Source organism: Nitrosospira briensis, assembly GCF_900115125.1.
GTDB classification, from domain to species: Bacteria; Pseudomonadota; Gammaproteobacteria; order Burkholderiales; family Nitrosomonadaceae; genus Nitrosospira; species Nitrosospira briensis_A.
The window spans coordinates 230687-281302 of the sequence record NZ_FOVJ01000001.1 but is presented as its reverse complement, the minus strand read 5'-3'; the positions used below and the strand labels follow the sequence as shown (position 1 = coordinate 281302).

47 protein-coding genes (1 of these 47 running past the window's edge) are annotated in these 50616 nt (G+C 53.8%); 15 read left to right on the top strand and 32 right to left on the bottom strand.

The features are described from left to right. Both haoB and BMZ14_RS01235 read right to left on the bottom strand, forming a co-directional pair. Positions 1-946 (bottom strand): hydroxylamine oxidation protein HaoB (gene haoB, locus BMZ14_RS01240; RefSeq protein ID WP_074793390.1); only part of this gene is annotated, 946 nt, incomplete at its 3' end. A gap of 15 nt (positions 947-961) precedes the next feature. Beyond that, entirely contained in the window at positions 962-2677 is a 1716-nt protein-coding gene (locus BMZ14_RS01235; protein WP_074793392.1) for a multiheme c-type cytochrome, read from the bottom strand. Between the two features lie 287 nt (positions 2678-2964). Between BMZ14_RS01235 and BMZ14_RS15575 the strand changes: the two genes are divergently transcribed. Further along, entirely contained in the window at positions 2965-3312 is a 348-nt protein-coding gene (locus BMZ14_RS15575) for a DUF779 domain-containing protein (protein ID WP_083396572.1), read from the top strand. Between the two features lie 137 nt (positions 3313-3449). Here the strand turns inward: BMZ14_RS15575 and BMZ14_RS01225 are convergent, their stop codons facing one another. The 13 genes from BMZ14_RS01225 to BMZ14_RS01165 form a co-directional block, all read right to left on the bottom strand. After that, entirely contained in the window at positions 3450-3830 is a 381-nt protein-coding gene (locus BMZ14_RS01225; protein ID WP_074793790.1) for a hypothetical protein, read from the bottom strand. Between the two features lie 51 nt (positions 3831-3881). Continuing rightward, positions 3882-4769, bottom strand: a complete 888-nt coding sequence (sucD, locus tag BMZ14_RS01220) for a succinate--CoA ligase subunit alpha (protein ID WP_074793788.1) — start codon at positions 4767-4769, stop codon at positions 3882-3884. Then, a complete protein-coding gene (locus tag BMZ14_RS01215; protein WP_074793786.1) occupies positions 4753-5961 on the bottom strand; it encodes a malate--CoA ligase subunit beta in 1209 nt (402 codons plus the stop codon). The genes sucD and BMZ14_RS01215 overlap by 17 nt, the downstream gene beginning before the upstream one ends. A 411-nt stretch (positions 5962-6372) precedes the next feature. Next, positions 6373-7323, bottom strand: coding sequence for an HpcH/HpaI aldolase/citrate lyase family protein (locus tag BMZ14_RS01210; RefSeq protein ID WP_074793784.1), 951 nt, complete (start codon positions 7321-7323; stop codon positions 6373-6375). A 319-nt stretch (positions 7324-7642) separates the two neighbouring features. Next, on the bottom strand, positions 7643-8632 hold the full coding sequence (gene mltG / locus BMZ14_RS01205) for an endolytic transglycosylase MltG (RefSeq protein WP_074793782.1): 990 nt from the start codon (positions 8630-8632) through the stop codon (positions 7643-7645). An 18-nt stretch (positions 8633-8650) separates the two neighbouring features. Next, the gene (gene fabF / locus BMZ14_RS01200; RefSeq protein WP_074793780.1) at positions 8651-9898 is read right to left on the bottom strand and encodes a beta-ketoacyl-ACP synthase II; all 1248 of its coding nucleotides are present in this window, start codon (positions 9896-9898) and stop codon (positions 8651-8653) included. A 32-nt stretch (positions 9899-9930) separates the two neighbouring features. Then, on the bottom strand, positions 9931-10167 hold the full coding sequence (gene acpP / locus BMZ14_RS01195; RefSeq protein WP_074793778.1) for an acyl carrier protein: 237 nt from the start codon (positions 10165-10167) through the stop codon (positions 9931-9933). A gap of 193 nt (positions 10168-10360) precedes the next feature. Next, positions 10361-11101, bottom strand: coding sequence for a 3-oxoacyl-ACP reductase FabG (gene fabG, locus BMZ14_RS01190; RefSeq protein WP_177186885.1), 741 nt, complete (start codon positions 11099-11101; stop codon positions 10361-10363). 84 nt (positions 11102-11185) lie between these two features. Continuing rightward, positions 11186-12145, bottom strand: a complete 960-nt coding sequence (fabD, locus tag BMZ14_RS01185) for an ACP S-malonyltransferase (RefSeq protein ID WP_074793773.1) — start codon at positions 12143-12145, stop codon at positions 11186-11188. Positions 12146-12371: 226 nt separating this feature from the next. Then, positions 12372-13331 (bottom strand): beta-ketoacyl-ACP synthase III, encoded by a 960-nt coding sequence (locus BMZ14_RS01180; RefSeq protein ID WP_074793771.1) that lies wholly within the window; start codon positions 13329-13331, stop codon positions 12372-12374. Further along, entirely contained in the window at positions 13328-14389 is a 1062-nt protein-coding gene (plsX, locus tag BMZ14_RS01175) for a phosphate acyltransferase PlsX (RefSeq protein WP_074793769.1), read from the bottom strand. Before plsX ends, BMZ14_RS01180 begins: the two co-directional genes overlap by 4 nt. A 59-nt stretch (positions 14390-14448) precedes the next feature. After that, positions 14449-14628 (bottom strand): 50S ribosomal protein L32, encoded by a 180-nt coding sequence (rpmF, locus tag BMZ14_RS01170; protein WP_074793767.1) that lies wholly within the window; start codon positions 14626-14628, stop codon positions 14449-14451. 25 nt (positions 14629-14653) lie between these two features. Continuing rightward, the gene (locus BMZ14_RS01165) at positions 14654-15133 is read right to left on the bottom strand and encodes a YceD family protein (RefSeq protein WP_256208292.1); all 480 of its coding nucleotides are present in this window, start codon (positions 15131-15133) and stop codon (positions 14654-14656) included. 213 nt (positions 15134-15346) lie between these two features. On the opposite strand from BMZ14_RS01165, the gene BMZ14_RS01160 reads away from it, so the two are divergent. Together BMZ14_RS01160 and BMZ14_RS01155 are read left to right on the top strand one after the other, a co-directional pair. After that, positions 15347-15943 carry a Maf family nucleotide pyrophosphatase gene (locus tag BMZ14_RS01160; RefSeq protein ID WP_177186884.1) on the top strand — a complete coding sequence of 199 codons (597 nt, stop codon included), beginning with the start codon at positions 15347-15349 and terminating at the stop codon, positions 15941-15943. After that, positions 15940-16647 carry an SAM-dependent methyltransferase gene (locus BMZ14_RS01155; protein ID WP_074793765.1) on the top strand — a complete coding sequence of 236 codons (708 nt, stop codon included), beginning with the start codon at positions 15940-15942 and terminating at the stop codon, positions 16645-16647. The genes BMZ14_RS01160 and BMZ14_RS01155 overlap by 4 nt, the downstream gene beginning before the upstream one ends. A 16-nt stretch (positions 16648-16663) precedes the next feature. On the opposite strand, the gene BMZ14_RS01150 is transcribed toward BMZ14_RS01155, so the two are convergent. Continuing rightward, entirely contained in the window at positions 16664-17614 is a 951-nt protein-coding gene (locus tag BMZ14_RS01150) for a S49 family peptidase (RefSeq protein WP_074793763.1), read from the bottom strand. Positions 17615-17797: 183 nt separating this feature from the next. Then, the gene (locus tag BMZ14_RS01145; RefSeq protein ID WP_256208290.1) at positions 17798-18781 is read right to left on the bottom strand and encodes an RluA family pseudouridine synthase; all 984 of its coding nucleotides are present in this window, start codon (positions 18779-18781) and stop codon (positions 17798-17800) included. Positions 18782-19237: 456 nt separating this feature from the next. Here BMZ14_RS01145 and BMZ14_RS01140 point away from each other — a divergent pair, with 456 nt between their 5' ends. Then, positions 19238-22147, top strand: a complete 2910-nt coding sequence (locus BMZ14_RS01140) for an Rne/Rng family ribonuclease (protein ID WP_074793759.1) — start codon at positions 19238-19240, stop codon at positions 22145-22147. An 81-nt stretch (positions 22148-22228) separates the two neighbouring features. Here the strand turns inward: BMZ14_RS01140 and BMZ14_RS01135 are convergent, their stop codons facing one another. The 5 genes from BMZ14_RS01135 to glnE all read right to left on the bottom strand — a co-directional run bounded on the left by BMZ14_RS01135 (position 22229) and on the right by glnE (position 28629). Further along, positions 22229-22726, bottom strand: coding sequence for a low molecular weight protein-tyrosine-phosphatase (locus tag BMZ14_RS01135; RefSeq protein ID WP_074793757.1), 498 nt, complete (start codon positions 22724-22726; stop codon positions 22229-22231). Between the two features lie 148 nt (positions 22727-22874). Next, positions 22875-24251, bottom strand: a complete 1377-nt coding sequence (locus tag BMZ14_RS01130) for a phosphomannomutase/phosphoglucomutase (RefSeq protein WP_074793755.1) — start codon at positions 24249-24251, stop codon at positions 22875-22877. Between the two features lie 145 nt (positions 24252-24396). After that, complete coding sequence (locus BMZ14_RS01125; RefSeq protein WP_074793753.1) at positions 24397-24603, bottom strand: zinc-finger domain-containing protein; 207 nt, start codon at positions 24601-24603, stop codon at positions 24397-24399. Positions 24604-24650: 47 nt separating this feature from the next. Beyond that, positions 24651-25571, bottom strand: a complete 921-nt coding sequence (locus BMZ14_RS01120; RefSeq protein WP_074793751.1) for a branched-chain amino acid transaminase — start codon at positions 25569-25571, stop codon at positions 24651-24653. Positions 25572-25818: 247 nt separating this feature from the next. Then, positions 25819-28629, bottom strand: coding sequence for a bifunctional [glutamate--ammonia ligase]-adenylyl-L-tyrosine phosphorylase/[glutamate--ammonia-ligase] adenylyltransferase (gene glnE, locus BMZ14_RS01115; RefSeq protein ID WP_074793749.1), 2811 nt, complete (start codon positions 28627-28629; stop codon positions 25819-25821). A gap of 188 nt (positions 28630-28817) precedes the next feature. Here glnE and BMZ14_RS01110 point away from each other — a divergent pair, with 188 nt between their 5' ends. From BMZ14_RS01110 to tldD, 3 genes are all read left to right on the top strand, one after another. Next, complete coding sequence (locus BMZ14_RS01110; protein ID WP_256208288.1) at positions 28818-32717, top strand: YhdP family protein; 3900 nt, start codon at positions 28818-28820, stop codon at positions 32715-32717. Positions 32718-32972: 255 nt separating this feature from the next. Then, entirely contained in the window at positions 32973-33836 is an 864-nt protein-coding gene (locus BMZ14_RS01105; protein WP_074793747.1) for a carbon-nitrogen hydrolase family protein, read from the top strand. Between the two features lie 33 nt (positions 33837-33869). Beyond that, on the top strand, positions 33870-35330 hold the full coding sequence (gene tldD, locus BMZ14_RS01100) for a metalloprotease TldD (RefSeq protein WP_074793745.1): 1461 nt from the start codon (positions 33870-33872) through the stop codon (positions 35328-35330). Positions 35331-35426: 96 nt separating this feature from the next. Here the strand turns inward: tldD and BMZ14_RS01095 are convergent, their stop codons facing one another. The 4 genes from BMZ14_RS01095 to BMZ14_RS01080 all read right to left on the bottom strand — a co-directional run bounded on the left by BMZ14_RS01095 (position 35427) and on the right by BMZ14_RS01080 (position 37256). Further along, positions 35427-35852: an RDD family protein gene (locus BMZ14_RS01095; RefSeq protein ID WP_074795407.1), complete on the bottom strand. Its 426-nt coding sequence runs from the start codon at positions 35850-35852 to the stop codon at positions 35427-35429. Positions 35853-35944: 92 nt separating this feature from the next. Further along, a complete protein-coding gene (locus BMZ14_RS01090) occupies positions 35945-36328 on the bottom strand; it encodes a DUF3106 domain-containing protein (protein WP_074793743.1) in 384 nt (127 codons plus the stop codon). Next, a complete protein-coding gene (locus BMZ14_RS01085; protein ID WP_074793741.1) occupies positions 36310-36678 on the bottom strand; it encodes a DUF3619 family protein in 369 nt (122 codons plus the stop codon). The genes BMZ14_RS01090 and BMZ14_RS01085 overlap by 19 nt, the downstream gene beginning before the upstream one ends. Next, positions 36675-37256, bottom strand: a complete 582-nt coding sequence (locus tag BMZ14_RS01080) for an RNA polymerase sigma factor (RefSeq protein WP_074793739.1) — start codon at positions 37254-37256, stop codon at positions 36675-36677. Before BMZ14_RS01080 ends, BMZ14_RS01085 begins: the two co-directional genes overlap by 4 nt. 557 nt (positions 37257-37813) lie before the next feature. On the opposite strand from BMZ14_RS01080, the gene BMZ14_RS01075 reads away from it, so the two are divergent. The 6 genes from BMZ14_RS01075 (at position 37814) to BMZ14_RS01050 (ending at position 41798) form a co-directional block, all read left to right on the top strand. Beyond that, a complete protein-coding gene (locus BMZ14_RS01075) occupies positions 37814-38473 on the top strand; it encodes a thioredoxin domain-containing protein (protein WP_256208287.1) in 660 nt (219 codons plus the stop codon). 16 nt (positions 38474-38489) lie between these two features. Continuing rightward, the gene (locus BMZ14_RS01070) at positions 38490-39134 is read left to right on the top strand and encodes an energy transducer TonB (RefSeq protein ID WP_074793737.1); all 645 of its coding nucleotides are present in this window, start codon (positions 38490-38492) and stop codon (positions 39132-39134) included. Positions 39135-39138: 4 nt separating this feature from the next. Beyond that, positions 39139-39903 (top strand): MotA/TolQ/ExbB proton channel family protein, encoded by a 765-nt coding sequence (locus BMZ14_RS01065; RefSeq protein ID WP_074793735.1) that lies wholly within the window; start codon positions 39139-39141, stop codon positions 39901-39903. Continuing rightward, complete coding sequence (locus BMZ14_RS01060) at positions 39903-40322, top strand: ExbD/TolR family protein (protein ID WP_074793733.1); 420 nt, start codon at positions 39903-39905, stop codon at positions 40320-40322. Before BMZ14_RS01065 ends, BMZ14_RS01060 begins: the two co-directional genes overlap by 1 nt. A 106-nt stretch (positions 40323-40428) precedes the next feature. Further along, positions 40429-40947, top strand: coding sequence for a FecR domain-containing protein (locus tag BMZ14_RS01055; RefSeq protein WP_074793731.1), 519 nt, complete (start codon positions 40429-40431; stop codon positions 40945-40947). A 149-nt stretch (positions 40948-41096) separates the two neighbouring features. Continuing rightward, on the top strand, positions 41097-41798 hold the full coding sequence (locus BMZ14_RS01050; RefSeq protein WP_074793729.1) for a type 1 glutamine amidotransferase: 702 nt from the start codon (positions 41097-41099) through the stop codon (positions 41796-41798). Between the two features lie 30 nt (positions 41799-41828). Here the strand turns inward: BMZ14_RS01050 and BMZ14_RS01045 are convergent, their stop codons facing one another. From BMZ14_RS01045 to BMZ14_RS01025, 5 genes are all read right to left on the bottom strand, one after another. Then, the gene (locus BMZ14_RS01045) at positions 41829-42314 is read right to left on the bottom strand and encodes a YajQ family cyclic di-GMP-binding protein (RefSeq protein ID WP_074793727.1); all 486 of its coding nucleotides are present in this window, start codon (positions 42312-42314) and stop codon (positions 41829-41831) included. 54 nt (positions 42315-42368) lie between these two features. Further along, positions 42369-43610 (bottom strand): argininosuccinate synthase, encoded by a 1242-nt coding sequence (locus BMZ14_RS01040; RefSeq protein ID WP_074858887.1) that lies wholly within the window; start codon positions 43608-43610, stop codon positions 42369-42371. Positions 43611-43774: 164 nt separating this feature from the next. Then, positions 43775-44698: an ornithine carbamoyltransferase gene (argF, locus tag BMZ14_RS01035; RefSeq protein WP_074793725.1), complete on the bottom strand. Its 924-nt coding sequence runs from the start codon at positions 44696-44698 to the stop codon at positions 43775-43777. Between the two features lie 87 nt (positions 44699-44785). Continuing rightward, positions 44786-45958 (bottom strand): aspartate aminotransferase family protein, encoded by a 1173-nt coding sequence (locus BMZ14_RS01030; protein WP_074795401.1) that lies wholly within the window; start codon positions 45956-45958, stop codon positions 44786-44788. A gap of 183 nt (positions 45959-46141) precedes the next feature. Then, positions 46142-48121 (bottom strand): aminotransferase class I/II-fold pyridoxal phosphate-dependent enzyme, encoded by a 1980-nt coding sequence (locus BMZ14_RS01025; RefSeq protein ID WP_074793723.1) that lies wholly within the window; start codon positions 48119-48121, stop codon positions 46142-46144. A 164-nt stretch (positions 48122-48285) separates the two neighbouring features. On the opposite strand from BMZ14_RS01025, the gene BMZ14_RS01020 reads away from it, so the two are divergent. Next, positions 48286-49695, top strand: a complete 1410-nt coding sequence (locus tag BMZ14_RS01020; protein ID WP_074793721.1) for an NfeD family protein — start codon at positions 48286-48288, stop codon at positions 49693-49695. Between the two features lie 15 nt (positions 49696-49710). Continuing rightward, on the top strand, positions 49711-50484 hold the full coding sequence (locus BMZ14_RS01015; protein ID WP_074793719.1) for a slipin family protein: 774 nt from the start codon (positions 49711-49713) through the stop codon (positions 50482-50484). A 102-nt stretch (positions 50485-50586) separates the two neighbouring features. Here BMZ14_RS01015 and rpsT read toward each other — a convergent pair whose 3' ends face one another. Next, positions 50587-50616, bottom strand: partial view of a 30S ribosomal protein S20 gene (gene rpsT, locus BMZ14_RS01010; RefSeq protein ID WP_074793717.1) — the end only. 234 nt of this gene lie beyond the right edge of the window; the window shows 30 of its 264 coding nt (coding positions 235-264); its start codon lies off the right edge, out of view; the stop codon is at positions 50587-50589.

The window sequence follows — 50616 nt, the reverse complement described above, 5'->3', positions numbered from 1 at the left end:
GGGCAATCAGGCTGTTGCTGCTTTTGTCATCGCGCAGGAAGTAGCCGCGCACCATCTTGTCGGAGAGGGACTGCAGGGTGTGGGTCTTGAAGCCGTTCTCCTGCATCCAGCTCTTCAAGTAGCCTATCATGCCGTGCATGTTGCCTTCCATGGGGAAGTTCTTGTAGGCCATGTCAAATTGCGCCGGGCGCATGAGCCCCAGTTTGTAGAGGTCGGTGACGTGGATGGCGATATAGGCTTCGCGCGCATCCTTGCCCGCGCCGTCCATGCCGGCAAGCTCGCGCAGGATGGCAGCCCCTGCCTGCGGCTCGGCCAGGAGGGCGTCGGCGAAGCGCTGGAACTTGCGCTGCTCCTCGGAAGAGGCACTCGCACCCCAGAATTCGTTTTCGTAGTGGCGGATGGCGTCCATTTGATCCTGCCAGTGGGGGGGCACGATCAGCGGTTCGCCCACCCGCTGGGTGAACAGGGTGTCGCGCCCGGCCAGCAGCTTGATCTGGCGCGAGGTGTCCCACCAGGCCAGGACGAGGGCGTCCTTCGCGGCGTACTTGTTGATGGCCACGGCAAGCGCGGTCAGTTCGCTGAGCTTGCTGTCGGTGGTGAGCAGCAACTCGCTCGTGCGGTTTTCCCAGTCCAGCAGGACGGGTGAGCCCGTCCCCTGTCTTGCGATATGGGTGACGGCCAGGGGCTGGTCGACACCTTCGGCATAGACTTCGTATTTGGCCAGCTTGAGGTCGGGCCAGGCGGTGAGTCCCAGCTGGCTGAATTTGTCCACGTCGCCTTCTTCCACCAGCTGGTAGCGGTAGGGGGCAGGGCCGGGATTGAACCAGAGCCAGGCAAACCAGAGGAGCAAAAGAATTCCTCCCGTCACCAGCAGGATGCCCAGTGAGGGGAGGAGTTTGCCGCTGCGCCGCGCCACCTGGGCGCGGCTTGAGGTTGAGGCGATCAAGCTTATATCGAACCGCTAGGAGCGATCGTTCTTCTCGCGCCGGCGCCAGCCTGCCAGGGCGAGCGTGCCGGCCAGGAGCATGCCGCCACCCAGCCCGCCAAGCGAGATCTTCTCGCCGGTGCTGTTCAGGTCAAAGAGGCTCGAACTGCGTTTCGATTCCATCTTGGCCACCCGTGCCTGCAGGGCCGCCATTTCACGCATCTTGGTGTTCTCGTCCATGACTTCGACGTAGTCGCGGTTCATCGGGCCCCAGCCTTCGGTGTAAGTCCAGCCACCCGGGTTGACGTGGGCCAGGCCTACGTGCAGTTTGGGCAGGTTGTTCTCTCCCATTTCCAGCACTTTGAGCTCGATGGCGGCCGGGTTGTTGTCCTTGGACCAGTAGAGCTGGGTGAAGCCGGCAAACATTTCCTTGTCGGGTGCAAGCGGGGTCGGACGGTTGGTCTTCTGACCGGTCAGCATGCCTTCCTTGTAGAGCTTCTCGGCAACCGCGTGCGCTTCCTTGTACTTGGCCAGGCCGTGCAGGGTGCCCTTGTCCATGAATTCAAGGTAGGAGCGGGCAAAACGCTCGGAGTGGCATTGCGTGCAGGTCTTGACCCAGGAGTCCAGACGCGCTTCCGACCATTCGCTGTCTATGTTCTCGGCGATGCCCGGTACCGCAGGATAGTTGGCCCAGCGTATCTTCCTCACGACGTTGTGGCTGTATTTGCCTTCATATTCGAAGTGGCAGCCCTGGCAGGTCGGGGCAGTCTGCCCGCCCTTGGCGTAGGCGTCCTTCAGCGGTACGTTCCAGTTCCATTTGTTGCCCATGATGGCCACGGTCTTGCCGTGCTTGCTCATGGAGTACGCTTCCCAGTTGTTGTGGTCCACGCCACTGTGGCAGGTGGCGCAGGTCTCCGGCTGGCGCGATTCGGCCGCGGAGAATTCATGCCGGGTGTGGCAGGAGTCGCACTTGTTCTGGTTGGTGTGGCACATGCTGCAGCCTTCGGCAATCTCGCGCTGCGGCATGGAGGCAAACACGGCAACTTCCACGTTGGCCTTCCAGTCCAGTGCGTGCGAGGGACGGCCCTGCGGCCATTGCTTGTCCGGCCAGATGAGCGTGTCGCGCTCGGATTCGCGCTCGGCAAATTCCTGCAGGTGACACACGCCGCATACGTCCGCCGTGGGCATGCGAAGGTCCTTCATGTGGTCAGCCTTGCCCTTGGTGTTGATGTCAACGTGACAGTCTATGCAGCCGACTTCCTTGAGCTTCTCATTGGCACCCAGACGATTCATGGAGCGAAGGTTCTTCTCCACGTCTTCCAGCTTGGCTTTCTTGTAGTAGATCGGGTCTTCCGGCTTCAGGTTGCGGATCTTGTCCAGGTTGGCATGCGTGCTCTTCTTCCAGGCATTGACCCATACCGGCGATTCGTCCGTGTGGCATTTGACGCATTCGTCACGCGACGCAACTTCCTTCATCGAGGTCGGCGGCTTGTAAAAAGACGCCGGGTCAAAGTACATGCTCATGGGAATCGGCTCCCAGTACTTGGCCAGCGTCCCGCGACCAGCGCCTTGCGCAGGGTCCTTGTAACGCTTTACCAACGCTTCATGCAGCTGTTTGGGCGAGGCCGACTGCTCCAGATTCAGCGCTTTGTACGTCTCTTTGGGAACGCTGGGAAAGTTCGCGTACGCAGAGGCCGCAAACAGCGCCCCACACGTCAGCGTCACCAGCCTCAGCCAAGGCTTCACTAACATTTCTCTCTCCTTTACTCCGTTTTGATATTCGTTGTGCTTCGCTAACAGTGGGCTCTTGCCTGCCTGAAAACGCTCTATCCCGCGCAGAAAACCAGACCGTCCCTATTCTCACGATGCCTGTCTTGTCCGACAAAAACCCAGGGCTGTCCCCAGGCCCTCCCTGAAACACCGCGTAGACTACCCGCCAGATACTCGGGTGTCAAGAAAATTGAGGTTGATGTAGAGAACGAAAATGAGGTTGCTACAGCCAGGGTATCGAATTGTATGTTGGTCGCCGCACAGAAAGCATGGTTATGTCTGAGCACGGGTGCCACTTGAACTCGAATATTATCCGTTGTGTTGACGTAACACCTGAAGCGGCTGAATGGATCCACAAACTGGAAGCTGCTCACGGACCGCTTCTTTTCTTCCAATCCGGCGGCTGTTGTGATGGAAGCTCACCAATGTGTTACATCCGCAAGGCAAGGAGTTCGAGATCCGAGATTCCGACGTTTTTCTTGACGCGATTGAGAGCCGGCCATTTATATCAGTGGTTCCCAGTCCGCGTATTGGCGTCTACCGGACTGCTGATCGACGTGATGCAGGGAAGGGGAAGCAGCTTCTCGCTGGAAGCTCCCGAAGGAATCCGCTTTTAACTCGCTCAGTAGTGTTTACTGACAATCAAATGAAAGAGCTGGAGGCACCGGGTGAGCCCACGGGAGGGCTGCAGGATTTGATTTGATTTTTTTTGAAAATAATTTTGCTAAAGCCTTTCTTGCGCGGTATTGATTGATTATTTCGTCGCGAGCCAGGAAACGACGCCAGCCAGCACAGCAAGCAGTGAAAGACAGACAATAAGCAGAAGCTTTACTCGAACCCGAAGAACATCAATGGCCTCAACGATAAGTGCGTTCTGTTCAGCAAGCGACTTGATCAACTCGGCGGACGATCTTTGTTCATCGCTCAATTCCGTGATTTTTGCCTCCAGGAGGTAAACTCGTTTATCCTGGCTAACCGGGCCCGCGCTTGTTGATGCATTTGCAGCCTTCGAAAAGCCGCTTGTGTCCGTCTTTGTTTCCGAAAAAAGATGCTTTGCTGCTTTGACAATATGTGGCGCGGACTCCAGTACGCTTCCCCACGGAATAATTTTCAACGCTGTCATCCAGATTGCCATGTCTCAAGCCTCCACGTTCAATCAAGCTGATAAAAACCATGACCCCGCGGCTTACATCTTCGCCAGCACCTCTGCGACCGTGTCGCCAATGGCGGAGGGGGTAGGGCAAATTGTGACACCGAGTTCTTTCAGCATGGAAACTTTTTCGGCGGCGCTTTCGCCTGCCGACGAAATAATTGCACCGGCATGTCCCATGCGGCGGCCCTCGGGAGCGGTTAAACCGGCAATGTAGGCAATAACCGGTTTACTCATGTGATCCCTGGCAAAAATACCTGCCTGAACTTCCTGCGGACCGCCAATTTCGCCTATCATGACCACCACTTTCGTTTCAGCATCCTCTTCAAATCTCTCAAGAATATCACGATGGGAGCTACCTATAATGGGATCTCCCCCAATACCTACCGAAGTTGATACGCCGATACCCAGCATCCTCATCTGATCCGCTGCTTCATAACCCAGCGTTCCGGAGCGGCCAACGATTCCGACAACACCTTGCATATAGATATGTCCGGGCATGATACCAAGCATGGCCCGCCCGGGACTGATCGTACCCGCGCAGTTTGGTCCGGTCAGCACCATTCTTTCTTCGATAGGAAAGCGTCGCAAAAAGTTCTTCACAGTCATCATATCCTGCGTTGGAATCCCGTCAGTAATTGCCACACAGTATTTAATACCGGCATCTGCCGCTTCCATGATTGAATCGGCCGCGAATGCCGGCGGCACGAATACGATGCTGGCGTCGGCGTCGACTTGCTCGACAGCTTCTTTTACCGTGTTGAAAACGGGCAGCCCCAGATGTTCCTGGCCCCCTTTGCCAGGCGTTACGCCCCCTACTATATTGGAACCATAGTTCATCATATCCTGCGCATGGAAAGTGCCGGTTTTACCGGTGAAACCCTGGACTATGATGCGTGTACTCTCGCTAATTAAGATCGCCATTTCTTTTTCCTTTACTTTCTTCCGCAATAACTTCATTACGGGCCTGGACAACTTTGTCCGCCGCTTCCGCCAATGTTCCCGCCGTGATGATGGGCAGGCCGCTCTCGGCAATGATTCGCTGGCCTTCCTCAACATTTGTGCCTGATAAACGCACGACTAGCGGGACCTTGATATCAATATTTTTTACCGCGTGCACGACGCCTTCAGCGATCCAGTCACAGCGGTTGATTCCTGCAAATATGTTGACCAATATTGCTTTGACGCCTTTATCGGCCAATACCAGACGAAATGCCTTTTCCGTGCGTTCGGCGGATGCCCCGCCACCGACGTCAAGAAAATTCGCCGGCTCTCCGCCGGAGAGTTTAATCATATCCATGGTGGCCATCGCCAACCCTGCGCCATTAATCATGCAACCGATATCGCCGTTCAGGCCGATATAGCTCAAGCCATGATCGGTAGCCGCCATTTCGCGCGTATCCCCCTGGGTTTTGTCGCGCAGTTCGGCGACTTCATGACGTCGAAATAACGCGTTTTCATCAAAACTCATTTTTGCGTCGAGTGCGATGAGTTCGCCACCCGCAGTGATAACCAGAGGGTTGATTTCCAGCATGCTCGCATCAAGATCGCGCAAGGCGCGATAGCAACCTCTAATAGTCTTGACGGCGTGGCTTAATTGCCCCGCTTCCAGTCCCAGGGCAAAAGCCATTTCCCGTGCCTGAAAATCCTGAAGACCGACAGCGGGTTCGATATAAATTTTTTTGATTGCGTCGGGATCTGTTTCAGCCAATTCCTCGATTTCCATTCCGCCCCGTGCGGAACCGATCATGACAATACCTTCGGAAGTCCGGTCAATCAGAAAACAAAGATATATTTCTTTGACAATTTGTATTCCCGCTTCAATATAAACCCTTGAACAGACTTTACCCATCGGGCCGGTCTGATGCGTTATCAAATTTTTTCCCAATAACTCTTCCGCAGCCGCCTTCACTTCATCATGTGTCTTGCAGACCTTGATTCCACCGGCTTTGCCCCGCGCCCCGGAATGAATCTGTGCTTTTACCACCCACACATTTCCGTCGATTTCCCGGGCCCGCTGCACACTTTCTTCAGCACTGTAAGCCAAGCCCCCTTCCGCGGTCTTGACGCCATATTTCATCAAAATCTCTTTTGCCTGATACTCGTGTATATCCAACGCATCACCTTATTTCGTTTATAAAATAGCTTATCCGGATTCTTCACTGCGTTTGAGGGAAAACTGGTCAAATCACTTCGATGGAGAGATCCGGCGCTCATCTCGATTGGCAGAGGGCCAATTGAATGCTTTTTTATTTCTTGGGACTGGCGCCTATGCCATGATGTCGAGCATCAGCTGAAACAGATAAAAACGCCACACAGGCGGGAGCAGTTCTTCCAGGCCGGCAGACTGCGAATGGAAGCAACGCCGCCCGTATGCCGATGCCACCGCAGCCAAATCTCCTTCAGATTATCAGTTCCCCAGGTTTTCTCTTAGTATTCCCGTAATAGGCCCTCACGTACCCTGCGTGCCTACCTGGTTTGTAAGTCAGAAAATCAAAAAGGCCGCAAATGCGGCCCCGAAAATGCTTTAGGCACTTTTCGCGCGCATTGCTTCCGCCATCTTCACCACGTTATTGGCCATGCGCGCCGACGCTGCATCAATCAACCGGCCATCCAGTGCCGCCGCGCCCTTGCCTTGAGCTGCCGCCTCTTTCAGGGCAAGCAGAATACGTTGTGCTTTTTCAATTTCCGTGGCGGGGGGCGTGAACACTTCGTTGGCAAGCGCGATCTGGGATGGGTGAATCGCCCATTTACCTTCACAGCCTAAAGCGGCGGCTCTTCTCGCTGCCGCTTTAAAGCCGTCCGGGTCTTTGATATCGCCAAAAGGCCCATCGATGGGACGCAGGGCGTAGGCGCGGCATGCTACCGTCATCCTGCTTATCGCTGCGTGCCATTGATCACCAGGGTAGTCCGGGTTGAGCCCACCGATATTCGTTGTCCTGGCGCGATTACTGGCGGCATAATCGGCCACGCCGAAATGCAGTGCTTCCAGGCGGCCCGATGCGCCGTTCCTGGCGATATCTTCCACATTTGCCATCCCAAGAGCAGTTTCGATCAACGCTTCAATACCGATCCTGTTTTTCAGTCCCTGTTGCATTTCCAACTGATTCAACATGGCTTCAACCATATAGACGTCAGCATATACCCCTACTTTCGGAATCAATATGGTGTCCAGCCTCCCGCCTGCTTTTTCGATCAGATCGACTACGTCCCGGACCATGAATTGGGTATCCAGCCCATTGATTCGCACCGAGATCGTTATGCCGTGACCCCGCCAATCCAGATCATTGAGTGCTTCGATAACATTTTTACGCGCAGTTATTTTGTCGTCCGGGGCAACGGCATCTTCAAGATCGAGAAAAATGAAATCCGCGCCGCTTTTCAGCGCTTTCTCGAACATGCCCGGATTCGAACCCGGAACAGCGAGTTCGCAGCGTTGCACCCGCAGGACGGACGCTTCATACAATGTGTGACTCATGATCTATCCTGTTGAATTATTAAAATCTGGAGGCTTGGTTGGCGTAGCGGGAGGGCCCGCGGATTTCTGATAACCCGGTCGAGGAAGAAGCAACCGGCATGTTTTATTATTTATTCAATCCGCCATTCTACTTTTGAAGACGCCAATGTTCAATTTTTACTTTTACAAGGATGCGAAGCAGGGGAAATTAAAGATTACGGAATGAGATGGATGAGATAATTGAACGCTTCAATTTATCGTCTCCCAATGTAAAATTCGCAAGATTTTCCGGTGAACGGAAAACAGGTTATCGCTCATGGATAAGAATTTGAAGGTCGCACTATCGTTTCTGGTATCTTGATACTGCCCGATTGTGATCGGTCAAATGACGGGAAAAGTGTGATTCCCCATTCCCTTTTGCCACAAAATACAGCGCATCGGTCTCTGCTGGATTGAGCGCCGCCAGTATCGAGGACAATCCTGGCAGGGCAATAGGGGTGGGCGGAAGGCCCCGACGGGTATAAGTATTGTATTCCTGGTCGGTTAAAAGGTCTTTTTTACGGAGATTGCCATCAAATTTATCGCCGAGGCCATAAATAACGGTGGGGTCAGTTTGCAGCAACATGTTTATTCGCAAGCGGTTTATGAATACGCCGGCCACCATGCGCCGGTCGCTCTCTCTGCCTGTTTCCTTTTCCACGATTGAAGCCAGAATCAAGGCCTGGTAAGGGTCAGCCAATGGCAGATCAATGGCCCGCTCAGCCCAGGCCGTATGAAGATGATGGTGCATCACGCGGTACGCGCGCTTCAATATTTCAACGTCACTGCTACCCCGCGCGAAAAAATACGTATCCGGAAAAAACAGTCCTTCTGCTGCTGTTTCGGTTGCGTCGATCAGCTGCAAAATTTCTCTGTCGGTCAAGTTGGCGGTAGCGTGCCGGAGGCCTGGATGCTCATTCAAAGCCTGCCTGAGCTGGGAAAAAGTCCAGCCTTCTATGAACCTGATCTCGCTTTGGTTTATATCTCCCCTGGTGATGCGCGCAAGCAGCTCAGCCGGCGAGATATTCTCGGTAATCTCATAATCGCCGGCCTTGACTGACGACGCAACTCCGGTTAATCGCGACAGCAGGACAAATGACCAGCTGTCATGCAGAACCCCTGCATCAGCTAATTGCTGTGCAACGCTTTTTAAACTGCTGCCCGGGGTGATGGAAAATTCGTATGGGACGACGGGGAGCTGAACGGAGGCATTGACGTGGTAAGCAAGCCACCCCGTGAACAGCAAGAGGCCTGCAAGGGATAGATAAATCAGACGTTTTAGCGTACGCATGCGCTATAACGGCAAAGATCAGGTTTTACGGAAAATCAATGTACCATTCGTGCCGCCAAAGCCAAATGAATTTGACATCGCCACGTCGATTTTCATTTTCCGCGCAGTATTGGGAACGTAGTCCAGATCACATTCCGGATCCTGTTCGAAGATATTGATCGTGGGGGGGGAAATCTGATCATGTATCGCCATAGTGCAAAATATGGCTTCTATTCCGCCTGCGGCGCCAAGCAGATGGCCCGTCATGGACTTTGTCGAGTTCACAGCGAGCTTCTTGGCATGCTCGCCAAAGCAGCGTTTCACTGCAACGGTTTCAGAGATGTCGCCCAACGGCGTGGACGTCCCGTGAGCATTGATATAATCCACCTCGGCGGCATTCATGCCTGCATTTCTCAACGCGTTCGTCATGCAGCGCGCGGCGCCCTCCCCATTTTCGGGGGGTGCGGTCATATGATAGGCATCCGCGCTCATGCCGAAGCCGGCCAATTCGGCATAGATCTTCGCACCGCGCCGTTTGGCGTGCTCCATTTCCTCAAGTACCAGAATTCCCGCGCCCTCACCCAGAACAAAGCCGTCCCGGCCTTTGTCCCATGGTCGACTGGCAGTAGCCGGATCGTCATTGCGGCTCGACAAGGCTCGCGCAGAGGCAAAACCGCCAATGGCGAGTGGCGTTACGCACGACTCGGCGCCACCTGCGATCATCACATCCACGTCCCCGTACTCGATCAGGCGCGCTGAATCGCCAATGCAATGCGTGGCCGTTGTACAGGCAGTGACAATGGCAAGGTTGGGTCCCCTGAAGCCAAACATGATGGACAGATTGCCTGCGATCATGTTAATGATGGTGCTGGGAATGAAGAATGGTGATATCTTGCGCGGGCCACCCGCTTGATAGGCGTCATGCGTATCCTCGATCATCGATAAACCGCCGATGCCCGAGCCTATATTGACCCCGATACGCTCGGCATCGAGACTGGTCGCGGCGAGATCGCCGATGCCCGCATCCCTCACCGCCTGGATTCCAGCAGCCATTCCATAATGGATGAAAATATCCATACGGCGAGCATCCTTGGCGGAAAGGTATTGGGTAACGTCAAACCCCTTGACCTCTCCAGCTATCCGGGATGAGAACGCGGAAGAATCGAAGCGGGTTATTTTGTTTACGCCGGATTTCCCGGCGAGAACATTGGCCCATGCATCTGGAACATTGTTACCGACAGGCGAAATCATGCCCAGTCCGGTGATGACTACCCTACGCTTGGACAAGATGTCTCCGATTGGGATGTGCTTGAAGCAAATTAGTTGGTGTGGGAATTTATATAATCGATGGCCTGTTGGACGGTATTGATTTTCTCTGCCTGTTCGTCCGGGATTTCACATTCGAATTCCTCTTCGAGTGCCATGACCAGCTCGACGGTATCAAGCGAGTCTGCGCCCAGGTCATCCACAAAAGAGGATTCGCTCTTGACATCGGCCTCATTCACGCCGAGTTGCTCAGCCACGATTTTTTTTATACGCTGCTCTACATTTTCCATCTAGTACCTCTTCTCCGGTAAGAAAAACGCCGCCATTCTAGCAAGTTTTCGGTATTAATAAAATCTGAACGCTTCAAGGCTCGAAAAGCTGTCGAGCCGGCCACCAGGGCTTGATCTTTATGCTTGCTGCGATTAATGATCGACAGACTGAATGAAGCAAGAAATTCATGGAAGTCATGGAAGTTTTGTCTTCTTAATCCATATACATTCCACCGTTGACATGAAGCGTCGCGCCGGTAATATATCCTGCGGCCGGCGAGGCAATAAAGCCAACCGCTGAAGCTACCTCCTCGGGTCGTCCCAATCTGCCCAGCGGCACCTGCTGGAGCAGGATTTGTTGTTGTTTCTCGGTGAGAGAGCGGGTCATATCGGTCTCTACAAAGCCCGGCGCAATACAGTTGACCGTGATATTACGGCTGCCCACTTCACGCGCCAGCGATTTGCTGAAGCCGAATATGCCCGCCTTGGCCGCTGCATAGTTTGCCTGACCCATGTTGCCAGTCGCGCCCACTACCGAGGAAATATTGATTATCCGCCCGTAGCGGGCCTTCATCATCGCTCTCAGTACTCCACGGCTCAAGCGGAATACCGATTTGAGATCAGTTTCCAGAATTTCATCCCATTCCTCATCTTTCATCCGGAGAAGCAGGTTATCTCGAGTGACACCCGCATTATTCACCAATATTGCAATCTCCCCAAATTCCTCGCAAATCCTTTTCAGAACGCTTTCGATCTGAGCGGCATCATTTACGTTCAGAACCATTCCGGTCCCTTTGATTCCGGCCTCTCTCAGGTAGCTGCCGATAGCTTGAGCGCCAGCCTCAGTGGTGGCGGTACCGACCAGCGTAGCACCTTGCCTGCCCAGTTCAAGCGCGATGGCGCGTCCAATGCCCCGGCTCGCGCCGGTCACGAGCGTTATTTGATCTTGCAGCATTATTCCCCAGTTCTTTCAGTCACGATCAACATGGATAAGCTCTGCGTGCCAGAAGGCGCCCGGCCATATCCATCCCTTGTCACGTCATGCATCCCGCATCAATACGCTTTTCGCATAACTGAGCGCTGCGCTATCCGTCAATGCCAGGCTGTGCAAGCCTGCGTCTATGCGCTTGTTAAGCCCTGACAGCACCTTGCCCGGCCCGCATTCCACCACATGGGTAACGCCCCCGGCAACAAAAGAGCGAATGATTTCCGTCCAGCGCACCGGACAGGATAATTGCCGTATCAAAACCTCTTTTATGCTATCGGTATTTTTGTGCCGTTGAACATCTGCATTGTGCAACAACGGGATTTTTGGCGCTTCGAGCGTCACAAGCTCCAGCCGCTGCTGCATTTTAGCTGCCGCACGGCTCATCAGCGAACAATGCGACGGTATGCTCACGGGCAGCATGAGCGCCCGTTTCGCACCTTTTGCCCGAGCCAGTTCCATGCCGTGCAATACCCCGGCCTTGTTACCCGCGATCACTACCTGCCCAGGCGAATTGAAATTTGCCGGCTCCAGTAATTCTCCATTTGAAGAATTCGTGACTTCATCGCAAACTGCCCGTACCACCTCATCATCAAGACCAAGAATGGCCGCCATCGCCCCGGTTCCTTCCGGTACCGCCTGTTGCATCGCTTCTCCCCGGAAACGTACCAATGGCAGCGCGTCGGCAAAAGCCAATGCCTCGGAAGCGACCAGCGCAGTATATTCCCCCAGACTATGGCCGGCTACGAACACCGGTTTCATGTCCCCCATACTTTGCCATGCGCGGTAAACAGCAATGCCGGCTATCAGCATCAATGGCTGGGTATTGACCGTTAGATTCAGCTTATCGGCCGGGCCGTCATTTACGAGTGCCCAGAAATCCTGTCCCAGAATATCGGAGGCCTCGGAAAAGGTTTCGCGCACCACCGGAAAATCCGCATATCCCGCCATCATACCTGTCGATTGCGACCCCTGGCCGGGAAACACACACGCGAACTTTTCGGGAAGGTTCATTGGGAATTGCGTTAGTTGAACAGAATTGATGAGTAATTCATTCGCATTTTTGAATCACGTGAAAAAGAAACGGGATGTTGGCTGAAGCCAAAAAAAAAGCTCTGCATGCGATGACGATCAGGTCTTCTCCAATGCGTATTTCTGAAAAATGCGGAAGATATGAGACGGTAAAATGGATACCCGGCAGATATTGCTACCATTGGCCGATTAAATTCTCTACCATGATTTACCAGCAAAGCAGCACTGCTCCCCAGGTAAAGCCTCCTCCCACGCCTTCCAAAAGCACATGCTGACCGGATTTGATGCGCCCGTCACGTACGGCAACGTCGAGCGCCAGCGGAATGGAAGCAGCAGAGGTATTACCGTGCTTGTCCAGGGTAGCGATCACCTTTTCCATCGGTAAGCCCAGCTTCTTCGCAGTGGAAATAATGATGCGGATATTCGCCTGATGGGGAATCAACCAGTCGAGGTCGGATACCTCAAGATTATTTTCAGTCAGAGCCTCGTTTACAACATCTTCCAGAACTTTTACCGCAAATTTGAAAACCGTATTACCTTCCATCATCACAAACGGCTTTCCCTGAACCTTGCCACCAGAGAAATTGCCCGGTGCCGACAGGATATTGTTGTAGCTGCCATCCGCATGCAAATGACTCGAGATTATTCCCGGCTGATCGCTCTTTGTCAGCACCACGGCGCCGGCGCCGTCGCCGAATAATACGCACGTGCTTCGATCATTCCAGTCAAGTATGCGGGAATAAACCTCCGTGCCGACCACGAGCGCCGTACGGCATTTCCCGGCGCGAATAAACATATCGGCGGTGGTAAGCGCATAGATAAAGCCGCTGCAAACCGCCTGCACGTCAAATGCAGGGCAATTCTTGACGCCAAGTTTGTCCTGCAGGATGCAGGCGGTACTGGGAAAGATCACATCCGGCGTGGTCGTGGCAACAATGATCAGATCAATCTGTTCGGCAGAAATACCCGCCGCATTCATTGCCCCACGGCTGGCATTGAGCGCCATGTCACTGGCTGTTTCATTATCCGCTGCGATGTGCCGCTGCGTAATTCCGGTACGGCTGCGTATCCACTCGTCGCTGGTATCGACCATCTTCTCCAGATCGCGATTGGTGAGAATTTTTTCCGGCAAATAGCCGCCCGTCCCGATGACCCTGGAGTAGATCATGCGGGACTCTCTTCCGCCAGAGGCTGGGAATATGAGGATGAATTCTTGGAGTGATGCGGCAACTGCGCCACACGTTCGCTTATATGATGGAGCATTCCTCCACGAACCTCATCCACCGCGCGGGCGATAGCGAAACCGAAGGCATGACTATCAGCCGAGCCATGGCTCTTGATGACGATGCCACGCAACCCCAGCAAGCTGGCGCCGTTGTATCGCCGGTGATCCACACGACGCTTGAACGCATTGATGACCGGCAGCGCGACGAACCCCGCAAACCGGGTGAGAAGGTTGCGCCTGAATTCTTCGCGCAGGTAAGTGGAAAGCATCTGGGCCACACCTTCCGAAGCTTTCAAGGCCACATTTCCAACAAAACCATCACACACAACCACGTCAGTCGTTCCTTTGTAGATGTCGTTACCCTCGATGTTTCCGTAAAAATTGAGCCCGCTGTCACGTAGCAACTCCGCCGCCTGTTTCACCACCTCATTACCCTTGATTTCTTCCTCCCCTATGTTCAGCAAGCCAACGCTGGGCTTCTCCTTGTTTTCGACGGTAGACACCAAGGTGGCCCCCATGACGCCAAATTGAAGCAAATGCTCTGCGCTGCAATCCACATTGGCGCCAAGATCGAGCACGTAGGTATGTCCCTTGATTGTCGGCAATACGACTGCAAGCGCGGGCCGGTCGATACCGTGCAATGTTTTCAGCACAAACCGGGAAGTGGCTATCAATGCTCCCGTGTTGCCCGCGCTGACGCACGCCTGGGCCTCCCCGCTCTTGACCAGGTTGAGCGCAACGCGCATTGAAGAATTTTTCTTGCCACGCAATGCCAGCGCCGGCGATTCGTCCATGCCGACAACTTCGCTTGCCGGATGAATCCTCAGCCTGTCGCTGGTAGCAGCCCTGATGGTGCGCAATTCGGTTTCGATCGCATCAGGGAGTCCTACCAGAATGATATCGGTTCCGGGACTACGATGAAGATAATCGACGACTGCAGCAACCGTGACAGGCGGGCCATGATCGCCCCCCATGCAGTCTACAGCTACGGTAATATTCAATTTTGAGGCCCTTGAGGCCGGGATAAACTTCCGTACTCCCCTGAATAATGGGGCGAAGTTTAATCTCCTTTTGTTTTGACGACCTTTCTGCCGCGGTAATAACCGTTGGGGCTGATATGGTGGCGCAAATGCACTTCTCCGGTGCTGGGCTCCACTGTCAACGGCGAGCTGGTCAGGAAATCGTGTGAACGGTGCATACCGCGCTTGGACGGAGACTTTTTGTTTTGTTGGACTGCCATAACGTTAATAACTCCTTAAATATTTTCAATGCAGGTTTTTCAATGCAGCAAGCGCAGCAAAAATTGGCTTTTCCTTTGCCGTATCGCTATCCGGCCTGTCGATCGAGCATTCGCTTTCTCCATGACGGGGAGAAAGCGGCAAGCTCAGGATTATCTCGTCCTCGATCAACGCCAGAACGTCCATATTCGCTGTCGCGAGAATGCAATCCACTGATTCATCCTCATCAAGGCGCGCCAGCTCATTTTCATCACGTGCGAGCAGCAGATCGGCTTGCAAATCAAGTGCATGCGGGTATTTGCCCAGGCAACGCTGGCAACAGAGGCTTATCAAGCCCCGAACGACGATCTGCAGCATGGGCTTGGCATTTCTGTTCAATGCCCCCGTGACCGCGTACTGCACCTCGCCGCTGTTATCTGTCAGGTAGTCCTGCAGACGCTCAAGCCCGGAAAGTGCAATTTTACCATGATGCGTCCCCCCGTTTCTGGCAAAATCAAGAGGATCCATGAAGAGCTGTGCCGACATAAGCTGAAACTCTTTTCCACGAATCAAAATGCGTGCATGCGCTTTGCGCCCGCTACTGCACTTTATTCCAATTTCACTCTTTTTTGCGCTCAATAGAAAAAAGTGCGCATTCAGGGTTTAAAATCTCAAGGGCGACTATACGGCGCGCATAATATATTTTTTGCCCTTGAGTGTCAAAAGCCTCTCAAATAAACCTTGAAAACACAACAAATTGTACAGCAGCTCGTATTGGGTTCCAGTTCCATTTATCGCCGCGAATTGCTTCAGCGCCTGCAAATTCCTTTTGAAGTCTGCAACCCGGAAATAGATGAAACCCCTCTCGCTGAAGAGGGCCCTGACGATACAGCCCTTCGCCTGGCCGCAGCAAAGACTCGGGCGGTTGCCGTGAATTATCGGGACGCCCTCATAATTGGCGCTGATCAGGTAGCGGTACTGGAAGGCATTCAACTCGGCAAGCCCTTCAATCGTAAGAACGCAACCCGGCAGTTACGTTCCCTTCGAGGAAAAGAGGTTGTGTTCCATACCGCATTGAGCCTCTTCAATAGCCGCACCGGCGATATGCAGTCCCAGCTTATCCCCTCGCGCGTCAAATTTCGAAAATTGAGCGACCGGCAGATTGATAATTATCTTGACAGAGAACAGCCTTATCACTGCGCTGGAAGCGCCAAGGCCGAGGGGCTGGGTATTGCATTGATTGAACACATAATAAGCGAAGACCCCACTGCGCTGATCGGGTTGCCGCTGATCGCGCTGGTGGGAATGCTGACGCGCGCGGGTGTCGAAATAGTGTGAGTTCAGGAACTCTTTATCTTATTCCCGCTCCGCTGGGCAACGGTGATATCGCCTGGACAATTCCCGCTGCTGTCCGGCAACATATAGCAGAACTTGGTCACTATATTGTCGAACATCCCAAGACAGCCAGGCAATTTCTGAAACAGATCGGCTGCGTCCTGCCCTTGCAGAAAATCAGCATGCAGGTGCTGGATGAACATACCCAGGCCGGGGAATTCGTAAACCTGCTTGCACCCCTGCTCTCAGGGAAAGACACAGGACTCTTGTCGGAAGCCGGTTGTCCGGCGGTAGCGGATCCGGGGGCAGGATTGATCCGCCTTGCTCATAAAAAAAATATACGGGTCGTACCATTGGTCGGACCATCTTCCATAATGCTGGCACTGATGGGTTCGGGGCTGAATGGTCAGCGCTTCGCATTTCACGGTTATTTGCCCGTGGAAAATAACCGGCGTGTAAAAAAAATCGTGGAATTGGAAAAAGAGTCGATGGTTCGCGATCAGACTCAGATATTTATCGAAACACCATACCGCAATCAGAAGCTGCTGGAAGCTATCATTTCATCCTGCCGCGACGATACCAGCCTCTGCATTGCATCCAGCCTCACTCTGGAAAATGAGTACATCTCAACCAGAACAATCAGGGAATGGAGGCATGCCTTGCCTGATCTCCATAATAAACCGGCCGTCTTCCTGCTCCAGGGATAACCGTCCAAAATCGCAGTCAGCGCAAGCCCCAGCCGCCCCCTGCTTTAATTAGAGCCTCCGCTGTTACCGCGCCGAAACGTCTCGCAAAACGCTCTGCAAATCCTTCTCGAGTCGTGTAATCCACAATGTGTTCCGCCTTGATGATTTCCCGCGCTACATAATCTGCGCTGCCCATGGCGTCGGCAAGTCCCAGTTCTATGCTTTTCTGACCTGTCCAGACCATGCCGCTGAATATCTCAGGCTCTTCTTTCAGGCGTTGGCCCCTGCCTTGCTGCACGACTTGAATGAATTGCTGGTGAATGTCGTTCAGCATTCTTTTGGCATACTCCTCCTGTTCGCTGTTCGGTGGAGAGAACGGATCAAGGAAAGCCTTGTTCTCGCCTGCCGTAATCAACCGGCGCTCGACGCCAAGCTTTTCCATTGCACCGGTAAAACCGAATCCGTTCATCAGCACCCCAATGGAGCCGACCATGCTGGCCTTGTCCACATAAATCCTGTCCGCAGCGGCGGCGACATAATAGCCACCGGAAGCACAGATGTCCTCCACGACTGCATAAAGGGGGATCTCCGGGTACTCGGCACGAAGACGACGGATTTCATCGTTGATATAACCGGCCTGCACCGGGCTGCCGCCGGGGCTATTGATGCGCAGAATCACGCCCTGCGTTTTCGCATCTTTGAACGCTTGTTGGAGGCCCGCGTTCACATTATCCGCGCTGCTGATGCTATCGGGGGAAATAACGCCTCGCAGCTCGACCAGGGCAGTGTGTTTGCCGGACATGGACATTTCGTCGCCTCCAAACCACCCGAGGCCGAAAAATAGAAGAATGAACAGGTAAATAAAAGCGAGAGACTTGAAAAAAATGCTCCACTGACGCGCCCTGCGCTGCTCCTGCAATGTCGCGAGCGCCAATTTTTCCAGCACCTGTTTCTCCCAACCCTCGTTTCGATTTTCTAAATCAGCCATGATTATTTCAATCCTTCATAAAGTGGCGACTGCATGGCGCGGTTTGCCGGAAACGTCAAACTTCCTTTCCATTTTCTCATACTGCACATATATGCAGCTCAGGTTTCCACTCGTGGCCGCTCGCTTATGCACGAGAAAATACCTCATAGTGTTGCCTCCGCCATGTGGCTGGGCTCGTTCTCATTATGGATGCAATGGCTTGTCAGTATCATCCAATCCGCTCATGAAGCCAGCTAAATCTTCCGTCAGCGGCGCTTCAACGCTTAACTTCTCAAGGGTTGCGGGATGGATTATCCCGGCCTGGAAAGCATGCAGGAACATGCGTTCCAGGCGTGGCCCGCGAGTTCGTTTCGCAAGCTCCTTGTTCAACGCGAAATCCCCATACTTATCGTCTCCCGCTATTGGATAACCCAGATGAGCGAGATGCACACGGATCTGATGAGTGCGGCCGGTTTTCAGTTCCGCCTCCAGCAGGCTGAAATCCCGAAAGGATTTCCTGAGGGTGAAAATGGTATGAGCGGCCATGCCTTCTTTTTTTCCCTTGTCATCGGTAATCACCGCTACACGCCTTTCCCCGTGGAAAGTCACGTATTTATTGAGAGGCAGCTTCACGCTCTGTCTCGCATTGCGCCAACTGCCTTTCACCAGCGTCAGGTAACGTTTTTCCATCATTCCCGCGCGGATTTGCCGATGCAACTCAACCAGCGCAGCTCGTCTTTTGGCAAGAAGCAATACGCCGGACGTTTCCCTGTCAAGGCGATGGACCAGTTCCAGAAATTTCCAATCCGGATGCTGGGCACGCAATTGCTCGATAATACCGAAGCTCACGCCGCTTCCACCATGCACCGCAACCCCTGCAGGCTTATTGACGACGATCAGCGCTTCATCCTCGAACAAAACTTCGAACGGAATGAATTGACTCCTTGCCAGCCTCTTTCCAACCGAAGAATTTCTTTCCGTCATTCTCACCGGTGGTATGCGCACGGCATCACCGGGCTGGAGGTGGTGGTCTGCTCTCACGCGCCTGCTGTTAAGCCGCACCTGCCCGCTGCGCAACAGCTGGTAGATATGGCTTTTAGGCACATTTTTGAGCCGCTTGATCAGGAAATTATCAATACGCTGACCGCCGCTGTCCTCTCCTATGATTTCGGTGACCGCGGAACTCAAAGGAAATTCTTTGCCTAAATCCTTAATCCTACTTATACTTGCCAATTCGGGGTTCCAGCCTATCCTTTATCCGGTGCGTAAAGTGGCGCTGTTGATGGGATTTTGTCCAAGGGATCAGAGTCAACCCCGGAATCTGGTTAACGTCGCTCACCAATAAAGTAGCGATAGTAATTGATACGCGCTCAAAGCACACGTCGATTTCAGTTTTCAGTTTCGTAGCGCCTGCTTGCGGGCAGCCTTAGTCGAAGCCTGATTGAAACTTAATTTCCTAGTTCTGCTTGGCAAAAGCAGGACCATTGTGACAAGCCAGAGAATAGTCACCTTAAAGTCATTTTTAAACAAGTAGCCCGACACCATGACCAAGTTGCCTGACTAAAAGCTCGTATACGCCGCGAAGGATACGTCGTCCCTCGCGCGTAGGCTGTCTGCCCGTGACCAGAGCGCGGGAGGCATAAAATGAAACGCATGTTATTCAATGCGACACAGCCGGAAGAACTGCGTGTCGCCATTGTCGATGGTCAAAAGCTGATTGATCTCGACATTGAATCCGCCGGCAAGGAACAACGCAAGAGCAACATCTACAAAGCCGTTATTACCCGGCTCGAACCCAGCCTCGAAGCCGCTTTTGTCGAGTACGGCGGCGATCGGCACGGCTTTCTCCCCTTCAAGGAAATTTCCCGCTCGTATTTCAAGGAGAGCGGGGACTCCACCCGTGCTCGCGCGCAGGATGCGCTCCATGAAGGCCAGGAGCTCATTGTCCAGGTAGACAAGGATGAGCGTGGAACCAAGGGAGCGGCACTCACTACCTATATTTCCCTGGCTGGCCGCTATCTGGTGCTGATGCCCAACAACCCTCGCGGGGGCGGTGTATCACGCCGTATCGAGGGCGAAGACCGTGCCGAGCTGCGTGATGTCATGTCGCAACTGAGCATCCCGCCCGGCATGAGCATCATAGCGCGCACTGCCGGAATAGGACGTAGTGAAGAAGAACTGCAGTGGGACCTTAATTATCTGCTGCAACTGTGGCGTGCCATTGAAGATGCTTCCAGCAGTCAAAGCGGGGCTTTCCTTATTTACCAGGAAAGCAGTCTCGTAATACGCGCCATACGCGATTACTTTCATCAGGAGATTGGCGAAATCCTGATTGATACTGAAGGCATCTATGAACAGGCGTGCCAGTTCATGAGCCATGTCATGCCAGGCAACGTCGGCCGGGTGAAGCTCTATCGCGACGATGTGCCCTTGTTTTCGCGTTTCCAGATCGAGCACCAGATCGAGACCGCTTATTCGCGTCAGGTAACGCTCCCTTCTGGCGGCGCCATCGTTATTGATCACACCGAAGCATTGGTGTCGGTTGACGTAAACTCCGCACGCGCCACTCGCGGTTCCGATATCGAGCAAACTGCACTGAACACAAATCTGGAAGCCGCCGAGGAAATCGCACGGCAATTGCGTCTGCGCGATCTGGGCGGACTGGTGGTAATAGACTTTATCGACATGGAGGTCGCCCGTAACCAGCGCGAGGTGGAGAACCGCCTGCATGACGCATTGCGTTACGACCGGGCGCGCGTCCAGATGGGAAAGATCTCGCGTTTCGGCCTGCTGGAATTATCTCGCCAGCGCTTGCGTCCGTCGCTGGGCGAGAGTAGTTACATTTCCTGCCCGCGTTGCCACGGCACCGGCCACATTCGCGGCACCGATTCCTCTGCATTGCATATCCTCAGGATTATTCAGGAGGAGGCAATGAAAGAGAATACTGCCGTGCTTCACGCCCAGGTACCGGTTGATGTGGCCACTTACCTTCTAAATGAAAAACGCGCGGAAATTCATGCGATTGAAGCCCGATTAAAGGTGAGCGTGGTGCTTATCCCGAATATTCATCTTGAGACGCCAAACTACAACATCTCCCGCTTGCGCCATGACGACGTAAAACTTGGTGAAGTTCAGACCAGTTACGAGCTGGTGGAAAAGCCGGCCCAGGAAATCCTGTTGCCCCCGACCGGGCAGGAGGCCAAACCGGCACGGCCGCAAGCCGCAGTACGGGGCATTACGCCTGCGCAACCCGCTCCCATACGTGAACGGATATCGCAACATGAACCTGTGCAGGTTTCCCTTCTGGATAAAATCTTTAACTGGTTCAAGCAGCCAGGTGCGCCGGAAAAACATGGGCGTCCAGAACGTCTGGAACAGATAGCGGCATCTCCACAGCGTCCCGAGCGCGGACGTGGACGGCGAGATCGAGTTCGCGAAGGGCGGGAGAGTGAACACGAAAAAACACCCCGAGCCGTTCAGCGTGGCCGAGACGACCGTAGCGAGCGGGGCGAGGCCAGCGGCGGCGTTACCGGGGCGCCCGCGAGTCCGGTACGGGAGGCGGCGTTTCAACGCGCGGAACGTGGTGATATAAAACCACAAGGTGAAAGGACTACTCAAAAGAAGCACCCGCGGCCACCGCGCGAGGAGAAAATCAGGGTGGAAGCCAAGCTGCCAGAAGAACAACCCGTTACCGAAGACGTCCTGCAGCAAGGTGAAGATGGCGGGCGTCGCCGCCGTCGCGGCGGAAGGCAGCGCGACCGTGGGGAGCGGGGGGAACGGGTTTCGCGTGAAAACAAGCAGATCGCGGCCAGAGACTCTCATCCTCAGGAGGCAACCGAGCGGACCAGACGTGACGAGAGCCCGGTTTTGGAAAGCTCTCCCGCATCAACGCAGGAAACGTCGGCACTCATCCTTACGCTTCCTCCGGTCCAAGGAGCAGAAGCGTCTTCTCAAGCAGGTGACAACCTTCATTCAGCATCCTCTGAGGTCGATGAAGCCAAGTTGCCGGTTGAAACACCTGTGCTGGCCGAAGCACCGGTAGCACAAGTGGTGCCTTTAGTAACCGAGCCTGACACCGCACCAGTCGAACATGCACGTGAACCAGTCCAGGAATCCGTTGGGGAATACGCCCGGGAAGCTGTTGAAGACATCAAGAAGTCTGTTGAGGAGTTCGCGGAGGAGCCGATCGAAGAAACAGCGGTTGCAAACTTGCCTGCTTCTATCACAAACATACCTGGACCGTCCGAAGACGAAATTGCCGTCCTACAAGAAAATATCGCCGTGGCTGAAATGGAAGCGCCGGCCGCTGTTTCCATGTCCGGACAGGAAGAACGGGAAGAAGCCCAGGTGGTCCAACCCGTGCGCGTGAGCGAACCGCTAAATCTCGCCGCCAGCGGCTTGATCATGATCGAGACCCAGCCAGAAAAAGTACGGCCTGCTGAAAATGATGCAATAGGGGAAACAACGCTAACGCGGCGGCGGCGGAAAAGAACTCCTCCTCCGCCAATGACTGTGCAGGAGGAACCATTGGTACAGATCGAAACGCATAAGTAGTCGGCATTTGCGAAAAAAAAGCGGGATGATGCATCCCGCTTTTTTATTGCGTCATCACCCTCGTCCAAGGCCGATCTTCCGCTATTTTTCGTTGCAAATCCGGTTGAGCAATCCCCGCCCTGCTTCCTCCACCATGTTCAACACGTGCTCGAAACCCTGGTTTCCTCCGAAATAAGGATCAGGCACTTCCTGTATGCCCTGAGAAAAGCCCTCGCCATACTGCATTAACAATCCGAGCTTATGGCGATACTGGGGGGGGCACTCCCGCTCCAGAATGGCGAGATTGGCTCTATCCATTGCCAGAATATAATGGAAAACCTCGAAATCCCTTTCATGTACCTGGCGCCCGCGCAATTTTTGCGTATCATACCCTCGCCGTTGCGCCGCTCTCTGAGCCCTTTCATCCGGCGGCTGCCCTACGTGATAATCATGAGTGCCGGCGGAGTCAATGTGAATAGCGTGCTCGAAGCCGGCGGCTTTCACCTGTTGCCTGAACACGGCCTCGGCAGTGGGAGAACGGCAAATATTGCCCATGCAAACGAATAGAACGCTGGTTTTAATATTCTCTTTCCTGTTCATAATAATTCATGTCTCGTCTTGATCTCATTTTTGACCTCATTTTTGGCCTCATTTGACCTGTGCTATGGCCATGATGCGTAACTCATCGTAACAGTCAATACCCGACCAACCCTACTGAACAAGCCCAAGAAATCGTATCTCGATAAATTCAATATGGTAACTTCGCATCCGGTTTGACTTGCAAAATGACTTTGCAAAAATCGTTCTGTATCCGCTTTAACGCCGCTTCGGTATCCGCCTCAAAGCGTAGCACAACCACCGGCATGGTATTGGACGAGCGCGCCAGGCCGAAACCATCCTGATATTCGACCCTTAACCCATCCGTGGTGATTACGCGCTCCGGATTATCGAAGCGTGCAGTCTCTTGTAGTTGTGCGATAAGCGCGTAATTCTCGCCCTCTTTCAATCTTATCTGCAGTTCGGGCGTGCTGAGCGCATCGGGAATTTCGTTCAGCGCAACGTCGATATCCGCTCTGGCGCTAAGCAGTTCCAGCAAACGCGCACCTGCGTAAAGCCCATCATCGAACCCATACCAGCGTTCCTTGAAAAATATATGACCACTCATCTCCCCCGCAAGCAGGGCACCGGTTTCTTTCAATTTCCCCTTGATAAACGAATGCCCGGTTTTCCACATGATGGGCTCGCCACCATGCTGCCTGATCCATGGCGCCAGGTTGCGCGTACACTTCACATCGAAAATGATTTGCCCTCCAGGATTTCTGGACAACACATCGGCAGCAAACAGCATCAACTGCCGATCAGGATAGATAATAGCGCCACTCTTTGTTACTACGCCTACACGATCGCCATCACCATCGAAGGCAAGTCCTATTTCCGCGTCGGTAGTTTTAAGCGCGTCGATAAGGTCTCGCAGGTTCTCCGGTACGGATGGATCGGGATGATGGTGGGGAAAAGTCCCGTCGACTTCGCAGAACAGTTCGGTGACCTCACACCCGAGTCTGCGGTACAAGTCCGGCGCAAAGGCGCCGGCCACGCCGTTGCCACAATCGACCGCGATTTTCATCGGGCGTGTCAGCTTGACGTCACTGGTGATGCGCTGGAGGTAGGCTTCAGCAATGTCCTGTTTGCGGTACGCGCCCTTACCGTGGGCGAGATCATCATTTTCAATGCGCAGGCGCAAGGACTGGATGGATTCTGCCGCCAGGGTTTCACCGCCCAGCACCATTTTCAAGCCGTTATACTCGGCAGGATTGTGGCTCCCGGTAACCATTACGCCGGAGTAATTACACAGTGTATGAGCGGCAAAGTAGAGCATGGGAGTAGCCACCATTCCCACATCCACCACGTCGACACCGCTTTTTTGCACTCCCTTTGCCAGCGCCTCTGCCAGTTCCGGACCTGACAATCTGCCATCGCGGCCTATCGCTATCTCTGCCAGTCCGCGTGCCTGTGCTTCGGAACCGATGGCCTGACCGATGGCTTCGACAATTTCGGCGGTTAGCGTTTTTCCGAAAACACCTCTAATATCGTAGGCCTTGAAGATTTCGTGTGGGAGTTTATGCATGAAATAAGCGCGACAGGTTAGTGCCAGAATCCTGGCGGTAGCTAATCAGTACGGATTTAATTTGTACAGGTGCATATGGCGATAGCTGAAGCAACCGTATCCCGCCATCGCTTTTTTGCGTTCCAGCGTTCAAGCATTCAACTGGTCAATGATGACCCCCAGCCGCACCGCCCCTGAGCGTGTAACGGGTTCCACAGTATGGGCACAATGCCTCACCCGTATCCTCTATTGGCAGGAACACGCGAGGATGCGAATTCCATAACAACATGGATGGCATGGGGCAGTGAAGCGGCAAATCGTCGGCAGTAACTTCGATCTGCCGCTGTTTGTTATCGGTCGCGTGGTTCTGCATCGCTGTTTCCTCGATTACCGTTGCATGGACAGGTGTATCGGACGTAATCAGACATAAGTGAGCCAGTCGGCGTGATTCCCGTCCTTGCCGCTGACACAGTCGAAAAACATGGCTTGTAACCTGGCGGTGATCGGTCCGCACTTCCCCTCGCCTATCCTGCGGTTATCAAGTTCGCGAATCGGCGTAATTTCCGCTGCGGTACCGGTAAAAAAAGCCTCATCAGCACAATAAACTTCATCGCGTGTGATCCGCTTCTCTATAACCGGGATTCCGATCTCCCCAGCAAATTCTATGATGGAAGCACGCGTGATGCCTTCCAGGCAGGAGGTCATGTCAGGTGTGTAGAGCTTCCCGCGCTTGATGATGAATATGTTTTCGCCAGCTCCCTCGGCCACATACCCGTCCACGTCCAGCAGCAGCGCTTCATCATAGCCGTCATTGGCGACTTCCTGATGAGCCAGTATCGAGTTCGCATAAGTGGTGACTGACTTGGCGCGGCACATGTTGACGTTGACATGGTGTCGCGAAAATGAAGATGTTTTGACACGGATGCCGTTTACCAATCCCTCGGTGCCCAAATACGCGCCCCACGGCCAGGCGGCGATAGCCACATGCACAGAAAGCGTTTTCGCTGAAATACCCATGGCTTCCGAGCCATAAAAAACAATGGGACGGATATAACACGACTCCAGCCTGTTATGCCTCACCATATCGCATTGCGCCTGCATCAGGGTGGCCCTGTCATAGGGTATTTTCATCATGAAAATATGCGCGGAATTGAATAATCGATCAGTATGTTCCCGCAGTCGAAAAATGGCAGGCCCCCGGGGTGTCTGATAGGCCCTCAGGCCCTCGAATACTCCCAGGCCATAATGAAGAGTGTGGGTAAGCACATGCGTGGTTGCGTTGCGCCACGGGATTATTTTTCCATCGCTCCAGATTACGCCGTCGCGGTCAGCCATTGACATTGAGAGGACTCCGGAGAGAATTTAGATTTGCATATTCTAACGCATTTTTCGGTGGAAAATGAGAGGCGGCGCCATCCCGCTCTTGCAATGTAACGAACGCCCGGGATTGCCATATTTGATCAACAGTCATCCCAGGTCCGGAACGGAAAATAGTCCGTATGAGCACATTACCAATGAATGTGCGTGTTTAATCGCCTTCACGGCCGCCCTACTGAAATATAGCTGTGTTTACGGTCAAAAAACGCAGCTAAAAATGGGATGAGTCAAAGACTTCATCCCATAAGCGCAACACTGCCGCGGTTTCACTTGTCACCTGATCAGCTTCAATCCGGGCAAATTTTTGTGACCTGCTATCAGCCGAAGATGTCCCCGTCAGCCCTGAATCACCACTCAATCTTAGCTGATGCTGCAAGCGCCGGAATTCCCGGTAGGCATTAAGGGCGCGCTCGGCGTTATCCGCGTCGATAAGCTCCAGTTTTCCCGCAAGTTTCAGCAGCCCGATATTACCTATATTGTTGGTCAAGTCCAGGTACTTGAAAGCATGGCTGAGGATCAGATATTGCACTATGAATTCGACATCGATTATGCCGCCGCGATCGTGCTTGACGTCGAATAATCCGCTGTCGTTCGGATGGGCTTCGAATATCTTCTGCCGCATCGCCAACACTTCGCGCTTCAGCACTGACGGTTCGCGCTGTTGGCAAAGAACTTCCTTGCGAATGCGCTCGAAAGCTTCTCCCACGTGAATATTTCCGGCCACAAACCGGGCTCGCGTCAGTGCCTGATGCTCCCAAACCCAGGCCTGCCTCCGCTGATACTGATCAAAAGCGGGGATGGAACTCACCAACAAGCCACTGCTGCCATTCGGGCGCAAGCGCAAATCGGTCTCATACAGCAATCCCGCCGATGTATAACTGGTAAGCCAGGCGTTGATGCGCTGGCTCAGCCTGGCGTATATTTCGGGTGCGTCGGGATGGGCATCATCATAAAGAAAAATGATGTCGAGATCCGATGCATAACCCAGCTCTTTCCCACCCAGCTTGCCGTAGCCGATGATGGCGAAAGCGGGTTCATCCCGATGCTTCCTTCGCAATCCCGACCAGGCCAGACGCAACACCGTGTCGAGTATCAGATCTGCCAGCTCGGTCAAGTGATCACTCAAAGTTTCCAGCGGCAGCAAACCTTCCACATCCCTCGCCAGCAATTGAAATACCTGCGCATGGTGAAAATGCCGCAGTACATCCATTTGTTCCTCAATGTCATTGCCTCCCGAACTGCCGGCGTCTTCCAATTGCTGAATTAATCTTGCTCTGGAGCGGGACCAGTCAGGTGGGCTTTGAAAATCGGCGGGACTAAGCAACTCGTCCAGCAATATCGGGTGGCGGCTCAGATAATCGCCCGCCCATTGACTCGCGCTGACCAGCCTGGCCACCCGTTCCAGCGCCCTCGGATATTCCCGCAACAGCGCCAGATATGCTGCGCGACGGCTTACGCTTTCCAGCAACTGCAGTAAACGCTCCAGTGTGAGGTCCGCGGACCTAAACCTCGCAGCAGCCTCAATCACGGCTGGCACAAGCGCATCGACCCGCTTTTTGCTGGATTCCGGCAATTGTCGGTAGCGTATGCCACCACGAAATTCCTGCAGCCGCGAAAGAATTTTCCCCGGAGAGGAAAATCCCATTGTTGCCAGTTGCGCGGCCGCCCCGGCTTCGATCCCTTCCTCCTCCTTATTGTTCTTGTTGTCCCCGCTATCCCTATCCTGCCACAATCCAGAAAGTCTGCTCAAAGCGTGTGTTTTCCGCGGGGCCGCAAATATTTTCTCGAAGTGACCGGTTACATTGCGGCGATGGATATCGAGCCTGAGCAGAAACTCATCATAGGAAGCGAAACCCATGGAAGCAGCGATCAATGACTGGTCCGCTGTATTTTCCGGCAGGGTTTGCGTTTGCTGGTCGTCCAGATACTGCAAGCGGTGTTCGAGTTTGCGCAGAAAACAATAAGCATCAGAAAGTTCTGCTGCGGCTTTAACTGACACGAGTTTTTTTTCCCGCAGCCGCTTTAATACGGCAAGCGTGGAACGGAGGCGTAAACTGGCGTCCCGCCCGCCTCTGACCAGTTGAAACAACTGGGCAATGAACTCAATTTCGCGAATGCCCCCTGGTCCGAGCTTGATGTCTCCGTGCATTTCCCGGCGATTAACCCCCTGCCGTATCTGCCCGTGCAGACTTCGCAAGGATTCATATGCGCCAAAATCCAGGTATTTCCTGAATACAAAGGGTTGCGCGATCTGCTCCATAAGAACCAGCCTTTCTGCATCAGGCCCGGCTATTACCCGGCTTTTGATCCAGGCATAACGCTCCCATTCACGCCCCTGAGTAATGAAATACTCTTCAAGCATGCCGAAGCTCATCGCCAACGGTCCGCTCTCGCCATACGGCCGCAACCGCATATCCGTGCGAAACACATACCCGTCAGGCGTCACGTTGCTGAGGCTGGCGATCAGCTTCCGTCCGAGACGCATAAAAAAATCATGGTTGGAAAGAGACCTGTATCCGTTGGTTTCCCCATCCTCCGGATAGACAAAAATCAAATCGACATCCGACGATACGTTGAGCTCGCTACCGCCCAGCTTTCCCATGGCAACTACCAGCATTTCCTGAACCGCGCCTTTGATACTCCTGGGCTGGCCATAACGGCCGGGATCAGCCAGCCAGCGCTGCTGGCGTTCGAGTGCGAAGCCGATAGCCAGTTCCGCCATATCAGTCATGGTGGTCACCACCTCGGCAAAACTTGCCAGTCCGCCCAGATCCCGCGTTGCGAGGCGCAGCATTACCCGTTTACGCAAGCCACGCAACAGGCCATTCATGCCTGCCTCGTCATTTCCGGCACCCGGGTCCGCATTCAGGAATGCCTGCATCTCTTTCCGGCCAAAAGGGCGTTCCAAGGTTTGCCCCAACTCTCCCATCAATTCGGGCTCGCTCTCCGCCAGACGCTGCATATAACGGCTGAACGGCAGAATCGCTTCGATTATTTCAGGAGACGGATGATCACGATGCATGGCTGAAAATTCGGGTTACAATAAACCGGCAAAGATGGCATCCGGTTGACCTGCGTCCGCCTATGTGAATTGAACAAACAAGCCGTGGCTATATCTAAGCGTTTTATCGTTGGGCTTGCACCCTGGAACAAGGCTCTGAACACTTTGTAAAGGGGCAGCGCTCCAGGTATATCAACCGGAAATATTTATTGAACTTACCAGCATTTTCGCCTCTTGCCCGCCGGGGCGGCCTCATGTTCCGGTTGCTGACCTGGGTCCTGATCGTTGTTGCCGCCTGTCTTTCACTGCTGCTGTTATCACTACGCTACTGGGTATTACCCGACATCGAGCAGTATCGGGAAAGCATCGCTTCCGCCATTAGCGAAGCTTCCGGGCAGTACATAACCATAGGTGAGATCAGCGCAGATTGGGACGGATTGCGCCCTCACATGATGCTGAGCGTTGTAAAGGTGCATGACGCCGAAGGCGACATCACCTTGCTGTTACACCGCCTGGAAGGGACCGTTTCATGGCGTTCAATATTACACGGCAAATTGATCTTTCGCGAAATCGCGATCGAGCAACCCGACCTCATCGTGCGCCGCGACACCGGAGGCGGGATCCACGTAGCTGGATTCGCGCTCAGCAAAGAACTGACCGGAACGGACCATGGCTTTTCCGATTGGCTGTTGAATCAGCGGCGAGTCACGATCAATAACGCCAGTATCCTGTGGCAGGATGACCAGCGCGGCGCGGCGGAACTGGAACTGCTGGTCAACCTGCGCCTTGAGAATCGTGGCAGCCGTCACCGGTTCGGCATGCACGCCATCCCTCCTGCAGAGCTTGCCGCAAGGCTTGATCTGCGCGGGGATTTTACTGGCGAGTCTTTGAATAATTCCGACGCATGGCGAGGCCGCCTGTTCATGCAAATAGATCATGCCGATATCGCCGCCTGGCATGTCTGGCTTCCCTTTCCCCCTGAAATCAAGCTGAATCGCGGCATGGGCGCACTACGTCTATGGAGCGCAATTGACGGGGCGGACATGACCAAATTGACGGCGGATGTCAGTTTACACAATGTAGAAACACAGTTGGCGCCGGATTTACCCGAACTGAACCTTGGCCGTTTGCAAGGTAGAGTTGGATGGAAAAAAATAAACGCCGGAGAGACAGAAGGCGATGAATTTTTCGCACAAAAACTGAGAACCTCTGTTCCCGGGAAACAGAAACGGGAACTGCCGCCCGTAAATTTCTTGCTGCAGTTGATTCCTGCCCATGGCGAGCAATCCGGTAGCGGAAAACTGATAATCGACAATTCAAAATTGGAGGTTCTAGGGCGCCTGATCAGATACTTGCCGCTGAGCACATCACTGCGCGAGCAACTCGGCCGGATCTCGCCCCGCGGAGAAATTCATTCAATGCGGGCACAATGGAGCGGTGAGTTGCCCAAACCTCTACATTTTAGTGCAAAGGGCAGTTTCACCAATCTGGGCTTTAAGAAATCCGGTGACCTGCCGGCATTCCGCGGCATTACCGGCAATATCGATGTTACCCAGCGCGGCGGTACGCTGAATCTAAACTCTCAAAACACCATACTGGAACTGCCCGACGTGTTCGGTGAACCGCTCGCCTTGGATATCTTTACCGGTCACGCGAGTTGGGAAGTAGTGACCGGTCAACACTCCATGGCGGATTCCATTGCATTCAAGTTCGCCAATATCGCTTTTTCCAACCCGCAAATGGCCGGACTCGCTTACGGAAGCTATCGAACGGGAGCAGAGGGGCCGGGCATTATTGACCTCACAGCCCATCTAACGCGTGCCGACGCGCGCTATTTGATGCGCTACATTCCAACAGAGACAAGCCGTGGCTCTCCTGACTGGCTTCATGAATCCATAGTTGAGGAAGGATCTCTCGATGCCGGGCTTCATCTCAAGGGCGATCTGGCGCAATTTCCCTTCGACCACGATAAAAATGGCATTTTCAGGCTGAATGCGAAAGCCTTCGGCATAACCCTGGATCATATTCCGGGATGGCCACGAATAGAGGATATATCGGGAAATCTGCAGATTCGCGGCAGCCGGATGGAATTCGATGCTTCGCAGGCTGGTATCTTCGGCACCTACGTAAGCAATGCGAAGCTGAGCATTGCGGATATGGCCGCGTCCGATGCAACGCTCAGCAGCGAGATTGAAGCCAGCGGTCCTACCCGAAATTTCCTGGAATTCGCTGTCGCCAGCACGGCTGACAACAATGACAACAGACTTGCCGAGAATATCGACATTACTGGAAACGGGAAATTACTGCTCAAGCTGGATATTCCGCTGCATCACCCCTTGGCGATCAAAATAGCGGGAAACTACGAGCTCATCGATAATCGGATTGATGCCGGTGCGAATGTGCCTGATCTGGAAAACATCAATGGGGTACTGACTTTTGGCGACGCGGGAATATCAATAGAAAATATCGGCGCTCGGCTCCTCGGGGGGCCGGTTGTCATCAACGCTGCCCAGATGACGGACGGGAGCAGGCATTTGTCCGCCGTAGGCAAGGTCAACCTTGACAATTTATACCAGCCCTCACAGGGCAGGATCACCCGATCGGCGCAGCTATGGACATCTTATCTGCACGGCAGCACGGATTGGCGGGCTGAAATCCGGATGCGCCATGCGTTGATGGATTTATCCATTGAATCGCCGTTGCTGGGCATCACTTCGGATTTACCTGAACCTTTTTCGAAGGATGCCATAGATGCCGCGCCGCTGCGTTTAGAAAGAAAAGCGGCAGGGCCAAATCGTGAAGAATTTATCCTGAGTTACGGCGACGTGGTTACGGCAAAAATCAAACGGGTGCAGGATAATTCCGGCAAGTATCACGTAGAGCGGGGACATGCGAATTTCGGCAATACCATGTCTGTCGTTTTACCCGACACGACCGGCGTGTTGGTAAGCGGCTTGCTCCCCGTATTGAACCTGGACCGGTGGCATCATTTGCTGAAGCAGTTCAATAATCAACCGGGGTCAGCCTCCCCTCTCAGGGAAATCAACCTGAAAATAGGCGCGCTCGACTTTCTGGGCAGGCGACTTAATGACGTCAAGCTGAACGCCGACAGGGAGGACGACCTATGGTATTCAACTGTCGCAAGCAAGGAGATCAATGGTGGTATCAGCTGGAATCCGTCCGGCAATGGCAAGGTTGTGGCGAGATTGAATAGATTGGTCATTCCCACCGCCTCTCCCGGTTCCGATCCGGGTTTGCCAACACAAGGGCGGCGACGAGGGAACGACTTGCCTGCACTTGATATAACAGCGGATAGCTTTGTCATTGGCGAGGCGCAGTTGGGCAAGCTGGAATTGCTGGCGGGCCAGGAAGGGCGGAACTGGGGCATTGAGAAGCTGCAGATAACCAATCCAGACAGTTCGATAGTAATCCACGGGATATGGCAAAATCGGACCGCGTCGCCTCGCGTCCATGCAGATCTCACCCTGAAAGCGACCGACATCGGCAAGTTTCTGACGCGCCTCGGCCATGAAGACCGCGTAACGCGTGGAAGCGGCACGGTTGAGGGCGCATTGTCCTGGCAGGGCAACCCCGAGTCAATAGATTACTCCACCCTGTCCGGAAACTTCAAGCTGAACGCCAGACGAGGGCAATTTCCCCGATTTGAGCCAGGAATTGGCAGGCTGTTCGGTATTTTCAACCTCCGATCACTACCACGAAGAATCGCTCTGGATTTCCACGATGTATTCAGTGAGGGATTCGGGTTTGACGATATTTCCGGGGACGTGAAAATTACCCGTGGCGTGGCGTTTACCGATGACCTTCGGATCGAAGGGCCTTCTGCAAAGGTTGTCATGGACGGGGAGATGAATCTGGAAGCGGAAACCCAGAAACTGCATATCAAGGTAACTCCGTCATTTGGATTGGCCACTCCCGTTGTCGGTATGGCAACCGTGATTGCAAGCACGGCAATGCAAACCCCGGCTACATCCAACGAATACGATATTACCGGCACCTGGTCCGATCCGGTCGTAACTAAAATACCGCGCAGCAGCGGCGTTCAATCGAACGGACGGCATGATGTCAATGACCACCAGTCACATAGATGAAGAAAAATTTCGAAGTTCTTGAAGGCGGAAGCATAATGAAAGCGGCGCAGGACGTTCCAAATTTTGCAGCGAGCGGCTGACGGCCGCTCATGGAAGGCAAAAAATATGCCGGATGATCATGGTGACCGGCCTCAAGGGTTTATTTTGACATTGTTTTAAGTTACTCTGTTTCCCGAGGGGCGATTCATCCTTCATGCTCATTTTTTGGCGCTTGACGCCTTATTGCCGCGTCAGCCGTGCCCAAATCATTAAAATATGTCCAATAGCTCAACAACATGTAGCCCGCCTGCACCCGGAGAAGCAAGGGAGGGTTCTTTTCGTGTCGCCGCCATTCAAATGTCGGCTGGCCCTAATGTAAATGGCAATCTGGAAGAAGCTACCCGTCTGCTTGCCATCGCTGCTTCGCAAGGGGCGAAGCTGGCCGCCCTGCCCGAGTATTTTTGCCTTATGGGCATGAAAGACGCGGATAGGGTAGCGGCTCGCGAGCGGATCAACAGCGGGCCCATACAGCAGTTCCTGAGCAGTATCGCCAAACGGCTGGGCATATGGCTGGTAGGAGGTTCTGTGCCTCTGGAGTCTTCCAGTCCGGACAAGGTCAGGAATAGCTGCCTCGTGTATGATGACAAAGGACAGCAGGTTGCACGCTACGATAAAATACATTTATTCGGCCTGGAGCTCGGGAACGAACGCTATGCCGAGGAAGAAACGATCGAAGCAGGTTGCGGCGTCGTAGCCCTGGACTCTCCGTTTGGCCGTATCGGTCTTTCCATTTGTTATGATTTGCGGTTTCCCGAGCTCTACCGTTCCATGGGACAAGTGGATATCATTTTCGCTCCCGCGGCTTTCACCGCAACTACGGGGAGAGCTCATTGGGAAACCCTCATTCGTGCCCGCGCCATAGAAAACCTCGCGTATGTGGTTGCGCCCGCTCAAGGGGGCTACCATATCAACGGGCGTGAAACCCATGGCGACAGCATGATTGTCGACCCATGGGGCGTCGTCCTTGATCGCCTTCCGCGGGGGTCAGGCGTCGTGATCGCGGATGTCAATCGCGAATATCAGGCCAGCTTGCGCAATAGTTTGCCCGCGCTGAATCACCGTACCTTGCATCATTGTTGAATCTATCGCCTTTTTTTCTGTCTACCGGACATCATGATTACAGAACCTCTCATCCAACCCGGCGATCTTTTCGCCACCGCCAACAGCTGCCTGCTCGCACCCCACGAGATAGATACAGCCGGACTGCAGAAGGTATTCGGTCAGATGCTCACACACCGCGTCGATTATGCTGATCTCTATTTTCAGTATAGCCGCGCTGAAGGCTGGGCTCTGGAAGAAGGCATCGTCAAATCTGGCAGCTTTAATATCGATCAGGGTGTAGGCGTCCGCGCGGTCAGCGGGGACAAGACGGCGTTTGCCTATTCGGACGACATCAGCATGCCCGCCCTTGCCTCGGCCGCTCAAGCTACCCGGGCCATTGCCAGTCACGGCGCAGGGCAATCGGTGCAAGCGGTCAGACGCAGTAAAGGGCGCGAACTTTATCTTCCCCAGGATCCTATCGCCAGCCTTAAAGATACTGACAAAGTGGCCTTGCTGGAAAAGCTCGAGGGTTATGCCCGCGCCCTGGACAAACGTGTTATCCAGGTGATGGCGTCTCTCGCCGGAGAATACGAAGTGGTGCTGGTAGCGCGCAGCGACGGTCTCGTCGCGGCGGATGTACGGCCTCTTGTGCGGCTCTCTGTGCAAGTCATCGCCGAGGAAAACGGCAATCGCGAGCAAGGGGTGGCCGGTGGCGGAGGACGCTTCGATTATGCTTATTTCACTGACGATGTGCTGCGCGATTATGCCGCGAAAGCGGTGCATCAGGCTATTGTCAATCTGGGCGCCAAACCGGCGCCAGCGGGGACGATGACGGTAGTGCTTGGCGCCGGTTGGCCGGGAATACTGTTGCATGAGGCCATCGGCCACGGCCTGGAGGGGGACTTCAACCGCAAGGGGAGTTCCGCATTTGCCGGGCGCATTGGGGAACGGGTGGCCGCAACGGGTGTGACCGTGGTGGACGACGGCACCATGGCACGGCGGCGCGGATCACTTAATATCGATGACGAAGGAAATCCTACGCAATGCACTGTGTTGATCGAAAACGGGATACTAAAAGGCTATCTGCAGGACAGCCTGAACGCACGGCTGATGAATGTGCCGGTCACGGGTAACGCGCGCCGCGAATCGTTTGCGCATATCCCTATGCCGCGCATGACCAACACCTATATGCTGAACGGCGATAAAAGCCCCGATGAGATCATTGCTTCCGTGAAGCATGGTTTATATGCGGTGAATTTTGGCGGAGGCCAGGTAGATATCACCAGCGGGAAATTCGTGTTCTCCGCTGCGGAAGCATATATGATCGAAAACGGGAAAATCGCTTATCCGGTAAAAGGCGCGACCCTGATTGGCAATGGCCCGGATGTGCTTACCCGAGTTTCGATGATAGGCAACGATATGTCGCTCGATCCGGGCGTTGGCACCTGTGGTAAAGAAGGTCAAAGCGTACCGGTCGGGGTGGGCCAGCCAACGCTACGCATAGATGGATTAACGGTAGGAGGAACTGGCTGATTGGAAGTTCGTCCTGCGATCGCAAAACCGCGGACAAGTGCGTACACCGGACCGCCGAACCGCCGCTTCACCTCCAGCCAGTACAAAAACCCGATTCTACTTCGCCTCATTCCCGATTCTAACGATCCTGGTACCCGCCAGCCGGTCATGCAGGAATAGGCCGTCACGGTCGAACAACGCCCACAGTATTCCACAGCCAAAGAAAAAAAAGCCGATTACTGCGAATAAGTAACGCGCCAGCGCCTGTTTCAGGAAGAGTTGTCCTCCATCCGCCCTGATCACCCTGAGTTTCCAGGTTTGCATGGGCAGTGTTTGCCCGCCGTGTGTCCAAAACCAGGTGAAATAAATACCTGCGACCACCAGGAGATAAAGCTGAAACGCAGGCCGGAAAAAAAGAGAACCAGTGTCCCGGAATACCAGATGAAACACAAAGCTGGCGATAAACAGAACCGCAACCAGAATCAGGAATTCATAAATCATGCTCAGCAGCCGCCGCCACAACCCCGGTGCGAAGGCTTTCATCATTTGTAAGGGCTCATTCAGGAGCGCTTTCGTCTTTTTTATAATGCCCTGCTGATAGAAACGGCAAAAAAACAGGAAGGCCGGGAGGCGCCTTATTGTTCTCTCCGACCCCCGGAATTTTGCTCATATTCACGCCACTTCCGTTTTATTTCATGACGCTTGTCCGGCGGCATTTTTTTTATCGTCTTATACTTCTCTCGCACCAATTCGCGCTGCTCGGGGGTGAGCGAGTACCAATCACGCATCCGCAACTGGGTGCGGTGTTGCTCGGAAGGCGTCATTCCGGGGTAGCGTTCGGCGATTCCCAGCCATTTCTTCTTTTTAACCGGGTCCATATTGTCCCACTCTTGCGCAAGCGGAGCCAGGACTTCCCGCTGCTGAGGCTTCAACTTCTCCCATGAAGGCTGGCTGGATTCAGCTAAAGTGGATAGTGACAGGCATAAGCAAAACGCCGCTACTAGTGCGGATCTAGCCATGCATCAAACTCGTCGTCGAGATAAGCATCTATTGGCAGGTCATCGACGAGCAGCATGATGTCAATTTCCTCATTTTCGTCGCCTTGCTGAAGAGCCTGCCAATAGACGACACTCGCCAGGGCAAATACCAGCGCTATGGCCGATAGCAGTTTTCTGGTTCCGGAATGCAAATCGGAACCGGTCCGCGCGGAAGCGCCCTGGCCAGCATCAACCATTGCCTCGACTACATGGTAATTCTCAAGGGAGGCTCTACGCGCAGATTCAAGGCGGTTCAGGGTGCCTTGCTTGATATGATCCAGACGGTCATCCAGCAAATGCGCTACCTTCCTCCCTACGTCAGATTCTCTCATAGCTCAATTCCATCTTTTTTCAATATCCTGCCAAGAGTATGGGCCGCCCGCGAACAGTGAGTCTTCACGCTTCCTTCCGAACACTCCATAATCTTTGCTGTTTCCGAAACATCCATCCCTTCCCAGTAACGCAGGAGAAAAGCTTCCCGTTGACGCGGCGGAAGGGTTTCAATAGCCTTCTCGATCGTATCCATCAATTGCGATTGTTCTAATTGTATACGCGGGTCTGCAAAATTAGACGACGCACCCGGCTGCAAAGTTTCCAGTGTTTCCAGTGGATCGTAGTCTTCATTTTCCGTTTCCCGATTGCGGGGAATGAATGATGAAAACAAAGTGGTCCATAAGGAGCGTGTTTTCTGCCGCCTGTAAAAATCCCGTATGGTATTTTGCAGAATACGTTGAAACAGGAGGGGCAATTCTTCTAACGGCTTGCCTGCGTACTTCTGCACGAGCTTGGCCATTGAATCCTGAACAATATCCAGCGCAAGATGTTCATCTCGTACGGCGAACAAAGCCTGCTTGTAGGCGCGCCGTTCAGTCTCAGCCAAAAACCTGGAAAATTCTTGTTTAGTAGCCAGGATAATTTGCCTATGGGAAGATGAAAAACAGGAGACAGACTCGCACCCGCGGCAATATTAGCAAATTTTTCCCCATTTACCCGAACAGTTTGCGGGAAAAAGGCAAAGCCATATGCCACTCGCTACTCACATGAATGACGCTCGAATTTTGCGGAATGAAAAACTCGTACTATTGAGCCGGCGGCCAACTCCAGATGCGGCGAGTTCAGCGGCTAAACTATCGGGAAGATGACTCGGTGTAGCGGCGATTTTTCGTCTGCTTTTGCGGGATTGATTTGCACGGCAAGCAAAACCATGCTTATCAGCTCTGCAGCCCAACTCGAACGCGAACCAATTGCGGGAGCCTCAGTCGTATCATTCAATCTCCACGCTGCGACAATTTGTCGCATTGTTACAACGGCTTTTCCCGCCTATCATGCTGTTATGATTCGGCAGGGAAATCAGGCAGGGGCCAGGAACTCGGCGTAGGTGAAAATATTACTATACGTAGATTTGCGGGTTAGTGTTAAAATTTTAATGTGGATTGCGACTGATTCTTAATTAGATTTACATTATTAATGTTCAATATTCTGAAATCCCCATTCTCTTTATTCCGAAACAATCGGGCAACGCTGCCCCTGGTCTTTCGCTCGCGTACCCGGGAGACCGCGCCTGAAACGCAGCAGCCTCCCAGGATTACTGGCTGGCGCACAGATACCGCTGCGTGCTCTCCATCCAGTGGAGGACGTTCCCGGTTGCGCTGTCTGGCTCTCGTGTTGATGCTGAGTTTTGCGAACGGGGCCAGCGCGGCCGAGAGTGTCCGTCCTTTTACTGTGGGAAGTCTTGATCAGATTCTCGCACCTCGTGCGGGCAAACCTTTCATTCTCGTTTTGTGGTCGCTCGAATGTCAGTATTGCCCAACCGAACTTAAGATGCTGAGTGAACTCAAACGCAGCCATTCGAAGCTGGACGTCGTACTGATCGCCACTGACACCGTAACTGATACGCCACAGGTCGGCGCCCGGGCGAAAAGCTACGGGATGGGGAAGGTCGAGCAATGGGTCTTTGCGGAGGACATGCCGGAGCGCTTGCGTCTTGAAATTGATCGTCGCTGGTATGGCGAAGTGCCGCGAACCTATTTTTATGATCGAAAGCACCAGCGCGAAGTCAAGACCGGCTTGATCAACAAGAAGTTCGTCGAAGACTGGTTAGCTCGCAATGCAGCAACTGACTCGTAACATTGGGCACAATGCAATGAAGCATAATCCCGCTTTCTTGCCCAGCCTGATGTTTGTCCTTGCAATCCACGGGGCGCTGCTTTACTACTTGTTCAAACAGGAGATAATTCCTCCGCCAGAACAACTGGTGACGCTTATGGTCGATTTTATTCCTTCGTCGCGGCCAAAGGAAGAATCCAAGCCTGAGCCGCCGCCTCCTGAACCCAAACCCCAACCCGTGAAGAAACCGAAAGCACGCCAATTGGTGGCGGAAACGCCGATACTGTCCGAGAGCGAACCGGTTGCACCTCCTCCCCCAGTAGAGCCGGAACCAGAGCCGATAGTGGAAGCACCGCCTGCGCCTCCTGCCCCGCAAATGCCGGCAGGGCCTGTCACGTTATCCGCTGAGCTATCTGTTGGATGTCCACAACTGAACGCGCCTGCCTATCCTCCGCTTTCGCGTCGGCTTGGCGAGGAGGGAAAGCTGGTATTACGGGTAGAGCTGGATGAAAAAGGTAACGTCCATGTGGCACAGGTCGTGGACAGCAGCGGTTTCAAGCGGCTAGATGAAGCGGCCATGGCGGCAGTGAAAACCTGGCGCTGCAATCCGCCCATGCGCAATGGCCAGCCCGTTCGGGCCATTGCTTTGCAACCTTTCAATTTTGTACTCCAAGGAGATTGATTCGATGGAAAAAGGCCTCGGCTTTTCAAATTTTCTCACGCAGCTCGATGGCGTGGGCATCAGCGTGCTTGTACTGCTGCTTGCGCTTTCTGTGGCGAGCTGGTACCTGATACTCACCAAGAGCATTTCGAATTTTCTGGCAGGCAAGCGCGCTGATGCTTTTCTCAAGCGTTTCTGGAGCGCCAGTTCGTTGCAGGAAGTGAACTCGACGCTGAAGGACGGGTCAGACGATAATGCGTTTGCGCAACTTGCTCGGCAGGCGATGGATGCCGCGGTGGATTCCGAAAAGCATGGCTTGCAGAAGCTCGCCGCAGCGGGAGGTGCCAGCGAATTCATTACACGGGTATTACGGAATGGACTCGACCAGGAAGCCACCCGGGTCGAAAATGGCCTTACCGTGATAGCCTCGGCGGGCTCGGCGGCGCCGTATATTGGCTTGTTCGGCACGGTATGGGGCATCTACCACGCGCTGGTGCAGATCGGGCTATCCGGCCAGGGCACGCTGGATAAAGTTGCGGGTCCGGTCGGAGAAGCATTGATAATGACGGCACTGGGACTTGCTGTTGCGATTCCCGCGGTTTTGGCCTATAACACGTTTGTACGGCGTAATCGCATATGGCTTGCCCGTCTGGATTCTTTTGCGCATGACCTTTTTGTATTGATTGCTGTCGGCACGAAAACCAATAGCTCCGCAGGGGATGAACGGTCGCTGCGGGTCGTTGCCCCTATCATTTCGCCCGCGGTTGCTCCTACCGAACGGAGGTCGTAATGGCATTTGGCAGCATGGACCGTGGCAATCGCCAGTTGCCGATGACTGAAATCAATGTAGTGCCGCTGGTCGATGTAATGCTCGTATTGTTGGTTATCTTCATCATTACCGCACCGCTGCTGACACATTCGGTTAAAGTCGATCTGCCGAAAGCATCAAGCAGCCCGAATATTACGCAACCGGACCATATCGAATTCGCGCTTCGCGAAGATGCCAGCCTTTACTGGAATGGGGAACCGGTCACCATCGACCAATTGGCGCCACGGTTTGCCGGGGCGACAGAACAAAATCCCAATATCGAGCTCCATATTCGCGCCGACGCGCACGTTGATTACGAACATGTGGCAAAGGTGATGTCTATTGCAGCAAAAGCCGGATTGGTACGAATCGGATTTGTTACCGATCCTTCACAACAGTAAAACCAAGTTGCAAAGCTATGCGCTGGTACGCGATGTCAACCGCCCATAATTCCAATATGGACATACGTTGTCGCAGATGCTTTGCAGCCTCGATAGTCGGAACCCCATGCGCTTAGCCGCCCGCACTCGCTGGCGGAGTTTCCTGCTGCACGGTTCCATTGCCGCCACAGCACTCGGCCTGGGTTTAGTGTCGTGGTACATCGCCAAGCCGGTGGCAACCCGTATCCACCAAACCGTCCCGGGAGAACGGCTCGCCGTTAACGCCACGCCTTACATCGACATCAGTCTGGATGCCGACAGCAGTGTCACTGTCAGCAATGCGGAACCTCCCCAGATCGAGTTGCTCCGCGGCAACGTTTATTTCGATGCGAAGGGCAACGGCGCCGGAAAGTTACAGTTAAAAGTGGGCACAACATACATAAGGGATATCGGAACACGTTTCAGCGTCCGTAAATTTGCGAATGGAGGCACAATTGCCGTTTCCAGTGGCGAGGTAGAGGTCCAGGTAGAAACGGGAAAGTTCCTGATTGGGGCGCACGAGCGAGCGGATTTTGATGGTATACGTGTTACCGGTCAGCGAATCATCGCTGATGCGGACGTGGCGCCCTGGCACTCCGCCCGATAAATATCTTGTTTCCCTGTCCGCTCCTTCACGGATCTCTTTGCGCAACTACCGGTGCAACGTCGCCGCGCAACAATTTACTCCTGTCCCTGGTCCGGCGCTGGCGCCAGCGCTACCAGCACTCTACCGCTAGCTGAAAACCAGCGCACTTTATGAAACCCGTTGCAATCTTCAGGCACTTTCCTGCCGAGGGCCCTGGCTACCTGGCCACATTCCTTGATTCTCATGCTATCCCTTGGCAACTGGTCAAGGTCGACGCAAACGAGACGCTGCCCGCTAGTGCGGACCAGTTCAGTGGCCTGGTATTCATGGGTGGACCAATGAGCGTGAACGACAACTTGCCGTGGATAGCGCCGGCACTCGCCTTGATCCGGCAAGCGGTACCGAACAATATACCCGTATTGGGCCACTGTCTCGGTGCGCAATTGATGTCAATCGCGCTGGGTGGAACCGTAAGCAGAAGCCCGGTCAAGGAAATCGGATGGGGTGAAGTGTGCGTCGCGGATAATAGGGAGGGACGCCGTTGGTTTGGAGAATGGTCGAAGTTTGAGGCGTTCCACTGGCACGGCGAAGTTTTTACCATCCCGAAAGGCGCAACCCTTTTGCTTTCAAGCTCCTGTTGCGAGAATCAGGCGTTCACGATGGATAAGCACCTCGGATTGCAATGTCACGTGGAAATGACTGAAGAAATGGTAAGGGACTGGTGCACATCGGGCGCCGCGGAAATAGCCGCCAGTCCCGAACCATCGGTAGAATCAGTGGAAGCCATCCAGGTGGACCTGGCTCAACGCGTGCCGCGATTGAACCAGGTGGCGAGCCGCTTATATGAGAAGTGGATTTCAGGCCTGTTGTGACAAAATCTCCGCGACGAAAAATCCTGTGCGTTATTCGCGGAAATTCTGGAATTGAAGGGGAAATTCAATAATGGATTTCTTGATCAGTTGTATCGCCTCCTGCAAGGTATCCCGCTTCGCGCCTGAAACTCGCACTGCCTCTCCCTGGATACTACCCTGCACCTTAAGCTTGCTGTCCTTGATAAGCCTGATGATTTTTTTTGCCAGTTCGCTTTCCACTCCTGTTTTAACCGTGACTTGCTGCTTGACCTTATTGCCGCTGATCTTTTCCGCCTCTCCTTTGTCCAGGCAGCGCACGTCGACATTGCGCTTGGCGAGCTTGGCCATCAGAATGTCGAGCGCTTGGCCCAGTTTGAATTCATCATCGGCAAAAACGGTGAGGGTGTAATCAGCCTGTTCCACGCGTGCATCCGATCCCTTGAAGTCGAATCGGGTACTTACCTCCTTATTCGTCTGGTCAATCGCGTTTCTGACTTCCTGCTTATCAACCTCGGAAACAATATCGAACGATGGCATGAGCAAATCTCCTTTTATCGACTGCCGAAGATCATGGAATCGGAGGGCCGGAAATTACCGGCTGTTTTCCAGATTTGCGGCAATACGCATCCGTAGCGCGTTCAGTTTGATGAATCCAGCCGCATCTGCCTGATTGTATGCACCCTGATCATCCTCAAAGGTGGCGATATGAGGATCGAACAGCGAATCTGTCCTGGAATCCCTTCCAACCACGATCACATTTCCCTTGTAAAGCTTCACCCGTACCCAGCCGTTTACATGAGCCTGGGATGCATCAATCATGGTTTGCATCATTTTACGCTCGGGACTCCACCAATAACCATTATAGATAAGCTCTGCGTAGCGCGGCATCAGTTCATCCTTCAAATGCGCCACTTCCCGGTCGAGGGTGATGGATTCGATGGCACGGCGGGCGCGCAGCATGATGGTCCCGCCAGGTGTCTCGTAACACCCGCGGGATTTCATCCCGACGTAGCGGTTCTCGACCAGGTCCAGCCGTCCAATGCCGTGCTTACCGCCCAATTGATTTAGCCTCGCAAGCACGGTGGCGGGCGAGAGGTCCTCGCCGTTGAGTGCCACGATGTCGCCCTGCCTGAATTCCAGGTCCAGGTATTCCGCCTCGTCCGAGGCGCGTTCAGGTGACACACTCCAGCGCCACATGGATTCCTCCGGTTCCTGCGCGGGATCTTCCAGCATACGGCCTTCATAAGAAATATGCAGCAGATTGGCATCCATGCTGTACGGGGAGCCACCTTTCTTCTTCATCTCTACAGGGATGCCATGCTGCTCCGCATAGTTCAACAGCTTTTCCCGGGATGTAAGGTCCCATTCGCGCCAAGGTGCGATCACCCGGATATTGGGCTCAAGTGCGTAATAGCCGAGCTCAAAGCGCACCTGGTCATTGCCCTTTCCCGTCGCGCCATGAGACACGGCGCTGGCCCCGGTTTCATGCGCGATTTCAATCTGACGCTTGGCGATCAACGGCCGGGCGATACTGGTGCCGAGCAGGTACTCACCTTCATAAACAGCATTGGCTCGGAACATGGGAAATACGAAGTCGCGTACGAATTCTTCACGCAGATCCTCGATGTAAATTTCCTTTACCCCGAGCTGCCGGGCCTTTGCGCGTGCAGGTTCCACCTCTTCGCCCTGTCCTATATCCGCGGTAAAGGTGACAACTTCGCACTGATAAGTATCTTGCAGCCATTTTAAAATCACGGAAGTATCCAGGCCACCGGAGAACGCCAGAACAACCTTGTTAATTTCAGGCACATCAGCCTTGCTTATTTTTTTCATGCTTGACTCGCTGTTAAAGCTTCAAACGCAACACACAGAAGCGGTTTTTAAAATCAGGATTTTTTCGAGATCCGCGCATGCGGTCTCCGCACAGTCTGCTAACTTGGATCGACTGCCCGCTTCGCGTAGCAGCAGTAGTGGAACAGCTGTTTGAAATGGAGATGTCAAACTTCCTTCAATCTTCCCAACAACAAATATTCAATCAGCGCCTTCTGGGTGTGTAACCGGTTCTCGGCTTCTTCCCACACGATGGACTGGGGACCCTCGATGACCTCAGCCGCCACTTCTTCACCACGGTGAGCAGGCAGGCAGTGCATGAACAGCGTATCTTTCCTGGTGCATGCCATCATTTCCGCGTCTACGCGAAAGTCCGCAAAATCTTTCTTTCGCTCCTCGGTTTCCGCTTCGAACCCCATGCTGGTCCAGACATCGGTGGTAACCAGATCGGCATCTTTCACTGCGTCATGCGGATTCGAAAACTCCTCGTAGTGGTCCGTTCCATAAAGCCCGGCCCGTTCCGGCTCCACTTCGTAGCCAGGTGGAGTCGAGACATGCACATTGAAGCCGAACACCTCCGCTGCCTGAAGCCAAGTGTTGCAGACGTTATTGGAATCCCCGATCCACGCGATCGTTTTGCCGGCGATACTTCCCCGCTGCTCAATAAAAGTATAAATATCGCCCATGATCTGACACGGGTGATATTCGTCTGTCAATCCGTTGATCACGGGCACACGCGAATTTGCTGCGAAACGCCGGATAATATCGTGTCCATTGGTACGGATCATGACGATATCCACCATGCGCGAAATAACACGCGCCGCATCTTCTACGGGCTCGCCCCGGCCTAGCTGAGTATCCCGCGTGGAAAGATAGATCGCCGCACCGCCCAATTGATGCATGCCCGCCTCGAACGAGAGGCGTGTGCGAGTCGAATGTTTGTCGAAAATCATCGCAAGCGTCCTGTCCTGCAAGGGCCAATAGCGCCTGTATTGCTTGAACTCCTGCTTGATCCAGCGCGTACGCTCGAACAGATACTCGAATTCCTCCCGGGAAAAATCGTTGAACTGTAAAAAGTGCTTGATTTGCATAATATTTGAAACCACACATGGAACTCGAATAGCGAAAGCATGTACCGGCAGGTATCACGATCCACTTTTCGGGAATTTGCAACCTCGTCAGGTCGCCAGAAAGTCCTTCACTATGCCGGATAAAATCGATACCACCTGCTCCGCTTCGCTCCGCTGGATTACCAGCGGCGGTAGCAGACGCACCACCTTGTCCGAAGTCACGTTGACCAGAAGTCCTTTTTTCAATGCTGTTTTTACAAGCTCGCCGCATGGCCTGGAAAGTTCGATACCAATCATCAAACCCTGACCGCGAATTTGCACCAGGTCCGGCAGGCCTGCCAACTCCGCTTTGAACATGCTCCGCATGAAGTCGCCCTGCTCCATTGCATTTCTCAGCAAATCCTGATCTTCGATCACTTTGAGCGTGGTAAGCGCAGCCGTACAGGCCAATGGGTTGCCTCCAAAAGTGGAGGCGTGATTGCCGGGCTTGAATACTTTCGCCGCCGTACCTTTTGCAAGGCAGGCGCCGATAGCGACTCCAGAACCCAAGCCTTTGGCCAGGGTAATCACATCCGGAGTAATGCAGCTGTGTTGAAAGGCAAACCAGTTGCCGCTGCGGCCGATTCCACACTGTACCTCATCCAGCATCAGCAGCCAGCCGTTTTGATCGCAGATATGGCGCAAGCCCTGCAGATAATTCGCCTGCGGAACATTGACGCCCCCTTCGCCCTGATAGGGTTCAACCAATATGGCTACCACACTCTTGTTGTGCACGCCCACTTGCGCCACGGCTTCAAGATCGTTATACGGAACCCGTGCAAAGCCGGTTAGCAGCGGTTCGAAACCCGCCTGAACCTTGCGGTTGCCACTCGCTGTCAAGGTTGCCATGGTTCGTCCGTGAAAGGATTTTTCCATGACAATAATGGTGGGCAGATCTATATTTTTGCCATGTCCATATAATCTTGCCAACTTGATCGCGGCTTCATTCGCTTCGGCGCCCGAGTTGCAGAAAAATGCGTTGTCCATTCCCGACAGCAAGGCCAGTCTGCTGGCGAGCTGTTCCTGCTTCCCTATATGATAAAGATTGGAAGTATGGATAAGCGTACCAGCCTGCTGGCAAATCGCCTTCACGAGCTCTGGATGACAATGTCCCAGCCCGCATACGGCAACCCCGGCAAGCGCATCGAGATAACGCTTGCCCTCTTCGTCCCACAGCCAGACGCCTTCCCCCCTTACGAAGGTAACGGGTAGCGGTAGATAAGTGTTCATCAAATTGGGCATATAGGTATCCGTCTTACTATGATCCGCATGTGGCGGCGTCACCTTCGTATCCGAAGGGGATTTGTTCAGAGATTCCATAGGCAGGGTGCGTGCATTCGCCAGCGTGGAAAGCGGCACGGCGGCATAAGCCGCCGTGCGCCATGATGAATAGTTTGTCGTACTCGTGCAACTCGTTATGGTTACCTATTTAACCAGCTTTTTCAAGCCTTTTTCCTCAGCGGCGGTAAGTAGCCTCAAACAGGGCAGATAGCCGTCGTAAACAATCCCATGCACTTCCACGCGTTTTTGAGAACGCAGCATGCTAACGAGATATTGCACGACCTCGTGCGTAATCGTTTGCCCTGGCACCAGCACGGGAATGCCCGGCGGATAGGGGGTAATCTGATCCGCGCACACCCTGCCTTTCAGTTCGTCATTTATTCGTTCCTGCTCATCCAGCAACGGCACCCGTTCTCCCCCGGAGTAAAACGCGTCCCGCGGCAGATATTTCAGATCGGTAAAACCTGGAATCTCCGGAATCTGGTAGAGCCGCCGTGGCGCGCGGCCTTCGCGCGCGATGCGCATCAATGCATCATAAAGACGCGAAACCTTGCTACGCGTGGTGCCTATGGTAAGGAGCAGAGTGAGGGTATTGAATGTAGACTTCTCCACCTGGATATTATATCGCTCGAACAATTCCCGGATTAAGTCCTCCACAGTAAAACCGCACCGGGAAATATCTACCGTAACTTTGGTGGTATCGAGCAGTATATTGTCATGCTTCACCTCATCAGGCAATAGATCAGCGAGTTCCAGCACGCGGAAGACACCTGTGGAATTAATCTGGGCACGCACTTCCTTAGCCAGTTCCAGCGTACGCGACAGCAGTTTGTAACCCTCCAGCGTCGCTTGTTTGCGCGCAACATCCAGGCTCGCGATCATGCTGTACTGCGGGCTGGTGGAAGTGTGCATGTTGAAATTTTCACGAAACAGATGCTCGTTAAACTCGGGATCATTGATGTGGATCATGCTGGACTGCGAGAAGGCCGACAGCACTTTGTGCGTGCTCTGGGTGGCGTAGTCTGCGCCCGACTCCAATGCGGTCGGACGAAAAGCGGGGTGAAAACGGGCGAACCCGTACCAGGCTTCGTCGATGATAACTTTGATGCCCTTGGCATGCGCCGCCTCGATAATGGGACGCAAGTCGTAGCGCAGGCCATCATAAGTGCAACTGGTGAGTATAAGCGCCTGCGCATCGGAATGTTCTTCGATGGCGCCGAGCAGCGTCTGCTTCGGCACCGGTCCGTAAACACCGAATTTCTTGTTCACAGATGAGTTGAGATAGACCGGATGAGCGCCAGATAATACGACGCCGTGATGCACGGATTTGTGGCAGTTGCGATCCAGCAACAGCTTTTCGCCGGGTGCGAGCAGTGTCTGGAATATCACCTTGTTGGCGGTGGAGGTGCCGTTAGTGGCGAAGAACGTGCGCCGCGCGCCAAATGCCTTTGCTGCAATCTTTTGCGCTTCCGCGATAACGCCGGTCGGTTCCATCAGCGAGTCGAGCATCGGCACCGACACTGACAAGTCGGCGCGGAAAATATGCTCGCCGATAAATTGATAAAAATCGCTGGCCCACGGGCTGTCACGCAGCGAATCGCCGGAAGAGTGCCCTGGCGTATGCCACGCATCCTTTGCCATCAATACATAATTTTTGAGCTGATCATAAAAAGGTGTGCGCGCTTTTTCCTGAAGCTGGGCGTTGAGGATGCGATACATGCCCCGATAATCGCGCTCTTCCCGATAGAAATAGCCGTCAACCGTTTCCGAAAAGAGCGCATCCACCACCTCATCCTCCTGTTCCTGCGCGATCAAGATATAGATATCGAGTTCAGGACGAAAACGGGTGATCTCCTGCACCAGCTTCAACGCCGTCATTTGCAGGTTGCGTGAACCCTTCTCACCATTTTTCAACGTATAGAGCGTATCGTCCACCAATACCGACTGAATGTCGCCGTCATCTTCAATCGCCTGCAGTGCCTCGCGCGCGGTCGTAACGCCGGAAAAGGTGATGCCCAGCGGGTTTTCGAGGGATTTGGCCGCGGCATTCAAGCCCTTGATAAGTTCCTTCAGTATCAGTTTCTCGTCATTGATAACGAGAATCCGGCTTATTGGTCGCTTCATGAATGCCCAGTCTTGATAGAAAAATCTCTTTTATGCGCTAAAACGGGGTTGATTGCAAGCTTGGAGGCGCCGGGACTATTAGCGCCCGATGAATCAAGTCGATAAATCGTGGATCGCGTTCCCCGCCGAACGCGGGCGAGGTTGAAACGGTCTATAGTAAAACAATGAAAATGCTCATCCCGACCTTTCATGGCGTAGCGGCCTTGTTGCTTCTGTTGCCGGTTCTGGTTCTGGCTGCGCCGGTGTTGGTACTGAAAGTTGACGGTCCTATTGCTCCCGCCAATGCCGACTTCACCCAGCGCGGTATCGAGCGTGCCGCCGAGGAGCGTGCATCTCTTGTTGTATTGCAACTGGATACGCCAGGTGGCCTCGACACCTCGATGCGGCAGATCATACGCGGCATTCTGGCTTCGCCCGTGCCGGTCGCGGTTTTTATCGCGCCGAGCGGTGCTCGTGCGGCCAGTGCCGGAACCTACATCCTGTATGCCGGCCACATCGCGGCGATGGCCCCGGGCACCAATCTGGGTGCGGCCACACCGGTACAGATCGGCGGTATGCCGGAGTCGGAGCCTGAGTGGAAGCCTGAAACCGGGCCGAAGTCATCACGGGATTCACCTGCACCGCAGCCGGACGAGAACCACGATCAGGACGTATTAAAAGGCGAGAAGGCGCCGAAAAAAGATGCGATGTCGCGCAAAATGATAAACGACGCCGCTGCATACATCCGCTCGCTTGCACAGATGCGTGGACGCAATGCGGAATGGGCGGAACGCGCTGTGCATGAAGCGGTAAGTCTATCCGCAACAGAAGCGCTGAATCTCAAAGTCATCGATTATATCGCTGCTGACGTACCGGATCTTTTAAAGCAGGCGAATGGCAGGCAAGTTAACGTACTTGGCCAGAACCTTACCCTCGATACGGTTTCAGCTGAGGTAGAGATCATCGAGCCCGATTGGCGCACACAGCTCCTGGCTGTCATCACCGACCCGAGCGTGGCGTATATCCTGATGCTTATCGGCATTTACGGATTGTTTTTCGAATTTTCCAATCCCGGCTTCGTGTTGCCCGGCGTAGCAGGCGCCATCTGCCTGCTCGTCGCCCTGTACGCATTTCAATTGCTGCCGGTGAGTTACGCCGGCCTCGCCCTGATCCTGCTCGGCATCTCGTTCATGGTGGCGGAAGCCTTTTTACCGAGCTTCGGCGCACTTGGCATCGGCGGCATGATTGCTTTTGTCTTCGGCTCCCTGATGCTGATTGACAGCGATATGCCCGGCTACGGCATTCCCTGGCCCTTGATCGCCGGAATATCGATGGCGAGCGCCTTATTTCTGATTTCGGTCGTCGGCATGGCGCTGAAATCGCGGCACAAGCCCATCGTCAGCGGCCGTGAAGAGATGGTCGGGTCGATGGGGGAAATGCTGGAGATGCCGGAGGCCAGGCCGGGCGAAGGCATGGCACGTATTCATGGCGAACTGTGGTGCGTACGTTGTGCGCAGCCTCTCACTCCAGGACAGAAAGTGCGTGTGACAGGAATGGACGGTCTGGTTTTAGAGGTGACGCCGGCAGAGAAATAACCAAAGGAGACTATCATGCTCGCCAATTTGGGTTTTGTTACTTTCATCATGATCCTGATTATCCTGCTGTTCTCGGTATTCCGCATATTGCGCGAATATGAGCGCGGCGTGGTGTTCCTGCTGGGCCGCTTTCAAAAGGTAAAAGGTCCGGGCCTCATCGTGATAATTCCCGGCATTCAGAAGATGGTGCGGGTCGACCTGCGCACCGTGGTGATGGATGTACCCAGCCAGGACGTCATTTCCCGTGACAACGTCTCGGTGAAAGTCAACGCCGTCGTATATTTTCGCGTGGTTGATCCGCAGAAAGCCATCATCCAGGTTGAGAACTTCCTTGCCGCCACCAGTCAATTTGCACAGACCACTTTGCGCTCGGTACTCGGGAAGCATGAGCTTGATGAAATGCTGGCGGAACGAGAAAAACTCAACATGGATATCCAGAAAGCGCTGGATATTCAGACCGATGCCTGGGGCATAAAGGTTGCCAACGTCGAGATCAAGCATGTGGATATTGATGAATCCATGATAAGGGCGATTGCGCGGCAAGCCGAGGCAGAACGCGAGCGGCGTGCAAAGGTGATTCATGCTGAAGGCGAATTGCAGGCATCAGACAAATTGATGCAGGCGGCGCAAATTCTTTCCCAGCAGGCAGGGGCAATGCAACTGCGCTATCTACAGACGCTCACGACCATTTCCGGTGACAAATCCAACACGATCCTTTTTCCGATACCTATGGATCTGGTGGCCGCGCTAACGGATACGCTGAAGAATCGCAATCCGGAGGTTCGCTAGTGCCACTGAAGCGCGGAACGCGGTCCTGCTATCAAAAGGTGATGCATCCATAAAAAAAGCCCAGGAAGGCCGGGCTTTTTTTATCAGGATAAACGGTGCTGATCAGGCCATCGCCTTGATCGCGGCTGACAG

Coding starts and splice junctions, on each gene's coding strand:
- BMZ14_RS01235 (WP_074793392.1), bottom strand. CDS start 2,677: ATGTTAGTGAAGCCTTGGCTGAGGCTGGTGACGCTGACGTGTGGGGCG.
- BMZ14_RS15575 (WP_083396572.1), top strand. CDS start 2,965: ATGGTTATGTCTGAGCACGGGTGCCACTTGAACTCGAATATTATCCGT.
- BMZ14_RS01225 (WP_074793790.1), bottom strand. CDS start 3,830: ATGGCAATCTGGATGACAGCGTTGAAAATTATTCCGTGGGGAAGCGTA.
- sucD (WP_074793788.1), bottom strand. CDS start 4,769: ATGGCGATCTTAATTAGCGAGAGTACACGCATCATAGTCCAGGGTTTC.
- BMZ14_RS01210 (WP_074793784.1), bottom strand. CDS start 7,323: ATGAGTCACACATTGTATGAAGCGTCCGTCCTGCGGGTGCAACGCTGC.
- mltG (WP_074793782.1), bottom strand. CDS start 8,632: ATGCGTACGCTAAAACGTCTGATTTATCTATCCCTTGCAGGCCTCTTG.
- acpP (WP_074793778.1), bottom strand. CDS start 10,167: ATGGAAAATGTAGAGCAGCGTATAAAAAAAATCGTGGCTGAGCAACTC.
- fabG (WP_177186885.1), bottom strand. CDS start 11,101: ATGCTGCAAGATCAAATAACGCTCGTGACCGGCGCGAGCCGGGGCATT.
- fabD (WP_074793773.1), bottom strand. CDS start 12,145: ATGAACCTTCCCGAAAAGTTCGCGTGTGTGTTTCCCGGCCAGGGGTCG.
- BMZ14_RS01180 (WP_074793771.1), bottom strand. CDS start 13,331: ATGATCTACTCCAGGGTCATCGGGACGGGCGGCTATTTGCCGGAAAAA.
- rpmF (WP_074793767.1), bottom strand. CDS start 14,628: ATGGCAGTCCAACAAAACAAAAAGTCTCCGTCCAAGCGCGGTATGCAC.
- BMZ14_RS01165 (WP_256208292.1), bottom strand. CDS start 15,133: ATGGATCCTCTTGATTTTGCCAGAAACGGGGGGACGCATCATGGTAAA.
- BMZ14_RS01150 (WP_074793763.1), bottom strand. CDS start 17,614: ATGGCTGATTTAGAAAATCGAAACGAGGGTTGGGAGAAACAGGTGCTG.
- BMZ14_RS01140 (WP_074793759.1), top strand. CDS start 19,238: ATGAAACGCATGTTATTCAATGCGACACAGCCGGAAGAACTGCGTGTC.
- BMZ14_RS01135 (WP_074793757.1), bottom strand. CDS start 22,726: ATGAACAGGAAAGAGAATATTAAAACCAGCGTTCTATTCGTTTGCATG.
- BMZ14_RS01130 (WP_074793755.1), bottom strand. CDS start 24,251: ATGCATAAACTCCCACACGAAATCTTCAAGGCCTACGATATTAGAGGT.
- BMZ14_RS01125 (WP_074793753.1), bottom strand. CDS start 24,603: ATGCAGAACCACGCGACCGATAACAAACAGCGGCAGATCGAAGTTACT.
- BMZ14_RS01120 (WP_074793751.1), bottom strand. CDS start 25,571: ATGTCAATGGCTGACCGCGACGGCGTAATCTGGAGCGATGGAAAAATA.
- glnE (WP_074793749.1), bottom strand. CDS start 28,629: ATGCATCGTGATCATCCGTCTCCTGAAATAATCGAAGCGATTCTGCCG.
- BMZ14_RS01105 (WP_074793747.1), top strand. CDS start 32,973: ATGTCCAATAGCTCAACAACATGTAGCCCGCCTGCACCCGGAGAAGCA.
- tldD (WP_074793745.1), top strand. CDS start 33,870: ATGATTACAGAACCTCTCATCCAACCCGGCGATCTTTTCGCCACCGCC.
- BMZ14_RS01095 (WP_074795407.1), bottom strand. CDS start 35,852: ATGAAAGCCTTCGCACCGGGGTTGTGGCGGCGGCTGCTGAGCATGATT.
- BMZ14_RS01090 (WP_074793743.1), bottom strand. CDS start 36,328: ATGGCTAGATCCGCACTAGTAGCGGCGTTTTGCTTATGCCTGTCACTA.
- BMZ14_RS01085 (WP_074793741.1), bottom strand. CDS start 36,678: ATGAGAGAATCTGACGTAGGGAGGAAGGTAGCGCATTTGCTGGATGAC.
- BMZ14_RS01075 (WP_256208287.1), top strand. CDS start 37,814: ATGTTCAATATTCTGAAATCCCCATTCTCTTTATTCCGAAACAATCGG.
- BMZ14_RS01070 (WP_074793737.1), top strand. CDS start 38,490: ATGAAGCATAATCCCGCTTTCTTGCCCAGCCTGATGTTTGTCCTTGCA.
- BMZ14_RS01065 (WP_074793735.1), top strand. CDS start 39,139: ATGGAAAAAGGCCTCGGCTTTTCAAATTTTCTCACGCAGCTCGATGGC.
- BMZ14_RS01060 (WP_074793733.1), top strand. CDS start 39,903: ATGGCATTTGGCAGCATGGACCGTGGCAATCGCCAGTTGCCGATGACT.
- BMZ14_RS01055 (WP_074793731.1), top strand. CDS start 40,429: ATGCGCTTAGCCGCCCGCACTCGCTGGCGGAGTTTCCTGCTGCACGGT.
- BMZ14_RS01050 (WP_074793729.1), top strand. CDS start 41,097: ATGAAACCCGTTGCAATCTTCAGGCACTTTCCTGCCGAGGGCCCTGGC.
- BMZ14_RS01045 (WP_074793727.1), bottom strand. CDS start 42,314: ATGCCATCGTTCGATATTGTTTCCGAGGTTGATAAGCAGGAAGTCAGA.
- BMZ14_RS01040 (WP_074858887.1), bottom strand. CDS start 43,610: ATGAAAAAAATAAGCAAGGCTGATGTGCCTGAAATTAACAAGGTTGTT.
- argF (WP_074793725.1), bottom strand. CDS start 44,698: ATGCAAATCAAGCACTTTTTACAGTTCAACGATTTTTCCCGGGAGGAA.
- BMZ14_RS01030 (WP_074795401.1), bottom strand. CDS start 45,958: ATGCCCAATTTGATGAACACTTATCTACCGCTACCCGTTACCTTCGTA.
- BMZ14_RS01025 (WP_074793723.1), bottom strand. CDS start 48,121: ATGAAGCGACCAATAAGCCGGATTCTCGTTATCAATGACGAGAAACTG.
- BMZ14_RS01020 (WP_074793721.1), top strand. CDS start 48,286: ATGAAAATGCTCATCCCGACCTTTCATGGCGTAGCGGCCTTGTTGCTT.
- BMZ14_RS01015 (WP_074793719.1), top strand. CDS start 49,711: ATGCTCGCCAATTTGGGTTTTGTTACTTTCATCATGATCCTGATTATC.